The sequence below is a fragment of the Micromonospora sp. NPDC005324 genome (assembly GCF_040607155.1).
GTDB lineage: Bacteria > Actinomycetota > Actinomycetes > Mycobacteriales > Micromonosporaceae > Micromonospora > Micromonospora trifolii.
In genome coordinates this window covers 1-55016 of sequence record NZ_JBEXGE010000036.1, presented here as the reverse complement: position 1 = coordinate 55016, position 55016 = coordinate 1, and the positions used below count along the sequence as shown (strand labels likewise).

The window sequence follows — 55016 nt, the reverse complement described above, 5'->3', positions numbered from 1 at the left end:
CAGGTGTGCTGGATCTCGCCCTGCCGCTGGTCGACCTGCACACCCTCGAACAGGCGGTTCGCGGAGCCGGCCGTGATCAACGTGCGAGGGCGGCGAGCCGGAACTGCTGGTTGGTTTGTCCGTGGCAGTCGTAGAGCTGGATCTGGGCTCCGTTGGTTGTGCTCCAGGCGTCGAGGCATCGTCCGGACTGGACGTTGCTGATGGTGCCGTTGGAGTTGATGTTCCACTGTTGGTTGGTCTGGCTGTGGCAGCTGTAGATCTGTACTGCTGCGCCGTTGGCGGTGCCTGCCGCGTCGAGGCACATGGTGCCGTACACCTGGAGTTGTTTGCTTGAGGTGTAGGCCCATGCCTGGTTGGTTTGCTTGTTGCAGTTGTAGAGCTGGACCCGGGTGCCGTTTGTGGTTGCGGCGTTGGGTACGTCGACGCACCGGCCGGACTGCGTACCGACGATCTCGCTGGCGGAGCCGGGTGGCACGGTGGGGGTGGGCCCGGGGGTGGTGGGCGTGGGAGTGGGGCCGGCGCTGTTCAGCGCCTCAAGGGTGGCCGTGTAGGCGGCCTTCTTGTTGCCGTTGCAGTCGAAGAGCAGCGGAGTGCCGCCGGAGCGCCACGAGTCGCAGTCCCGCACCCCCCACACCGTGAGCCCGTTGCAGCGAGCCACGGCAAGGCAGTCGTTGACCACACTGCGGTAGGTGTTGGCCTGCGTCGTGCCGGATCCCTCGATGTCCAATTCGGTGACCTGCACGTCCACCCCGAGAGCGGCGAAGCTGGACAGGGTGGTGCGGTAGTTGCTGTTGTACGGCGAGTTGGCGTTGAAGTGCGACTGGAAACCGACGCAGTCGATCGGAACCCCACGGGACTTGAAGTCGCGCACCATGGTGTACACGGCTTGCGTCTTGGCCCAGGTCCAGTTGTCGGTGTTGTAGTCGTTGTAGCAGAGCTTCGCGTTCGGGTCCGCCGCGTCGGCGGCGCGGAACGCCGCCTCGATCCAGTCGTTGCCGGTGCGCTGGAGGTTCGAGTTGCGTCGGGCGCCGCTGTTGCCGTCCTCGAACGCCTCGTTCACCACATCCCACGAGTAAATCTTGCCCCGGTAGTAGGTGGCCACCCGGGTGACGTGGTTCAGCATCGCGCTACGTAGCGCGGTGCCCTCCATGCTCTGCATCCAGCCCGGCTGCTGCGAGTGCCAGGCCAGGGTGTGGCCGCGGACCTTCCAGCCCCGGGAGATGGCGTGGTTCACGATCCGGTCCGCGTTGCTGAACGTGAAGTTGTTCTGCTGTGGCTCGGTCGCGTCGATCTTCATTTCGTTCTCGGGAGTGATGCTGTTGAACTCGCGGTTCAGGATCGTCGTGTAGGCGCTGTCGTAGAGTTTGTTGGCGGCGACGGCGGCACCGAAGTACCGGCCGGACTGGGCTGCGGCGGCGCCGAGGGTCGTCTCGGCGGCCTGGGCGAGGTTGGGCAGCAGCGACACGGCCATGGCCAGAATTATCGCGGCTGTTCCGGAAAATGTGAGCGTTCGCAGTCGGGTGCGTCCGACGGGACGGGTCCGGGAGACCATGCTGATCCTCCAGTGGCGGGTAGGAGATTCCTGTCGCTGTTCCGTTGGGAGGCCCTCGTTCGGGTGGCGGCGGCCACGATGGTGAGTCCGCTCGAGCGGACCGCGACCCACGTCAGGCGTCCGCCCGGATGCGAGTCGGCTCCGGCTGCCTGGCCAGCGGGTGAAGGGGTGGTGACATGGAGGCCCGGTCGCCCGTCGGGGAGTGGTTGCGGGCGCTGGGCTCTTTCGGTGGTGGACGTGGTCACCTGGCAGGTGGGTGGGCCTGACGGTCGTGGGGAGCGCCTCCAGTGCTGAAGTGATCTTGTTAACGTTCATACTTGTCGATGGCTCTCAGGCTGGCAGAAATTTCCAGAGTTTTCAACCGGTAGTTTCGGGCTTGTTACGGATCAGCGAGTCGCCACGCACCATGGCTGGCCGGCTCCGCGTCAGGCGGTGGCGCCAGCATTGCTGCCCCCGCCAGCATCTGACCGTTCGCGGCGACGCGTTGGTCGGCGTCGCGCTGGCATTCGACCTAACCTCCTAGGACGCTGTGCGGGTTGTGCCTTGACCAACTGTGTCGCCCGAAAACGTGACGCTGCGGAGGTGGCCGCACACGTGCTGAAGCAGCGCGTCAGCTGACCGGGGCGGCTGAAAATTCACGCCGAATAGCGGTAACCAAATCGGCTGGCCAACCCGTCGTGTCAGTGATGGATCGCCACTGCGGGCGGCCGGCCGAGGAGGGATGAGGGACATGGGCGACGTCCGTGGGCGTTTCAGGGACGATCTGGCCCGACACCCTGCCCCGCCGTTGGGGGACCTGGTCCAGCAGTCGGTGATGCAGGGCCGCCGACTGCGCCGCCAGCGCCGCCTGGCGCAGGTCGGTGCCGGCGGATCGGCGTTGGCCATGCTGCTCGTGATCGGCCTGGCCGCCGGGCCGCTCGGCGTCGGTGCGGATGACGTCGGTCAGCCCGGCGAGGGGCCGAAGGTGGTTTTACCAGGTGGGTCGGCAGACACCGCCACGCCGTCCCCGGCGGCGCCCTCGGACGGCGCTCCGGGCCGGTTCGAAGAGGGCACCGACAGAGACCCCTCTCGGTCAGTGCGGCCGACTCCCTCGACCACGGTGATCGACACCGTGGGGATCGGGGCGGGGCCGGACGGCGAGCTGCTGACCACCACGCCGCAGGGCGCGCTGGAACTGCTGACCCGGCTTCTGCCCAAGGGGAGTACCAGCGGTTACGCGAATCTGGAGAGCAGCGGGGCGGGCCCCGGCATGCCGTACGTCCAGCTCTACCTGGACCGAGGCGACGGACCGGGCATGCTGCGGCTCTCCATCTACCGGGACCGCCTCGGCGGCGACCCCGCCCCGGGGACGGTGGAGCTGACCGAGGTACCCGACAACTGCGTGCAGACCCAGATGGTCACCGTGCACCACCGCGCTGGCCTCCAGGTCGATCTCATGATCTCCACCTGTCTGGCCTGGGACGCCAAGGGAACCTCGCCGGCACCGCCCGTTCTCTCCGTGAAGGAGGCGACCGGGATCGCCGCCAACCCGATCTGGGAGACGAAACTGCCGGCCGAGTTCGTCATCAACGGTGCCAAGAGGTTCCCAGAGCTGGCCCGGTCGAATGGCTGACGACGACTTCGTGGAGTTCGCGCAGGCGACAGTTGGCCGGCTGCGCGACGCGGCGTTCCTGATGTGCCGCGACTGGCATCTCGCGCAGGACCTCACGCAGACGACGCTGGCCAAGGTGTACGCCAACTGGAGGCGGGTCCGCCGGGCCGACGACCCCCACGCGTACGCCCGCAAGGTGCTGCTGCGCTGCATGATCGATCAGCAGCGGCGTCGCTCCAGCCGCGAGTTGGCGATGTCGGCGCCGCCGGAGCGCAGCGAGGAACATCCGGCCGAGCTGCGCATGACGTTGCTGGACGCGGTCGCGACCCTGCCCTTGCGGGACCGGGCGATCATCGTCCTGCGTTACTGGGACGACCTGAGCGTGGAGACAACCGCCGAGGTTGTGGGCGTCTCCACCGCGGTCGTCAAGAGCCAGAGCATGCGCTCTCTCAATCGCCTGCGCGAGTTGCTCGGCGAGACCCGTTCCGAGCTGTTCGCCGAGGAACGCCATTGACGGGTGCCGTCTGCCGCCGGGGTGCGGCGGATCCCGGTGGTGTCGGACCGCCGGCCGGCAACCGCCGCGCCGGTGCTGCGGCGACGAACGTGCCACCACGCGTCGTCGGCTGCAGCGCCACCTGCGATGGCAAGGATCTGCGTTTGGGGAGGTTGTCGGTGTCCGTATCGAGCAGCAGGACGAGCCGGGGCCGGATTCGTGGCAGAGGCCGAGGTTCGCTCGCCGTCGTGCCGGCGGTCATGTCGGCGTTGATGGTGCTGGCCGCAGGGTGCCATCGGGGGGCGTCCGGTGTCGGCCCCGACGAGGTGCACACCACAAACGCGGAACGGGGTGACCCGAGCCCGCTGCTGGGGGCGGGCGATCTGGGAGCGGACTGGCATGAGGACGACGCGCGAACCGGTCTGGCGTCCTGGCCGTGGGAGCAGGACAGCTGCCCCCACTACAAGAGCAGCGACTACCCGGCCAAGTCGCATCGGCGCGCTGCCGTGGAGCGCTACTACCGGCTGTCTGACGGCTCGTCGCCGGCGCACCACGTCGTGGAGACGTACGAACCTGGGTGGGCCGAGCGGAACGTCGAGGACGTCCGTCGGGTCCTCCTGCGGTGCGCGAGCTACCCGGTCCTCGGATCGCAGGTCTCGTTCGACGTCGTCGATCCGCACTATCTGGAGGGCGCCGGCATGCTCGTTCGAGGTCGCATCGCGCGTGCGGACACCCCGAACACCGTCACGTACTTCGTGATGCTGAGACGAGGCGAGACGGTCTCGACGGTCCGCCTGCCCGATCCGGGCAGCCAGGTCGTGGTGCATCAGATCGCGGCGAGGGCGGCGGCCCGCCTTGGCTGAGCGGGGTAGGCAGCTGCCGCGCCGCTGGGTCATCTCCGCGGCCACCATGTCGCTGGCCGGCGTCGCGACGGCCGCCTTCGGCGCCACGCGCGGTCGCGACGGCGACGGGACCGGACCATTGCACGGTTCTTCCCCTGCCAGTCCGATCCCCACGACGCCGGCAATCGACCGGATCGACCAGGCGAGCACGCGCATCAGGGCCTACGTGCAGCGGTACGACGGCCACCTGGAGGTCGCGGCACTGGATCGAGAAGGGGCGGCTTCGGTGACGGTCGGCGCCAAACGGTTCGAGACCGCCAGCATCGTCAAGGTCAACATTCTCGCGGCTCTCTTGTTGCGCCAGAACCCGCCGGGCAAGGCCCTGGGTTCTGACACCCGGCGGATGGCCGAAGCCATGATCGTGTCCAGTGACAACGACGCGGCGGTGGCCCTGTGGCAGCGGATCGAGGGCTCGCGTGGGCTCAACGCCGCCAACCGCGTGCTCGGTCTGCGCGAGACCAAGCCCAACTCGCACTGGGGACTCACCACGACCACTGTCGCCGACCAGCTCCGTCTGCTGACCGCGCTGACGTCGCCGACGGGACCGCTGACCCCCCAGGACCGTACCTTCGTCATGGGCCTGATGAAGAAGGTGATCCCCGAGCAGCGATGGGGAGTCACCGCCGCGCGGGAGCCGGGCAGTGGTTCCGAGTACGTCAAGAACGGCTGGGACACCGTTGATGCTGACGGGGGTCGCTGGCTGGTCAACAGCATCGGGCGGATCGTCGAGGCCCGTCATGACTGGCTGATCGCCGTGCTCTCCGACCATCACGTGAGTCAGAAAGAGGGCATCCGCGTCGTCGAGAAGGCCGCCACCTACGTGCTCAAGGAGCTGCGCGCCGCCACCGCGGAAAATAGCTTCTGATCCGTCGTCCCGACCCTGTCGGAATTCAGCAGCAGCGGTACGCCGTTCACCGGGTGAGAACTACGCTCTGTCGGGCGCCGCTTCGCGTTGTCTCCACGCGCCCCCACCGTCTCCAGGCGAGGTCCGCATGACTGCCTCCCGCGTTTCCGACTTCTCTCTGGTCGTGTCCGCCGAGGACGGCGCGAGCGCAGACGGCGTCGACGAGTTGGCCGAGATGCTGCGCTTCGCGCTGGCCGAGGCGGGTGCCACTCGGATCGACCAGACGACGACAGGTGCCGCGCCCGACGGCACCCGCGGAATCGAGCTGCTCGGCGCAATCGCGTTCATCGTCGCCGCCGTGCAGACCGTGGAGGCCCTGACCAAGGTGGTGGAGGCAATCCGTGGCTGCCTCGCCCGCGTCGCCGGCCGCCGCCGACGAGTGCGGCTGACCGTAGCCGGGGTCGACGTGGAGGTCGCCGCGGACAGCGACGTCGCGCCGATCGTGGGCAGCGCTCCTGGCTCAACCCGGCCGGCCCATGACCGGGCTACGGCGGGCACTCGTGGTCGCGAACGCCCGGTACGACGATCCGGCCCTCGCCGCCCTGCGCGCCCCGACCCACGACGCGGACGCGCTCGCCCGGGTGCTCGGCGACCCGGCGATCGGCGGCTTCGACGTCGAGCTGCTGATGGACGCCGACGAGCGCACCGTTCGGCGGCGGGTCGCGGGTTTCTTCGCCGACCGCGACCGCGACGACCTGCTGCTGCTGCACTTCTCCTGCCACGGCGTCAAGGATCCGCACGGCCGGCTCTACCTCGCCGCCCGCGACACCGACCTGACGTCGCTGGGCGCCACCGGGGTTGCCGCCGCGTTCGTCAACGATCAGTTGGCGCAGACCCAGTCCAGGCGCGTGATCCTGGTATTGGACTGCTGCTACAGCGGCGCCTTCAACCGGGGCGTGGCCGCTCGCGCCGACCGGAGCGTCCACATCGGCGACGAATTCCACACCGGCACCGGCCGGATCGTGCTCACCGCGTCCAGTGCGACCGAGTACGCGTTCGAGGGCGGCGACCTGACCCGCGCCGAGGCTGGCACGTCGGTCTTCACCACGGCGCTGGTCAACGGGCTGGCGACCGGCGAGGCGGACCTTGGCGGCGACGGCGAGATCTCGGTCGACGAGCTCTACGACTACACCTACCGGCAGGTCCGTGAGCGGACCCCGGGTCAGACGCCGATGAAGTGGACGTTCGGCGTCGAGGGCAGCCTGACCGTCGCCCGCAGCGTCCGGCCCGCGGCTCTGCCCGAGGCGGTGCTCGCCGACCTGGCCAGTGAGCGGGTAGCCCTGCGACTGGAGGCCGTCACCGCGCTGCGTCGGCTTCGCGGCGGACCGAACGCGAATCTCGCCGAGCGGGCCTCGACCGAACTGCGTCGTCTGCGCGACGAGGACGACAGCGCGCGCGTGCGGGTGGCCGCGACGACCGCACTGGGTGGCACCGCCAGTCCGGTCCCGCCGCCCGCCCCGGTTCCCGCGCCGGGTCTTGACCCGGTACCGAGTCAACGGCCGGCTCGGGCGCGCACTCCGGCAGCGGCGCCGACGGCCATCTCAGAACCGGCATCCACCCCGGCGTCGGCACCGACGCCCAGGAGAGAGCCCACGCCGAAGCCAGCCGCAGCCGCACCGCGCGTGCGAGATGAGCGGCCGGGGGAGGCGTCTCCGACGGCCTCGCGGTGGCCCGCGGCGGTGGCGCATCCGACGTTGTTCGCCGTGCTGGTGGCCGTCGGACTGATCGCTGTCATCCAAGCCGTCGAGATGGTGATCGTCGGCCAGGACGCCCGTAACTTCACCGGCATCAACGTGCTCGCCGTCGTCCCGGTCGTCGCGGCGATCGCACTGGTCACGGCTGTGCGGGCGCAGGAGTGGCGCTGGGCGGCCGGGATGGCCGCGGTCCTGGCTCTCACGCTGGGCCGGGCACTCCTCACGCTGTTCAGCGACACCGTCTACGACCACGGTGTGGTGCGCAGCGGTGTCCTGTGGTTCGACGGCAACGCCAGCGCCGAAGGTCCCAGTGGATTCCTGCTCCGGCTGGCGGTCAGCGTGCCGCCGGTGCTCTGGTTCGCGCTGGTCGGCCCGGCGCGGTCGCCCCGGCCGCGGGCGTGGCGCGGGGTGCGCCATCCCGGCCTGCTGTTGACGGTCGTCGCCGCCCTCGCCGTGTCGCTGACCGGGGCAGCGATACTCGATCCGGTTTCCGATGGCAGCTCAAGCACGTTCGGCCTCATCCGGCCTCAGCACAGCGCTTCCTACCGGCCGAGCGCCGTCGTCGGTCTGGGGAACGTGGCATCGACGTACGCTCAGGCCGGCCACAACTGGGCGACCGCACTGTGGTGCGCCGGTTGGCTGGCGTTGATGGTCACCGCGGCTCTCACGCTCGTGGCGCTGATCCGGGGGCGGCGGACCCGCTGGGCGGTCGTCGTCGGCGTGGCGGTCCTTGCCTCAGTCGCCGTCGGGCTCGTGGCGGGTGGCCGCTACGGACCTTCGGCGCAGTACCTCCTCGCCCGGTACCTGGCGGTGATGACCGTCAGCGTGGGCGTCGGTGTGCTCGCGTACGCGCTGTTCGGCACCCGGCGGGAATCCCCGGCGAACCTCGTTGGCGGGAAGTAGCCCCGCTCACTTCGCCGACCGAGGGCGGGGTCGAGCGTGCCCGGACCCGGCGCTCGTCGTTGTCGGCAGCAAAGAATTCCGATCTTGTACCCATCCGTCTGCGGGTCGGCCTCGAATGCCTCATGACAGCAGCAAGCGAGTACAAGCATCTGAGGAGTTCGTATGAAGCGGCGCCTGTTTGCCACGGTCGGCGTAATCGCCGTGCTGGCCCTGTCCGCCTGTGGCGGTACCGACAGCGAGGACACCGCCAGCGGCACGCCGAGCATGTCCGCCAGCGCGCCGATGGCCTCGGCCTCGCCGTCGACGATGATGTCGGGTCAGTTCGGCTCGGGGTGCGCGGCGGTGCCGACCGATCCGTCCAACCCGGGGAGTTTCGAGGCGATGGCGAAGGTGCCGGTGGCCACCGCCGCGTCCGGCAATCCGCTGTTGTCGACGCTGGTGACGGCGGTGAAGAAGGCCAACCTGGTGGACTCGCTCAACGGCGCGCAGGGCGTGACGGTGTTCGCGCCGACCAACGACGCGTTCGCCAAGATCCCGAAGGCCGACCTGGACAAGGTCCTGGCCGACGACGCCATGCTGAAGAAGATCCTCACCTACCACGTGGTGACGACCCAGTTGTCCCCGGACACCCTGGCCGGCACCCACAAGACGTTGCAGGGTGACGACGTCACGGTGACCGGTGGTGGCACCTCGTTCACCGTCGACGGCACCTCGATGGTGGTCTGTGGGAACGTCTCGACGGCCAACGCCACCGTGTACATCGTTGACACCGTCCTGATGCCCAAGAGCTGAGGGTGTCCACCACCATCGAGCCCCGGCCGGCGACTCGCCGGCCGGGGTCGCCCCGAAGCATGACCGCCGCCCGCGGCCTCGTCGTCGGCGTGCTGAGCGCCGGGGTCACCCTCGGCGTGGCCCACCTCGTCGCGGCGCTGGTCAATCCGGCCGCCGACCCGGTGCTGGCAGTCGGCAGCGTCGCTGTCGACCTGGCACCGCAACCGGTCAAGGCGTTCGCCATCCGCACCTTCGGCACCAACGACAAGATCGCCCTCCTCGCCGGCGTCTACACAGTGCTGGCCCTGAGCGCGGTCCTGCTCGGCGCGGCGACGTTACGACGACGCCGTCACGGTCTGGCGGGCCTTGCCGCGTTCGCTGCCGTCGGTGTCGCCACCGCGCTGTCCCGCCCGACGGCGACACTCGTGGACGTCCTGCCGGTCCTGGCCGGGGCCGGCATCGGGATGGCCGCGATGCTGGTGGTGGCGCGCGCCGCCCGGACGGTCCCGGTACCTGGCCCGGGTCGGCCGCGGCTGCTCAACCGCCGCCAGTTTCTGGCCACGACGGCGGGGGCGGCGGTCACCGCCGGCGCCACGGCAACCATCGGCCAGGCTGTCGGTCGCCGCAGCGCCGCAGGCGCCCGTTCCCGCGCCGCCGTTCGCCTACCGCCGCCGGCGCAACCCGCGCCGCCGCTACCCGGAGGGGTCTCCGCCGGCGTGGACGGGGTCTCGACGTTCCTCACCCCCAACCGGGACTTCTACCGGGTCGACACCGCTCTCACCGTCCCGCAGGTCGACGTGGAAACCTGGCGGCTGACAGTGGATGGAGCGATCGACCGGCCCCGTACCTGGACATTCGACGACCTCCTCGCCCGCGGCCTGGTCGAGCGCGACATCACCCTCAACTGCGTCTCCAACGAGGTCGGCGGCCCCTACGTCGGCACCGCCCGCTGGACAGGGATCCCCCTGGCGCCGCTGCTACGCGAGGCGGGCATCCACGCCGGGCAGAACCAACTCGTCAGCCGTTCCGTGGAGGGCATGACCATCGGCACCCCGCTCGAGGCGATCCTCGACGGCCGCGACGCGCTGCTGGCAGTGGCCATGAACGGCGAACCCCTGCCCCTGGAGCACGGCTTCCCCGTCCGCATGCTCGTCCCCGGCCTCTACGGCTACGTCGGCGCCTGCAAGTGGCTCACCTCCATGCGGGTGACGACCTTCGACGCGTTCGATCCCTACTGGGTGCAGCGCGGGTGGGCCGCCGAGGCACCCGTCAAGACCGCATCCCGCATCGACACCCCGAAACCCTTCGCCCAACGGCCCGTCGGCCCCGTCATGATCGCCGGTGTCGCCTGGGCGCAACGTCGCGGGATCGCCGCCGTCGAGGTGCAGATCGACGACGGGGCGTGGCGGCAGGCCCGCCTCGCCGACGGCCCCTCAGCGGACCTGTGGCGGCAGTGGACCTACCGCTGGGACGCCACCTCCGGCAGCCACACGGTGCGCGTACGGGCCACCGACGCCACCGGCGCCACCCAGACCGACGAACGGGCCGCGCCCTTCCCGGACGGCGCGACCGGCTGGCACAGCACCACAGTCACCATCACCTGACCTGGTGCGCCAGACGGGTCGCCGTCCGGGCCGGAAAAGATTCCGGGCCGGGACCAATCCGCTGGACGGGAGGCGACGAATCCCTCACGACAGCACCTGAGCATCGACGCCGTACCCAGGCGGAGACGGAGATTTGTTGTGAGATTGTCCCGAGCCCTGCTCACCGTGCCAGCGGCCGCCCTGGTCCTCGCGTTCCCGGGCGTCGCGTACGCCGACGAGAGCGTGCAGGTCCAGTTGCAGGACCTCAACGAGACCGGCGCGACCGGTACCGCCACCTTGACCGCCACGAGCGGCGGTGACCTGAAGGTCATGATCCGGTCGAAGGGCATGACGCCGAACTCGCCGCACGCCCAGCACGTGCACGGGGCGGCGAACGGCATGGACTTCCACTGCCCGGACAAGTCCGCCGACGCCAACGGCAACGGCTACGTCAGCACCGAAGAGGGCCTCAAGATGTACGGGGACATCTTCATCTCGTTGACCACCACCGGGGACACGACCAAGGCCAGCGGCCTGGCGGTGGACCGGATGCCGACCGCCGACGCGAAGGGCAACCTCAGTTACGAGCGCATCATCCCCGCCGCGGACCTGCCCCAGGGCACGATCGCGCACCTGAAGGACCTGCACCTCGTGCAGCACGGCATCGACGCCAACAAGAACGGCAAGTACGACATGGAAGCGCTCGGGGAGTCGACGTTCGCCAAGTCCGTCGGCGTCAACGGCATCCCCGCCGAGGCCACCGACCCCGCGACGTGCGGCATGGTCAGCGGCGCGGCCGCCGGCTCCGTACCCGCAGGGGGTGTCGCCACCGGCGACGGCAGCACCTCCGGCGGATCGCCGATGATGATCTACGCCGTGGGTGGCCTCGCGCTGCTCGGCGCGGCCGGTGCGGTCGTCGCGCGTCGTCGGCTCGCCGGCGAGCGCTGAGCCGACGGCGATCGTGATGGACACCGGCGACGCACCAGTGCCGGCCGGCCGTCGCCGGGGGCGCCACGCGCTCCTGGCGGCGGCCGGCATCCTCACCGTGACGGCGGCCCTGACGATCGGTGTCGCGGTCGCCGACCGGAGCGGCGACCCACCCCGACCCGACGCGTCCGCTGCGGCACCAGCTGCGAACGCGTCGCCGGTCCCGGCGAGCGGGCGGGGTGAGTTGACCTCGGGACCGTTGATGGCCGGCTCGCCGCCGACGCGGGTGTCGATCCCGTCGCTGAAGGCCACCGCCGCCATCGTCGCCCTCGGCCTGCAGGCGGACGGTGCGATGCAGGTTCCGGACAGCGCCACCGACGTGGGCTGGTTCACCAAGGCGCCGACGCCCGGCGCTCTCGGCCCGGCCGTGCTGGCCGGGCACGTCGACTGGAAGGGCCGCCGCGGGACGTTCTTCGACCTCGGCAAGCTGCCCGTCGGCGCCGGGATCACCGTCGACCGTCAGGACGGCAGCACCGCGATGTTCACCGTCACGAAGGTCGAGCAGCATCCCAAGGACCGCTTCCCCACCGCTGAGGTGTACGGGGCGACCGACCACGCGGCGCTACGCCTGATCACCTGCGGCGGCGAGTTCGACGACACCACCCAGCACTACCGCGACAATGTCATCGTCTACGCGCGCCTCGCCCACGCTCATCCCGCCTAAGCACGAGTGCGGCGGCACACCGAACCGTCGCCAGCACAGGAGAGGACATGCCGAGAATGAGCGGTGACCCGGAACAGGGGCGGCGGTTGCGTTCCGTGCCGCCGGACACGGCGACCCCGCCGACCGCCGACGAGCTGCTGCCGCGGGTGGCGCGGGGTGACGAGGCGGCGTTCGCCACGCTGTACGACGCCATGGCGGGCCGGGTCCTCGGGCTGGCCCGGCGGGTCGTACGCGATCCGGCGCAGGCGGAGGAGGTGACGCAGGAGGTGATGGTCGAGGTGTGGCGCACCGCCGGCCGCTTCGACGCCGGCCGCGGCTCGGCCTCGGCGTGGATCCTGACCATGGCGCACCGCCGCGCGGTGGACCGGGTGCGCTCCGAACAGGCCCACACCGACCGCACCCAGCAGGTGGCCGCGACCGAGACCAACGTCCCCTACGACGAGGTGGTCGAGGATGTGACCGCCCGGTTGGAGCGGGAACAGGTCCGCCGGTGCCTGGACCGGTTGACGCCGGTGCAGCGGGAGTCGGTGACCCTGGCCTACTACGGCGGTCACACGTACCGAGAGGTCGCCGAGAAGTTGCAGACGCCACTGCCGACGGTGAAGACGCGGATGCGCGACGGACTGATCCGGATGCGCGACTGCCTGGGCATCGAGATGGAGGGACGGGCATGAGCGCCGATGTTCACACCCTCGCTGGTGCGTACGTCCTGGACGCGGTCGACGACGTCGAGAGGGCTGCGTTCGAGCGGCACCTGGCCGAGTGCGAGCCGTGTCGGGTCGAGGTGGCCGAGTTGCGGGAGACCGTCGCACGCCTCGCCGACGACACCGTCGTCGAGGCGACCCCGCCGAGTCTGCGGGAGCGGACCCTCGCCCAGGCGGCCCGGACCCCGCAGCTGCGCGTCAGCGCCGCGGGTGCCAGCGGCGGACGGCCGGCCGGCAGGTGGCGACAGCTCGCCGTGGCCGCCGCCGCGGCCGTCCTCGTGGCCGGCGGCGCGAGCGCGGTCACCTGGACCGTCAGCAACGATCGGATCAGCGACGAGCAGGCCAGCAGCGACCAGGCCCGGCAGATCGCCGCCGTCCTGGACGCCCCGGACGCCCGGGTGTTCGAACGGTCGCTGCAGCCCGGTGGTGCTGCCACGGTGGTGGTCTCCCGCGACCGCGACCGCGGCGTGGTGCTGCTGCGCGATCTGCCCGCGCCCGGTGCAGGGCGGATCTACGAGCTCTGGCTCATCCGTGGTAGCGAGCCCCGCAAGGTGGGACAGCTCGCCGAGGGGGACAGGGCGTCAACCACTGTCATCGGCCCGGTCGGCGAGGCGGGCACGTTCGGGGTGTCCAACGAGCCCGTCGGTGGCTCGGCCACCCCCACCCGGATCCTGGGTACGGTCGAGCTGAGCTGAGCTGAGCCGGGCCGGCCGCCGTCACACCGGCGGCCGGCCCGGCCCCGTCCGCTGCCCGAACCCTGGTGCTTCTGGTCACCCCCACCCATCCGGACGGCGCACCGCTCCGAATCACTCGCATGGATGACGAGTTGCTCGCCGGCCGGTACCGCAGGCTCCTGCTGATCGGGGACACCGCGACCCCGGGACGCGTCTGGCTGGCACGCGACGAGGTGCTCGACCGGCACGTCGCGCTCCAGCAGGTCACCCTCCCGGGGTGGGTGAGCGACGCCGAGCGATCCCGGCTGCGGGACAGAACACTCGCGGAGGTAGGCGGCCTGGCCGCTCTGGATCATCCAGGCGTGCTCGGGATGTGGGACGTGCTGAGCACCGACGGATATCTGTGGCTCGTCATGGAGCACGTACCCTCCCGGTCCCTGTCCGAGGTGGTTGCCACCGACGGTCCGCTGGCACCGGCGGAGGTGGCGCGGGTCGGCCTGCACCTGATCGCCGCACTGAGTGCCGCCCACGCGAGGGGAGTGACGCATCGGGAGATCCGGCCGCAGAACGTGCTGCTCTCTGGCGATGGGCGGGTCATGCTCGGCGGATTCGGTCTGTCGATCTTCGAGACCCGGGATCCGGTGACCGTCACCGCGGCGAGCCTGTCGACGGTCCAGTACACCGCGCCGGAGCGGGCCCGCGACGGGAGGGCCACCCCCGCCACCGACCTGTGGGCCCTCGGCGCGACGCTCTACCTGGCTACGGAGGGTCGCCCGCCATGGAGCCGGCCGTCGACCCTGGCCATGCTCGCCGCCCTGGCCACCGAGGCACCGGACCGGATGACCGTCGCGCCGCTCGAACCCGCGATCACCGGTCTCCTGCTGCGCAACCCCCGCCAGCGCCTCTCCGCCCAGGAGGCCCGCGACCAGTTGGAGCAGGTGGCCGCGGCGACCCCGGCGCCGGTGCCGCGAGCGCGCCGCTGGCCGCGGGTACGCGCCGATTCGCGCCGTCGGCCCCGGACGGTCACCCCGACGGTTCCGATCGCTGCGGACGCGATCACCACAATGGTCATTCCAGTTCTGGCGCCGACCACGCGCGATCGGACGACCGGCTGGGCGTTCGCCGGCGCCGTGGTGGGCCTGCTGGGGGTCGTGGCCGTCGTCGTCACGGCGACCGGCGCCGTGATCGGCGGCTGGCGCGGCCAGGACAGCCCTCCGGCGGCCGAGCCAGGCGGTGCGGCCGCCGGCGTGGTGGAGCCGACCGTGGCGGCACCGCCGGCCCACCCGTGCCTGGACGATGCCGCCTCCAGCGAGGCCGAGCCTCTGCGGGAGCCCGGCACACCGCTGCCGTATGCCCTGCCCGACGGGTGGGCGTGGCACCAGGACCCCGCCGGTTTTCTGCTGGCGGTGCCCGGGGGATGGACCCGGCACACCGAGGGCGCACTGGTCTGCTTCCGAGACCCCGCCGAGGTGCGGGCCATCGCCGTCGACCCCGCCGCCACAGCGTCCTCCGTACCGTCGAAGCGGTGGGAGACCGCCGAGCGAGACGCGCTGACCACCGGGGCGCTGGACGGCTACCAGAAGATCAGCATCGGGCCGGTCATCCGCCCGGGGGCGCTGCGGAGTGGGAGTACACCTGTGACCAGGCCGGCGGTGTGCGGCTGCACGCCCGCCGGGTGCTGGTCAACGAGAGCAAGACCCGCGCTTACAGCCTGTCCTGGATCACCCGGGACAGCCAGTGGAACGAGACCGAGCCCTTCCAACGACTGGCCCTCGCAAGCATCCGCCTCGACTGACACGGCGGCGGCCGGTCAGACAGGTCGACATCGAGGTGGGAAGCCTGAGTGCGGGAGGGGTGCGACCGGGCACTCCACCCGAGGGTCACTGCCGCAGGAGCAGGGCGAGATCGAGGACCACGTGCCCGTTGAACACGCCGGTCGTCTGAGTCGCGCCCGTGAGCAGGTCGACCCGGTACAGCCGGGAGCCGGCGATGCCGTTGAGTACGGCGTAGGCGTTGTTCGCCACGGCCCGGTCTCCACTCAGTTGGCTGTGGATGTCGAAGCCTGCTTGGAGGTTCGCGTTGACTCCGAGCGCGCCGGTGGCGGCCAGAAGCCCTGAGTTGGCGGGGGATTGCAGGGCAACCTGGTCGAGGGTGGTGTCGATGTCGAACAGGGTGGTAGCGGTGGCGGGGTTGAGGTCGTTGTTGGTGTACGCCGCACCGGTGACACCGACGGCGTTGGTGCTGGGCGGGTAGGTGAGGGGACCGTCGACGAGGGTCGTGCCGCCGGGGTTGATGTTGTGGCGCAGGTTCTGGCCGGTGTCGCTGATGATCCGGAGTCGGTCGGCGGCGGGGTTGAAGTCGACGCCGAACGACGTGCCGTTCAGTGCGACGGTCAGCTGGCTGACCTTTGTGGCCGCGGCGGTGCGCGTGTTCAGCGCGTAGATGCCGCCGGTGTTGCCGACGCCGTAGAGCTGGCCGTCCTGGACGCGAAAGTCGATGCCGATGAGGACTTCGGTGCCGGGCAGGTCGACCGGACCGATGGTGCAGGCCAGGGCGGGGCGGTTGGCGGCGAACTTGATCAGCTGCTGGTTGGCGGTGAGGCCGATGGCGACGAGCCCATTGCGGCCTCCGGCGTTGAGCAGATCCCACAGCAGGGTGCAGGTCCCATTGCCCAATGAGGGTAGTCCGCTGGACGGGATGGTCGCCGCTGTGCGTTGGCTTGGTGGGGCGGCGGTGACGGGCGTCGCGGTGATCCCGATGCTGGCGACCATCGTTGTAGCGGCCACGAGCAGCCTTCGACGAAGCGTACGGTGCATGAGAGGCACTTCCTTGATCAGATGCACCGACGGACTCCTCGGCAGAGTCCGACGCCGTTACCGGCGACGGTGCAGGGATGAATTCCCTGCTCAGAGCCTATGTAGAGGCGATCTGCAGCATCTGTCGGGATTCGGCATTTCCTTCAACTTTCGCACCTTCTGCACGATGCAGTCGACGTGAGGCGATCAACCGCGCCCGACACAGCGAACACGAACTCCGCACAGCTTCGATCTGGGAACACTGCTGCACCGTCGGCAACTGCTGCGGGCCCCCGGCCTCGGTGCCGCCACGCGCGGCCTCGCGGCCTGTGGCAACGGCTGTCGACACGACCACCACCCCGACCGCGGGGCAGCGTGGTGATGGTCCTGAACGGTCTGACCGCCCGGCGGATCGAGGGCAGGATCTGCAGAACAGTCCGGCTCAGGGCGTTGGCGCCCTGAGCCGGATTGATTCTGTAGCTGTCGGTCCCGCGGATCAGGTGACGTTGATGTCGCTGCACCACATGTAGGTCTGGTCCAGGTGCGACGCCCTCCAGAGCACGAACAGGATGTGGTTCCCGCTGCGCGACGGGAGCGAGACGTTGAACGAGATGTTCTGCGCCGGCGCGTAGCGCCCGGTCGTCGTGATCAGGTCGAGGTTGCCCCACCCGAGCTTCTGGGTGGATGGGTTGAACCCCTGCTTGGTGACGTAGACCTGGAAGTAGTCAGCGCCGTGGCTGGCCTGGTCGTACAGCTGGACCGTGAGGTTGCGGCTGACGGTGGTCGTCTTCCACGCCCCGGGCTGGTTCACGCTGTCGTTTCTGGACAGGGCGTTGCTGCACAGCTGCCCGTCCGGGGTGCGAGCCTGGTACTGGCCGCCGAGGCCGTCGCGCAGCTGGCTCATCCAGTTCCACATGGTGTCGGGATTGGCCTGGAACGCCCGCCAACACATGGGGTCCTGCTGCTGCATGGCGGGGTTCATGTGCTGGTTGCCCCACGCCTTCCAGCATTGGTAGGCGCGACTCATCGGGTTGATGATGGTGCCGTGGGCCTGGGCTGCTCCGGTGAAGGGCAGCATGCCGGCCACGATGGCGAACACCATGACGAACGCTCGCAGAGACCGACGGACTGGTGACCGGGATCGTCCGCCGGATCGATCGGACTTGAGTGAACGCACTGTTCATCCTCCGCTCTTCGGGACTGCAAATGAGAATGGGAACGCTCCCAAACCAACTGTTGCATCTATCCACTTAAATATCAATGCTTATCTATCTATGGTCGGATGTGGATCGAGCTGACCGGGGTGTCCGCAGCCGCCCGGTTCGGATCCGGGTGCGGGCGACGACCGCGCCATCGGCCGCCCGGCATGGTCACAGGCCGGCTGCGGCGTCGTACCGGCGGCGCTGGTCGGCCATCTCCGACTCGGTCAGCGCCTCCTTGAGCGCCAACTCCGCGTACTTGGGCGGAAGCATCTGCCGCACCCGGTCGGTGAACATGACCTCGGCGGTCGCCTCGACCACCTGGATGCCCGCAGGCTCGGTGGACATGTCCATGATCACCGGGCCGGCCAGTTTGACCGCCACGTCCCACGGGCGCTTCTGTTCGGCGACCCCACAGAGGTGGAAGCCGTAGACCGTCTGCACGTCCGCGAGCGCGGTGGCCTCGGTCGGCTCGTAGCCGTAGACGCGGACACCGCAGATCACTGCAGGCTTCTCCGTGGTGGCCGCCTGCTGGGCACCGTGTCCGGCGTGGTTGTGCTGCCCCGGGTCCGCCTGTTCGAGCGTGGTGCGCATCCGGGCCGTGATCTGTGTCTGCAGGTCCACCGGCTCCGCCTCCGGGTCGGCCCGGTTGACCAGTACGACCGCGCCGGCCGACACCACCAGCAGGATCACCGCCACCCACACGAAGCGGTTCCGGTACCAACCCGCGAAGTTCTCTCGGGAAATCATGATTGCTTCTCACCTCGTCGCCGGTTCTGGTGCTGGCAGGCCGATTCGGACGCCCCGGCGGGTCAGGCGTCGAGCGCGTCGGCCCTCGGGGACACGTGTCGGGGTGTGCCTGCGGCGGGCGCGGATGACTGCCCGGCAAGGCGCCCGTCGTCGTAGAGATGGCCCGGCGATCCGGCAGGCGAGCGTCCGCCAAGGGCGGCGCGCTGCCGGCGCTGCGATGCTCCCGTGCTGGCCGTTCCCAGCGCGGTTGCCCCCGCGCTGCGGCGATATCAGCCATTCCAACACGTCTGGGCCGGCTCTGGCAACATCGACGAGCATCAGCGTGGATGTGACCCGGCCGCCCGCACCTTCGTCGCGCACGAGTGCTCATCACCGCACCGCCGGCGGTCTACCCGAAACGGATCTGCGGCGAGCGCATCCGGGATCGGATAGGGTCCGTTACGCACTGTTTGCCGCGTGTGAGGGGAAATATGAGCCGCTTGCCCTATGTGAACCCTGCTGATGCCCCGGCACCGGTCCGCGACGCGTTGCAGGCCGCGCTCCCCCTGAACTTCTTCCGCGTCATGGCCCACGCCGAGACGGCGTTTCCGGACTGGATGCGCTGGGGCGGCTCGCTGCTCAAGGACCTGGCCCTCGACCCACTGCTGCGCGAAATCGCGATCCTGCGAGTTGCCCAGCTGAGCGACGTCACCTATGAATGGGTTCAGCACGAGCCCATCGCCCGCTCCGTCGGCGCCACGGAGGAGATGATCCACGCGCTCGGGCGCGACGAGATCGGGGATGACTGTTTCACATCAGACCAGCGGATCGTCCTGCGTTTCACTACCGAGGTCGTCCGCGACGTCCGCCCGCCCGACGACACCACCGCCGCACTGACCGGGCTGCTCTCCCCGCGCGAGGTGGTCGAACTCCTGATGGTGATCGGGCAGTACATGATGATCGCCCGGGTCGCCGCGGTGACGGACCTGGACGTCGACAAGCCCATGGGCGCCGCCGTCTACGGTGTGCGGGCCTGACTGATGTCATGAGTACCTGTGCACCCCGCCTCGAACCCAGCGGGGGGTGTCAGAAGTTGCTGACCAGCTTCACGAACGCCTCGTCGATCTTGGCGGGATCGCAGCACCACGATCGAGTTGATTCGCTCCGGGTCGTACCGGTCGAGCAGTTCTCGGTGTGCGGCCCGGACCGTCGCGTAGAGCGCGGTATCGCCTTCGACCCGCAGGCCGGCGATCTTGCTGTTGAGCCGCTCCTGATCGAACCCGCCGAGAGGGAACTCCTGCCGGACGGCACCGCTCGGATGCTCCATGATGGAGTATCAGCGGGTGTACCGTCGCCGCATGACGGTGCTGCAGGAGTTTGTCGCCGCTCTTTCCAGCGGCCGGATCCAGGTTGTCGACCTCACCGCTCCGCTCTCGGACCAGACCCCGATCCTGGGTCTGCCCGAGCAGTTCGGCCAGACCTGGCCGTTTCAGCTCAGCGAGATCAGCCGGTACGACGACAGTGGTCCGGCCTGGTACTGGAACAACTTCTCCACCGGCGAGCACACCGGCACCCACTTCGACGCCCCGGTGCACTGGGTCACCGGGCAACAGGGGGCCGACGTGTCGCAGGTCCCGGTGAGCCAGCTGATCGCCCCGGCGGTGGTGATCGACCACGCCGCCGACGCCGCCGACAACCCTGACTTCCTGCTGGAGATCGAGCACGTCAAGGCGTGGGAGGCGGAACACGGCGCCCTGCCCACCGGTGGCTGGCTGCTCTACCGCACCGGCTGGGACGCGTACGGCGACGACCCGGAGCGGTACGCCAACGCCGGGCGCACCCCGGGCATCTCCGGGGAGTGCGCCCGTTGGCTCGCCGAGGAGTCGCCGATCCAGGGTGTCGGGGTGGAGACGGTCGGGACCGACGCGGGCGCCGCGCACTCGTTCGACCCGCCGTTCCCGTGCCACTCGTTCCTGCTCGGCCAGGACAAGTACGGCCTGACCCAGCTTCGTAACCTGGCGCAGTTGCCGGCGACCGGCGCGGTGGTGATCGCCGGACCGCTGCCGATCGTCTCCGGGTCCGGCAGCCCGTGTCGCGTCCTCGCGCTGGTCGAACGGTAGGCCGGGCCACCGATGCGGGTCGCCGAGGTGGTCGGCCGGGTTCTGTACGGACACGGCGCGCGGCACGTCTTCGGGGTGGTCGGCAGTGGCAACTTCCATGTCACGAACGCGCTCGTCGCGGCCGGCGCCCGGTTCGTGGCGGCGGCCCACGAGGGCGGCGCGGCGAGCATGGCCGACGGGTACGCCCGCACTACCGGCACAGTGGGACTGCTCTCGGTGCACCAGGGTCCGGGCGTCACCAACGCGCTGACCGGTCTCACCGAGGCCGCGAAGAGCCGTACCCCGATGGTGGTCCTGGCCCCGGAGGCGACAGCGCCGCTGTCGAACTTCTTCATCGACCTGCCGGTGCTCGCCGCCGCGGTCGGGGCCAACTTCCACCGGGTACGCGCGACGCACGCGGCCGAGGACACGGGCGCGGCCTACCGGGCCGCCGCCCGGGGCGCGACGGTGGTGCTGGGCCTCCCGTTGGAGGTGCAGCAAGCCGTGACCGACCCGTGGTCCGGCCCGGTCCCTACGATCGCGCCGACCTCGGCCGCCGCCCCGCAGGTCGAGCCGTTGCTGGCCGCGCTCCAGGCCGCCCGTCGACCCGTCTTCATCGCCGGTAGGGGCGCCCGGGCGGCCCGGGAACCGCTGGCAGGGCTCGCCGACGCGTGCGGCGCGCTACTCGCGGTCTCGGCCGCGGCGAGGGGGCTGTTCGCCGGGAACCCGTGGAGCCTCGACGTGGCCGGCGGCTTCGCCACTCCGCTCGCCGCCGAGCTGATCGGCGCGGCGGACCTGGTCGTCGCCTGGGGCAGCACGCTGAACATGTGGACCACCCGGCACGGCGAGCTGATCCCGCCCTCCGCCGTCGTCGTCCAGGTCGACCGCGACCCGGCCGCGTTCGGGGTGAACCTCCCGGTCGACCTGACCGTGGCCGGCGAGGTGACGGCGGTCGCCGAGGCGCTGCTCGCTCGGCTGGGCGTCGGCTCGACCGGGCCCGTGGACGCCGGGACCGGCGGGTGGCGTACGCCGGAGCTGGCACAACGGATCCGCGACCACGGCCGATGGCGGACGGTCCCGTACCGGGACGAGAGTGCGGCGGCGCGGGCCGGCGCTCCCGCGACGATCGACCCGAGGACGCTCTCGGCGGCCCTGGACGACCTGCTGCCGCCCGACCGGACGGTGGTGGTCGACTCGGGCAACTTCATGGGCTACCCGGCGATGTGGCTCGACGTGCCGGACGTGGCCGGATTCTGTTTCACCCAGGCGTTCCAGTCGGTCGGGCTCGGCCTGGCCAGTGCGCTCGGCGCGGCGGTCGCCCGCCCGGACCGGCTCACCGTCGCCGCGGTCGGCGACGGTGGCTTCGTCATGTCCGCTACCGAACTGGTCACCGCCGTCCGGCTGGCGCTACCCCTGCTCGTGGTGATCTACGACGACGCGGCGTACGGAGCGGAGGTGCACCACTTCGGCCCGGACGGGCACCCGTTGGAGACTGTCACCTTCCCCGAGACCGACCTGGCCGCGATCGCCAGCGGATACGGCTGCGACGGGTTGACCGTCCGGACCGTCGATGATCTCGGACCGGTACGCCAGTGGCTCGCTGGTCCGCGTACCCGGCCACTGGTGATCGACGCCAAGGTCAGCGCCGGGCGCGGCTCATGGTGGTTGGAGGAGGCGTTCCGTGGCCACTGAGCCGCCGCCGTACCTGGGCCAGGCCGGGCCCGGGGGCTCCGGGGTGCCAGCCGGGCAACGCCCGGACAGGTCGGTGACAGGCCGTCACAGCTGACGTACGTTGGCGCGGTGGCCACTCTTTGGACCTTGGGATGCGATGCCGACGATCCCCAGCGGATCGCTGCCTTCTGGGCGTTGGCCCTCGGCTATCTCAAGGAGCCCGGTTTCGACGAGCCCGACAACGCGTCCATCGTCGACCCGGACGGCCGGGGCCCTGCCATCGGCTTCCTCAAGGTCCCCGAGGGCAAGTCCGCCAAGAACCGCATGCACATCGATATCCGGGTGACCGGTCCGGGCTCGGGGGACATGGCCGAGCACGCCCGGTTGATCCGGCAGAAGGTGCCCGACCTGGTTACCGCCGGCGCAACGGTGGTCCGTGAGGAGTGGTACGGCGATGTCCTCGGGCACGTCGTCATGCTCGACCCCGAGGGCAACGAGTTCTGCGTCGCGTGATGCCAAGACCACTGCCGCGGCCGTAGCCGGCAGGAGTGTGTGGAAAGCACCTCGGGTAGCGGTAGGGGCGGGGCAGAACCCCCAAGGAAGCCCTCACCGGGCGGAGCCGGGACCGACGCCGGTTGCGCGACGCCGATGCGTCACATCCATGAGCGCCTGGGGCCTGAGGGCCACGCGACGCTCGGGACGGGACCCGAGCGGCGCGTGGCCGACAGTGCGGGCGGATACTAGTTGCGCCTGCTCCACTGCTGGTTGGCTTGGCCGTTGCAGTCCCAGATGAGGACCGCGGTGCCGTTGCTGCTGCCCGCCCCGCTGGCGTCCAGGCACCTGGTTCGGCGTCGAATCGATTCGCCCCGACGCTAGATCGGGCAGTGAACGATGTCAATGCCGTGTCTGGCGGGTTGCGGGCCGGATGGCCGATCAGGCGCTTGTGAGATCTGCCGCGCCGAAGGAAACCGCGAATCGCTTGCACCAGATGGAGACGCTCCGGAAGTCGCGTGGGTCCACCGACGCCGGTAGCTCGTACACCTGGTTGCCCTTGTTGCCCTTGAGCTTCGCCAACTCGACCCATTCGCCGTCGTCGAACACCCGCCAGCCGGCCGTGCCCAGGATGACCGGTTGGTCGGTCAGCCACACTCGCAGGTCCGGACCGTTCGACGTGTTCAGGTCCCGGATGACGAGCTGGTGGCGCCCATCGGCGAGCCGGTGGATCTCGGCGCTGCCGGTCGTCCGGTGCTCATGGGTGACGAACTCGCCGACGGTCAGGATCTCGTTCGCCGCGGGCGTGACCGCCGAGGCCGCGGGGACCGGGCTCGCGGACGCCGGGACCGGGGCGGCCGAGGCCGTCGCCACGCGGGGAACCGCTTCGTCGACGTAGGTGTCGGTGAACAGTTTCCACGGCTGGAACCAGTAGAGGCCCAGCATCGCCACGACGACAGCGCAGGCGAGACCGGCTCGGACCACCGGCGACCGGAACATCCGTTTTCCCACCCCCGCAGCGTACGGCTGCGGTCGCCGTCGAACTGTTCGCGAACCCTTTCGGAACTCTTACGACGGTCACCGCTCCGTATCTGCCAGCACCTCCCGTACGCCCGCGCGGGTACGCGCACGCGGCCGTAGGAACCTCGCAAGGTTTGCCGGGACGGGCCGGCCCCGGTGCATGGCTACGCTGGGCCGATGGACATCTGGGGGAGACGTTGACGGGGCGGAACGGGGAAGGTCCGTGACACAGCGCGTGCTGGTGGTCGACGACGATCAGACCGTGAGTGACGTCATCCGTCGTTACCTTGAGAACGACGGCTTCCAGGTGAGCCTCGCGGCGGACGGTGCGGCGGCACTGGCGGCGGTGGAGCGGCAGGCGCCACACCTGGTCGTGCTCGACCTGATGCTGCCCCTGATCAACGGACTGGAGGTGTGCCGGGCGCTGCGGGTACGCCCGGACGGCGTGCCGATCGTCATGCTCACCGCGCGCGGCGACGAGTCCGACCGGATCCTCGGGCTGCAACTCGGCGCGGACGACTACCTGACCAAGCCCTTCTCGCCCCGGGAACTGGTGCTGCGGGTCCGTTCGGTGCTCCGTCGCGCCGGCGGCGGGACGCCACCAGAGCGGCCGGAGGCGCTCACCGACGGCAACCTGGTGGTGCACACGGCCTCCCGAACCGCCCGCCTCGCCGGTGCGGATCTGGCGCTGACACTGCGCGAATTCGACCTGCTCGTCCACCTCATGCGGCACCCGTCCCGGGTCTTCGGCCGGGCCGAGCTTCTGGAGCAGGTCTGGGGCTGGAACTTCGGGGACCACTCCACCGTGACCGTGCACGTACGCCGGCTGCGGGAGAAGATCGAGGCCGACCCGGCCGATCCGCAGCGGATCGTGACCGTCTGGGGCGTCGGCTACCGCTACGAGCCGGCCAATGCGTGACGTACTCCTGATCTTCGCCATCGCCCTCGGCGCGGCACTCGGCATCGGGCTCGCCGGCGCGGTCCTGCTCCGCGCGCTTCGACGCAGCTCGATCACCGTGCACCTCAGCGTGCTGCTCACCACCACTGTGGTCGCCGTCGCCGTCGGGGTGATGGCGGTCGCGGAAGCGATGTTCCTCTCCGCGCACGACAGTGAGGTGGTCCTGATCACCGTCGCGGCGGCAGCGGTGGTCAGCCTCGCCGTCGGCGGGCACTTCGGCCGGCGGCTGGCCCGCGCCGCGGTCTGGCGCGACCAGGCCCGGGAGCGGGAACGGCATCTGGAGAAGGGCCGGCGCGACCTGGTCGCCTGGGTCTCCCACGACCTGCGGACCCCGCTCGCCGGGCTGAGGGCCATGGCGGAGGCGCTGGAGGACCGGGTGGTTCGTGATCCGGACACTGTCGACGAGTACCACCGACGAATCCGGCTGGAGACCGACCGGATGACCCGACTCGTCGACGACCTGTTCGAACTGTCCCGGATCAACGCGGGAGCGTTGCGGCTGTCGTTGACGGCGGTGCCGCTCGGAGAGGTGGTCTCGGACGCGCTGGCCAGCACCACCCCGCTGGCCGACGCCCGCCGGATCAAACTGATCGCCAGCGAGTCGGGGTGGCCCACGGTTGCCGCGAGTGAACCGGAGCTGGCTCGGGTCGTGGCCAACCTGCTGCTCAACGCGGTCCGCTACACCCCGGAGGACGGCACCGTACGCATCGAAGCCGGCCGGGAGGACGACCACGCCTGGCTGTCTGTCGCCGACACCTGTGGCGGCATCCCCCCGGCCGACCTTCCTCGGCTGTTCGACATCGCGTTTCGTGGTGAACCGGCCCGCACGCCCGGCCCCGGCGACGGTGGGGCGTCCGGAGGGCTCGGCCTGGCCATCGTCCATGGCCTGGTGGAGGCGCATGGCGGCCGGGTCGAGGTGCGCAACACCCCCGACGGCTGCCAGTTCATGGTCCGCCTGGCGACCGCCTGAGGCAGCGGGTCGACGCTGAGGTCAGCTCGTGTCCGTGTCGCTGGAGATGCCCGCGGCGTTTCCGGGGGCGCTGGGCGTACCCGTCGTCCCCCAGGTCCGTCGACGGCTCGCGGCATTCGACGAACCTCGATGTAACGTCTGCCTCGCGGGACCACACTATTTGCCGGATCTGACTACGCTTCCCCCTGTCTCGGACGCGATCGATGGAGGGCGCATGTCGGTGAATGAGCCGGCGAGCGGGGAGTTCGCTCGCATGCTGGACGCGACGGTTGGCGCGTTGCGCGCCGCCGGCACTGCGCCGGAGGACGAGGAGGCCGCGCGCCTGCGTCGGGTCGGTGAGTCCGCCGAGGGGCAGGTCCGTGCCGAGTTTGGCGCTGACGGCCGGCTGGCGTCGCTGACGCTGGACCCACGGATGATGCGGCTCGGCTCGGCCGAGGTCTGCGACCACGTGATCGCGGCCGTGAACGCGGCGATCGACTCGATGCGCGGCGGCGGCCCGTCGGTGGCCTCCGGCGACCTCTCGCAGCTCACCGAGCAGCTGGAACAGGTTCGTGACACGGCCGTGCCCCGGCTCGGTGCGTTCCTCCAGGCGCTCACCGACGCGCAGGAGCGGATGGCCCGAGGAGGTTCCCGATGAACGGCTTCGAGGTCGAGCCCGCGCTGCTGCGTTCCGGCGGCGACGAGGTCATCGGCGCGGCCGAACGCTTCATCGGGCAGTTGGAGAGCTTCGAGGCAAAGATGCAGGGGTACGGCGAGCCGTGGGGCGCCGACGACATCGGCTCGCTGATCGGCATCGCCTACACGGAGACCGCTACCTGGGTCCTGGACTGCATCGGCGTGGCCGCCGAGGAGATCGGCTCGGCCGGTAGCGACCTGACGAAGATGGCCGACAACTTCGATGTGGTCGAGGAAGCCTCCGCGGGCGCGCTGCGGGACATCCAGGGAATGCTGGGGTGACGACATGGGACTCCAACTGCCGGGTGAGCTGATCACGGCACTCGGCTGGATCGGCTACACCTGGCCCGAGGCCGACGAGGAGAAGCTGTTCGAGATGGGCCAGGCATGGCTGGACTTCTCCGGCACGGTCGCCGGTGCCTCCGGCGAGGCCGGTTCGGCTGCGGCGGCGATCTTGTCGCAACACCAGGGCGAGTCGATGCAGGCTTTCCAGAAGTGGTGGTCCAACCCGGAGAGCGGTCCCGCAACGCTGCCGGACTACTCCCAGGCGGCGATGCTGATCGGCACCGGGCTGATCATCACCGCCGCGATCGTGCTCGCGCTGAAGATCCAGGTGATCGTGCAGTTGGCGATCCTCGCGTTCGCGGTGGCTCAGGCGATCGCCACCGCCGTCGTCACGTTCGGCGCGTCGCTGGCCGAGATCCCGATCTTTCAGCTGATCACGCGGGAGATCGTCGGCCTGCTGATCGACCAGGTGATCCAGGAGCTCCTCGATGCCTAGCAGGGCGCCGAAGAGCTCGAAACGACGCGGCGACGCGGGCAAGCCGAAGGGCGGCAAGATCGTCCGCGCGGCAGTGCAGAAAGCCGCCGCCAAGCCGGTCGTGCGCAACAACGACCTGCCCGAGGTCACGATCAAGGTGCAGCGTAAGTCGACCTACGCACGTGCCCAGTTCGACCGGAAGATGAACGCGCTGAAGAAGCTCAGCGACGAGGGCAAGCTGTTCAAGCAGGCGAACCCGGTCGCCCGGGACCGCACTATCACGGATGGTTACAAGGATCGGATCCGGCAGAAGATCTTCGACAAGTACTGGCCCCACGACAAGAAGATGACGGAAAGACTCGTCCAGCGGCTCAGGAAGCAGCAGCCCGACCATGTGTGGGAGCTGCAACTCGGCGGCCCCGACGACGTTAGTAATCTGAAGCTCCTGGAAGGCACAACAAACAGGGAAGTCGGCGGACAAATCTGGCAACAGATCAGGAATCTGCCCGATGGCACACCGATCCGGATCGAGGTAGTGGATTGAACCCCGAGCTGCGGGAGCTCATCGCGGAGCTGCGCACCGAGCTGGAAGCAGACCAGCCGGCGACGCTGGTGTGGGCCCAGATCTACGATCGCGCTCCAGCCGACCAGATCCCCGCCGGTCTGCCGCAGTCGGTCCGGGAGTTGTTGGAGACCGCCAACGGCCTGCGGGCCGGCGCGTTCGACCTTCGCGGAACTGACCTACTCGACGACATCCAGGACTACATCGGGCTGATGCCCGAGTTCACCGGCGTCGCCGACGAACCCGCCGAGTGGCTGGTCTTCGGCACGCTGAGCGACGAGCCGCTGCTCATCCGACGCGACACCGGCGCGGTCTGGTACTTCCCGGCGGAGACCACCGACGAGTGGTTCATGCGTGAGGCGTTCTTCGAAGTCGCGCCGGACCTCGACTCGTTCCTCGCCTACTACGTCTTCGGCGCCGGGTACGGCGAGGTCGGCTACGACAACGACAATTGGTGGGGCTTCCTCGACGAGCAGGGCCTGACCACGCCTGGCGACGAGGATGAGGAGACGGACGATTGACCGCGACACACGAGGAGCTCACGGCGCTCTGGGGCGCCGAGGGGATTGTCTACTTTCCGCTCGACCGGTTCGACGACGTCCTCGGCCCGCTGACGCCGGAGGTCTTCCCACCGTTCGGGGCCATCCCTGTTGACGTGCCGATCCTGTTCACTGTCGACGTCAACGTCTCCGGCATGGAATTGTTCTCCAAGCTGAAGATCGAGATCGGCGAGGCCAGCCCGCGCACCCACATCGTCCTCGGCAGTTCGCCCGAGGACCCGCAGCTGCTCTTCTGCCTCGACGCGCTGACCGGAGCCGTCGTATTGCTGGACTTGGAGACTCCCAACTTCGAGACGGTCAACGCGACCTTCGCCGCGTTCGTCGAGTTTCTCTACCGGCTCGGAGGGCTCATCGCGACGGACCCGGGCGGTCGGGCCCGCGCCGCCCGCGCCGCCGCTATCCGCGAGGAGCTGATGGGCGTCGACTCGTCCGCGTTCGCCGACCCGAAGTCCTGGTGGAGCATGGCCTTCGATCAGCTGGAATCGACCAGCGGGTAGCTACAGCAGGCCCATGGGGATGGACATCTACGCGCTGACCAGATCCCGATCGTTCGGAACCTTCTCGTACGTGAGACCCGGCACGAGGCGGGCACCTACGCCGGATTGGGCACTGTCCCCGGCAATACGGAGCTGATGCGCGTCTGCGCCATCCAGCTCTGGCACGCTGGTGCCGTCGAGGACGTGTTGCTGGTCAACCGCGCCCGCAGCACCAGCATGGACGCAACCGGCGCTCGATGAGATTGCGTGGGTGGAGGAGTCGGACGACGCCAGGCACTACGCATGCCCCGGTTCAACGACGTGACCCATTGCGCTCGGCGAGTTTCTTCAGGTTGAGCAACTGTCGTCGAGCCATGATCAGGTCGCCGACGGACAGCCCGGGTGCGGCCCAGCGGGTCGTCTGCATGACGACCTTGAGTAGCAGGCGCGTCGTGTTGTGCTCGTGAGGCACGAGGACGTAGGACATGAAGGCACCCATGATGGTGCTCGTCAGCTGCCTGCCGGGGTCGACCGAGACGATCCTGCCCAACTTTCGTCCGCCAGCGGTAGTGAAAGGCTCTCCGACCTGGGGCGCGGGTAGGCCTTCCAGCTGTCGAGGCGAGCGGTGGCCGAGGTTGTCGATCCAGTCGTACGAGTACGGGGCAAGTCTCAGTTGGGCTACCCACGGCCACACCTCTGCGACGGGCACGTCGACCCGTACTCCGCGCCACGCCTGAAGAGTGGGTGAGACGACGAAGTCGTCGCAGGGATAGGTGCGCAACGTCTCGCTGGTAGTCACGCCCCACCGGTCACCGATCACGCATCCATCTTGCGCCACGCGGGAGACTCCAGCGGCATGCCTGAATGTGCGGCTCAATCGACCCGCTGGGCCAGCACCTGCCCCGGCCAGGACCCGGTCAGGAAGGTTTCGGTGGGAGTGAAGCCCTGGCGCTCGTAGTACGCCACCAGCTCGCCACCGCCGCCCGCCCAGCAGTCGACCCGTAGCAGCCGCACGCCGGCGCGCCGGGTCTCCTCGACGGCGTGTGTCAGCAGGACCGACCCGAGTTTCCGGCCGGCGAATCGTCGGTCGGAGACCAGGAGGCGGACGTACCGCTCGGGTTCCTCAGCGGGCGCGATCGGTGCCCGCGGATCGGGGCCGGAGCCCAACACCAGGGCTGCGGCCGGCGTCCCGTCCACTTCGGCGATGTACGGGAGGTTCTCGGTCAGGTACCGATCGACCTGCTCGGCCCTCTCGGGCTTCTTCGAGAACAGCGTCGTGCCCCACTGCTCAGTGTTGCCGCGGTCATTCATCCAGACCACCGCGGAGTCGAGCATGTCCAGTACGGCGGGTGCGTCGGCCGGGCCACCGCGTCTGATGCGTACGCCGCGGGTGGTGTCGTCCATGGCCGAATGGTAGTCCGAGGGCGGGGGCCAGGACCGAGGGCATCATTTGTCCTGGCCCCGGCCCTCGGGTTCAAAATCTCCGGAGTTGAGGGTCCGACTCATCGCGGTCAGTAGACGCTCAAGGGCTCTGCGGTCGCTGTCGGTCAGACCACGGAGGATGGCCGCCTCGTTGGCCAGATGTTCCTGGGAGAGCTGCTTACCCCCGCACCGGTCGACCCGGGTCTGTCGATGCCTCGTCACCGGATGTTCGGCGTCGCGTCGACTCGAATCGATAGTGTGCGTTTGCCGCCACCATCGGCGGTTCGTGCGGAGGGACATCGATGCGCAGGACAACGGACTGGTCGGCCCGCGCCCTGGGCGCTCTCGCGGGCGCGGTCGCGCTGGTGGCGGCCCTGCTCCCGGCGGCCCCGGCCACTGCCGCGAGCGTGGGCTTCAAGGCGGCCACGCTCAACATCTACTACGGGCTGAGCCAGGCCGACTTCGCGCACGACCTGAACCTGATCGCGTCCAGGGCCGACCTCGTCGGTCTCAACGAGGTCGGTGCCCGCAAGGCGTTCCTGACGAGCTGGGCCGCCGACAACGGCTGGTGGTTGTACGCGCCGGGCGGAACCAACCAGGCCGGCGAGGCGTTGATCGCCAAGAAGAGCATGTTCGACGTACTCGACAAGGGTTCGATTTTCGTCTGTGACACCAACGGTCCCGGCGAGGTGCCGCCGGCGCGATACAACAACTGGGTCAAGTACCGGCACAAGGCCAGTGGCCGCAACGTGACCCACATCAACGCCCACGCGGTGGCCAGCATCGAATCGTCCGGGCGGCCGGAGGACCTGCCGCGCACCAGGTGCGCCGAGGCGCAGTTCCAGGGTCTCAAGGACCTGGCGGTCGACAAGCAGGACGAGGGCCAGGTCATCGTGAGCGGAGACCTCAACGTCGACTTCAGCGCCGACCGTAACTTCGGGTACGCGAAGTTCCCGTGGCAGGTCTTCGAGGCCAACGAGCTGCCGAACCTGCGCTCCAACTACAACCTCCACGGCGAGAAGGGCACCGGAACACACGGCAACCGGCACATCGACTACGTCTACTTCTGGAAGCGGCTGCCCGAACACCAGCTGATGTGGATGACCGATTACGACATCGTCGGTGCCACCAGGTCCGACCACAGCGGTGTCGTCGCCACGTTCTCCATCCAGAGCTGACGCGCCCGCTCTCCGCCGGCTACGAGTTCTGCACCTGGTTCTGGCTGGGGCGTTCTCTGCCGCCGGGGTGATGCCACGCGGGTGGCACGGCAGACGACAATGCGAGCATGACCGAAGCCCTGCCGCCCTGGTGCCCGACGGGTTCAAGCCGGCACCGAACCACCAGGTCTTCATGAACCAGTACGTCGTCGACGACGCCGGGCAGACCTCTGGCTTCGGCGCCTACTCCCTGACGTACATCTGGCCGGACTTCTCCGGGGTCGACGCTCCCGACGGTGTCACGTCCGGCCGCTGGTGGACGCACTACGTCAACTCCAGCCCGGTCGTCCCGTTCGAGGCCGAGTCGCTGGAGTTCCTCGAACCGGACCACCCGGCGTACGCGCTGCGTCCGGCCGACCCGCTGGAGATCGTCTGGGGCTTCTTCGCTGTCGCCGCCGGCGGGCAGCAGGTAACGGCTGTCCCGGTCAAGCGGGGGAGCAGTCAGCTGGGCCTGGCGTTGCGCTACCGTCAAGGCGCGCGCCTCGGCGTCGATCAGTGTGCGTCCGCTGGCGGCCGACGGCGCGCAGGACCCCACCAAATCCAAGGAGAACCCGATGCCGGAGCCTGAACCCGCCCAAGACGACCCCGCGGTGGCTGCCGACACCTCAGCAACAGCCGAGGCCGAGACCGAGGCAGAGGCGTCGGCCGTACCCACGAATCGGGCTGCCCGACGCGCGAAGGGCAAGGTCGCCTCGCCTCAGCCGCACGGGAAGGGTCAGCACCTCGGTGGCCGGGGCTCGGTCCAGAGCCCTCGCCAGTACGGTAACCGCCGTAGCGGTTGATCAGCAGCTCCCGCTGCGGCGCTCGCGATCTCGACCGGGCCGGCCCGGAACCTCGGCGCCGGTCCAGCACCGGTGTCGCTCGAGGTGCGGCGTGAGCCGACCGTGCACAGTGGAATGCGACAGCCGGCGTACGTCGGCTTTGTCGTCGACCACAGGTACGGTTTCGGTGCTCGACACGTACGGGCATCGGCGGCACGTCGGGGCGGCAGCGGCCAGCCCGGTGGCGACGGCCGTGGGAGGGAGCGATGGTGGCGCAGCGGAGAGCATTAATAGTTCGGGGCGGTTGGGAGGGGCACCAGCCGGTCAAGGCGACGGAGTTGTTCCTCCCCTTCCTCGAACGTAGCGGCTATGCCGTACGGGTCGAGGAGTCGACAGAGATCTACGCCGACGCCGCCGAAATGGCCGAGACCGACCTCGTCGTGCAGTGCATGACGATGTCGCAGATCACCGCGGACCAGGTGGCAGGCCTCAGCGCGGCGGTCATCGCCGGCACGGGCTTCACCGGCTGGCACGGCGGCATCGTGGACTCGTTCCGCGCGTCATCCGAATACCTGCATCTGGTGGGCGGCCAGTTCGCGACCCATCCGGGCCGGGAGCCGTGTGAGCGTCACGGTGGCCCGGAGGACAACTTCCTACCGCACACGGTGCGCATCACCGACCTCGGCCGGAAGCACCCGATCACCGCAGGCATCGAGGACTTCGACCTGGTCACCGAACAGTACTGGGTGCTGCACGATGACCTGATCGACGTGCTGGCCGTGACCACCCACCCGACGCAGGCGTGGCATCCGTGGCACCGGCCGGTCACCTCGCCGGCGATCTGGACCCGCCTGTGGGGTGCCGGGCACGTCGTCGTGACGACCCCCGGACACAGCCTCGACGTGCTGGAGCACGCGGATGTCCGTACCGTCATCGAGAGGGGAATGGTGTGGGCGACCCGCACCGCGTCGGCGTCATAGGTCTCGGGGTCATCTCCCGCGCGTACCTGGACACACTCGCGGACCACCCTGAGGTCAGCATCGTCGCGGTGGCCGACCTCGACGCCTCCCGGTCGGCCGAGGTCGCGGCCACGATCCCCGGAGCCGAGGCGTTGAGCGTCGAGCGCCTGCTCGCCCGCCGGGACGTGCAGACGGTGCTCAACCTCACCATCCCCGCGGCGCACGCCGACATCTCGCTGGGCACGATCGACGCCGGCAAGAACGTGTACGTCGAGAAGCCGCTCGCCGTGGCGTTCTCGGACGGCCGCTCGATCATCGATCGGGCCGCGTCGGCCGGCGTCCGCGTCGGCTGCGCGCCGGACACCGTCCTGGGCACGGGTACGCAGACGGCGCGGGCGGCGATCGACGGCGGGCTCATCGGACGGCCGATGTCAGCGTCCGCCGTCATGGTCACTGCGGGGCACGAGCGCTGGCATCCCAATCCCGACTTCTACTACGCCCCGGGCGGCGGCCCGATGCTGGACATGGGGCCGTACTACATCTCGGCGCTCATCCACCTGCTCGGGCCGGTCCGAGCGGTGACCGGAGCCGCCAGCCGCCTGCGCGCCGAGCGCGTCATCGGCTCGGGCCCCCGCGCCGGTGAGCGGATTCCGGTGGGGGTGGACACCCACCTCACCGGCGTACTTGAGCACGCCAATGGTGCGCTCTCCACCATCACGACGAGCTTCGACGGCGTCCGGACGACGGCCGCACCGATCGAGGTGCACGGGGAGGCCGGCACGCTCGCCGTTTCCGATCCGAACTACTTCGGCGGTGAGGTCCGCCTCTTCGCGCTCGGCGGCACCGAATGGCGCGTTCTCGAACCGCTCGCCGGTTACGCCAAGGCTTCCCGGGGCATCGGCCTGATCGACCTGGTCCGGGCCGACGATCAGCGTCCGCCGCGTGCCGACGGAGACGTCGCACTGCACGTACTCGAAACGATGACCAGCCTGCTCCGGTCGGCGGCGGAAGGCCAGCGGATCGAGCTGACGACGGTGGTGGAGCGACCCGTGCCGGTTCCGCTCACTCCGATCGAGGACTGGAAGGCGTACGACGCAGAGACACGCTCATAGGGGCCGGACCGGAATGGTCTTGTGGTCATCGTGGGAGGCCGAAGTGGTGGGTGAGCGAGGCGCGCAGCGAAGCGGCGTCCCCGGCGGACCAGGCGATGAAGCAGTCGGGGCGTACGAGTATCGCGGTCACTGTTCACGTTGCACGGCCGCACCGGTCGCCGGCGATACGCGCTCATCCGCACCGGCGAGGGGTGGCTGCTGCACCTGACGAAGGAGCAACCCGCGGACGAGCGCGGACGGTAGGGCAGGGAGACGGCCGTGGCGGTCAGCGAGACGTGGGCACAGGCCACTAGCATCGCGGCATGGCGACGCGGCTTGTTCAGATCAACATGAAGGCTCGGAATGACTCCGCGCTGGGCGGTTTCTGGGCGCAGGCGCTCGGTTGGGAAATCTCCAGTGAGGGACCCGGCGTGACCAACCTCGAACCCGAGGGCTTCGTCTACCCCGACCCCGTCGCTGTCTGCGTCGACCTCATCGTCTCGCCGGAGCCCAAGACGGCGAAGAACCGCGTGCACGTGGACCTCGCCACCACCTCGAAGGCCCACCAGGCGCAGGTGGTCGCGCGCCTGAAGGATCTCGGCGCGACAACTGCCGACGTGGGCCAGGGCGACGTGCCCTGGACGGTTCTGACCGACCCGGAGGGCAACGAGTTCTGCGTGCTGGAGCCCCGGCCGCTCTACCAGGACACCGGACCGATCGCCGCCGTGGTGGTCGACTGCGCGGAGCCGCGAGCCATGGCCCGGTTCTGGAGCGAGGCCACGGACTGGACCCTGTACGAGGTGACCGATCAGGGTGCGAGACTACGCTCCGCCAAGGGCGTCGGCCCCTATCTGGAGTTCGTCCGTACACCCGACGTGAAGAGCGGGTGGAACCGCGTCCACCTCGACGTCCGCCCGTACCCCGGTGACGACCCGGAGGTCGAGGCGGCCAGGCTGCGAAGTCTCGGCGCGACCCCCATCGACCTGGGCCAGGACGTCCCGTGGAGGGTGCTCGCCGACCCGGAGGGCAACGAGTTCTGCCTCCTCACCCCGGGCTGATCGTCCCGCCAACGGACTGAACGACCAGAGCCACGGCTCAGGCCGAGAGACCCGACCCTGACGCGGACGCCTCGACAGCCTGACGTACGCCGTGGACAGCGACCCCGGCCAGCCTGATGTTTCCCAGCGCCTCGGGGACATGTGGATCGGTGGCGAGGATCCCGTCGTCGACGTCGAGCCCGAGCATCGTCCGCAGGAACAGCAGGGGTGCGCCGCTGGCCCAGGCCTGCGGGTTACAGGCGGTGGGGTACGGCACTGGTCGTCGACCGAGCGAGCGGTCGTACCCGGAGATGGCCTCGGGCAGGCGGTGTTCGAAGTGGGCGGCGGCTTCCAGCATCGCCATGGCGATGCGGTTCGCCGCGTCCCGATGGCCGTACCGAGCGAGCCCGGCCGCGATGATCGAGTTGTCGTGTGGCCACACGGTCCCGAGGTGATAGCCGATGGGGTTGTACCCCACGTCCCCGGTGGACAGGGTCCGAACGCCCCAGCCGGAGAACATCTGGTCGGACATCAACTGCCGGGCCACTGTTGCGGCCCGGTCCGGCGGGACGATGCCGCTCCACAGCAGGTGGCCCATGTTCGAGGTCATCGAGTCGATGGGGCGCTTGTCGGCGTCGAGGCCGATCGCGTAGTAGCCGCCGCGGGCGGGCAGCCAGTAGTCGCGGTTGAAGCGTTCGCGCAGGTCGGCGGCCTCGGTACGCAGACGTCGCGCCAACGCGCGGTCGGCCCACGGGCCGTCGGCGAGTTGCGCGGCGCGGAGCTTCGCGTCATAGGTGTAGCCCTGGATCTCACAGGTGGCGACAGGCAGGGAGGGGAGCGTGCTGTCGGCGAATTGAACCCCGTCCGGTGAGTCGCGCCAGCAGTGGTTGCGCATACCTTCGGGGGAGCGGGTGGCGTACTCGACGTAGCCGTCTCCGTCGCGGTCTCCGAAGGTGTCGATCCAATGCAGAGCCGCGTCGGCGTTCGGACGCAACCGCTTGATCAACGCATCATCGCCCGTCCACCTCCAGTACTCGGAGAGCAGGATGAGCCACAGCTGGGTGGTGTCGGCCGCGCCGAAGCACGGGCCGTACGGCATGATTCCGAGCTGCGTCAGCTCGCCGGACCGGAACTCGTGAAGGATCTTTCCGGGTTCCTCGTCGCTGAAATCGTCGATGGTGCTGCCCTGGTGTGCGGCGAGAGTGACCAGCGCGCCTCTGGCGACATCGGGTCCGCAGCTGACGCTCTGGTAGGCGGTGATCAGGGTGTCCCGCCCGAAGATCGCGAGGAACCAGGGCATGCCAGCGGCCAGCAGAACAACCTGCTCACCCCGGATCTCCTTGGCGATCCGCATCGACACCAGATCGCTTGCCGACTTGTGGTACACGCTGGACAACAGATCTGATTCGGCGCTCAGGTGCGGCTTGTTCTCCCTCCACCGCCAGGCTGCGTCGTCGGCGCCGGGGTCCTGTTCCTCACCAAAGGTGCGGCTGGTCGGCTGGTAGTCCCTCCCCCGACAGTTCAGCAGCACCCGCAGTTCACAACCCCAGGTCTGGCCTCGCCCCAGGTGCACGTCCCAGACCAGTGCGTCGCCCTCAACCCGATCGGCGCGCGGCTCGGCCTCGACTGTGGTGACGGCCGACCAGTGCGAGTTCCGGTAGGAGAAACGAAGCGCAGAGCCGTCCGACCGGTGGGCTCGCCGGATGTCGGTCAGCCTGCTCCGCCCCGTCCCCTTGATCTCGAAGAGATCAGCGAAGTCCGCGCCGACATCCAACCGCAGGCGCACGCAGACCGGCTCGGCGCCGAAATACTGCATTGTGATCCGCTCGTTCATTCCGTCGCCGACGAATCGTTCCCGGCGCACGCCGATCCGATTCGCTGCCAGGCCGTCGACCTCAGGGTTCGCGAGAAAGAATGCCGCCGAGTACGGATCGACAGGGTTGGCGCTGAGGACGAGAGGAGCAAACCCGTCGAGGGTCAGCTCCCAACGGCTGAGGTAGCGGGTGTCGTCGTGCACCAGGCCAGCGATGGAGTCCGCTGGTACGTTTCCGGCCGGATTGGACAACATGAACGTCCGGCCTTCAAATATGCCGACAGCGTCCGAACCCAGTTCCGGCGGCATGTCGCGGTTGGCGCCACCGTGAGCTTTGTCGGGTTGTTGCGTTGTCGACGGAGTCCCGGACGGCGTCGGACGAGATTGCATGGCATTCTCTCCCCCCGGTTGGCAGGGTAAGGACCCTGCCGCGCACCGCAGTCTAGGACTCGAAAAGGTGACCTCGCTGCAATATCGGAGGGGGACCATCGAGTTCGGCAACGGCCCTGTTGCGGCGAAAGCGGCAGTTCGTGATCGCAGTGAGGTCCGACCGCGACCGTTGCATTGGGGCAACACCGCTCTATGGTGGGGGCATGCCGCAGGTGACCTTCCGCTCGCCCGCCGCCATCGTGGTGGCGGTGGGCGGTGCTGTGCGCGTGCCGACGGCGACACGCCCCAAGGCCGACATGCGGGTGCCGGTTGTCCGTGCGCCGCACACCACGTCCACGCGCACAAAGTCGAGCCCGACGCAAACTGGCCGAGGCCCACCTGCGGAGTCGTTGCACACCCAGAACGATCGCCAGGGCGAAGCTATCCAAGCTTCGGCCCTTTTTGTTTTTCCCACCCATTCCCTCCCCTGGAAAGGCACACCATGAGCATCGATCATCGTCGTACTCTCGACCAGAGTTGGCTGGCTGACCTGCGAGCGTCCCTGGCTGACGACTTCGCCACCCAGACGGCTCGGCTGCGAGAACTGACCGAGCTCAACGCGGACACCGGCGACCCCGGCGAGGCCCACAACCAGGCCGCGCTGCTGCTGGCCACCCGCCAGAACATCGAGCAGATCACCGGTGCGCTGAGCCGGATCAGCGACGGCACCTACGGTGCCTGCCAGAGGTGCGGCCAGAGCATCCCGGCCGAGCGGCTCGAGATCCTTCCGCACGCTCGCTTCTGCGTGCCGTGCCAGGAGAAGCAGAACAGGTGACGCCCCGGTGTGGCTGCCGTGCCACCGGCACGGCAGCCGCACCGTCACGTGCGAGGAGAGCGAGAGGGGCCAGCAGACTTCTCAACCCGGAGCTGGCGTCTGGCGCGGACGGCGGTGGCGTCCGGATGGTCGAGGGCCGTGAAGATGTCCAGTGCCCGCTGCCAGTCGGCCCGGCCGGAAACGGGGTCGCCAAGGGCGTCCTCCGCGTAGCTCCGATGACGTGGGGCGCCCTGATCACTCGGGCCGGCCCCGGTTGCCAGCGGATCTCCGCGGCGTTACGTTGAGATGCCATCGATGCTCTTCTACGTCGCGTCGCAAGGTACGGGGGCCCGCATGTCCACGTCTGCCACTCGCCGCACCGTCCTGGCCGGTGGGGCCGGTGCCGCCATCGGCCTGGCCCTGCCCGGCCTCGCCGCTCACGCCGGTGGACACGATCCCACCAGCGTGAGCTTCACCCTCGATGCGAGAACGCTCGACGGCGGTGAGCAGGTCACCTCGGTCACCCTCGACACCCGCAGGCTGGGCCCGATCGATCCGGCCGGGCTGACCCCCGGCACGTTCACAGTGCACGCCAAGGCCACCAGCCCAATCCCGATCGCTCCCGGCGATCAGATCTTCAGCGAGTACGACCTGGACCGCACGGTGACCGCGACCCGACTCGACCGGCACGGGAACGTCGTGCTGGAGTTGAGCCACGCCGAGGGTCAACCCGGCGGCGGCACGCTCGGCTACATCCTGAGCAGGGGTCGCAACGTGCGGCTTGACCTCGTCTACACCATCACCCAGAACACCCCGATCGTCCGGCGTCACGGCTCACCGGTCACCATCAGCCGCTTCGTGCAGGCAGGGCTGTCGAACCCCGAGGTGGACGCCTTCAGCTACCACGTCTCGGGTTCGGGTATGAAGTACCGGCTGTACTCGCCCGACCACTCGCCCCGGCACGGCGGCCGGCGACCACTGATCGTCTGGCTGCACGGCGGCGGCGAGGGCGCCTCGCTGCCGGACGACTACTACGACAACGAGACCACGCTGCGGGCCAACCGGGGAGCGCTCGGCTTCGCCACCCCGCAGGCTCAGCGGATCTTCTCCGGCGCGTACGTCGTCGCTCCGCAGAGCACCTCCTACTGGATGGAGGACGGCCCCCGGTTCGCCCCGCTGATCCGCGAGATCATCCAGGACCTCGTACGCCGCAAGCGTGTCGACCCGGACCGGATCCATGTGGTCGGTTGCAGCAACGGCGGCTACATGTCCCTTGAGATGACCTCGACCTACCCCGACCTATTCGCCGCGTCGGTGCCGATCTGCGGCGTCGTCGAGCCGCTCAGCGGGGAGGGCCCGCCACTGATCACCGACGCCGAGTTGGCGAAGATCAGGACCCCGACCTGGCTGGTCACCTCCCGCGACGACGACACGGTGCCGCCCGAGACCAACACCATCCACGCCCACGACCTCATCCCGGGATCACTGATCAGCCTGTACGACCACGTCGTCTGGAACGGCTACCAGTTCCCCGGCCACTGGTCCTGGATCTACGTGGCCCGCAACGACCCGAGCCTCAACGGCACCCACATCTGGCAGTGGATGGCCCGTCGTCGTCGGTGATCTGCCTTCCGGGGTCACGTCGGCGTGCCGCGCCGATGAAATCGGTAAGCGAGGATCACTGCTTGCGGCGTAGCTCGCGCAACACACCGTGCCGGCGCAGGGCCCACGCGAGGCGCCGGACGCTCGGGTGCCGCACGAACAGCACCGCCGCCCGGCGGATCAGACCGAACCGTTCGTCGCTCAGCTGGTTCTCGATCGCCTGCCAGATCAGCTCGCGCACCTTGGCGCTGGCCAGCACCGCCCGCACCTCACGCCGCACCACCGGATCCTCGGCCGCGGACGCGATGGCCGCAGCCTGACCCGGCCGGTCCGCCAGCGGCTCCACCGCCGCCGCGACGAGCGGCCTGCGTACCTCGTCCTGTTCGAGCAGCAGTAACACCGCTTCCCGAATCTCGACAGTCTCCAGGGCGGAGCGCAGCAGGCTCAGCAGGCTGCGCTCCATTTCGTGGTCATGGTCCGGAACGGACAGCGTGGCCAGCAGCCCCGCGATCTCCTCGAGATCGACGACGTGTCGCACGCCGGAGCGGAACTCCGGCAGCTCCCACGCGATCTGCAGAGCCTTGACGAGATTCCGGTTCATGGGCCATCGCTACCCGCAAGCGTCAGCCGCCGAAACCCCGCGACTGGTCCGGGCCGGTGCACCCACCACGATCCGGCTCAGAGCGGCCGCCCGAACCCGGGCGGCCGCTCCTCATCGGGTCAACACCACGTCAGCGTCGAGTTCACCCGCGTGACGTTGCTGATCGTGTTGTTCGCCCCACCACAGGGGCTCTGGGTGATGTTGGTGCCGCTGACGGTCAGATTCTGGAACCGGATGCCGGAGGAGATCGGGAACTCGCTCCGGGCCGCGATCCGCACCTCACCACCGCCGGTCACCGTCCCGGACACCCCGGCGATGACGACGTTGAAGCAGTTCTCCACCAGGATCGCGTTGTTTCCCGTGTTCGAGATCGTCACCCGGTCGATGACCGCGCCACCGGACTCGGACACGCAGAAGATCCCCCGACCACCGCCGGACGCGAGCACGGTCCCGACCCGGATGTTGGTCGGGTACGAGTTGCCCACCCGGCCGTTGCGGTTGGCCATCCGGAACGCCGCGTACCCGGTTCCGGCCCCGGCGCCCTGCGCGTCGACAGTGCCCACCGTGGCGTTGATCGTGTCATTGAGCAGCAGGCCGGAGTCCCGGGTGTTCCGGGCCGTGACCGTGCCGATCGTCAGACCGTCCACGCCGTACGTCTCCACCCCGTGGGTTCCGGTCCCCGACACGTACACGTTGTCGATGCGGATGTTGCGCACCTTGACCGCTCGGTCTCCACCGTGGTTGTCGATGCGGACGCCCAGACCGGCGGAGAGCCGCATGTCGATCTGCCCGAGAGTCAGGTTGTTCACGTTGCGCATGAAGATCCCGTACAACGGCGAGCCGGTCAGCGTGAGGTTCTGCACCTCGACGTCAGTGGTTCCCCGCGAGTACACCGGTGCCTGGTCGCCCGAGCCCGACCCGGTCACATTGATCGAGCCGCACACCGCCAGGGTCGTGTACGACGGCAGCGACAACCGCGAGCCTGCGTTCATCGAGCCGGAACCGCGAACCACCACCCGCTGCTTCGACGTACGACCAGCCGGGAGCGAGTTGACCGCCGCCTGCATCGCCGATAGCATGTCCGAACCCGAGTAGACCGTCGACGCGCCATTGCGGGCCGTCCAGGTGCTCCCGGTCAGTACGGCCTCGGCGTTGCTCGATCCGCTGCCACAGCCGGTGGCCGGTGGCGTGCTGCCACCACCTACGGCAACCAGTTGCCACTGCTGGTTCGGGCCGTTGAGGTCGGCGTACTGACTGATCCGGCCCCCGTCGGCGGTGGACCGCTCCCAGACCTCAAGCGCCTTGGCCGAGTGGCGGTTGATCAGCCGGACGTAACCGCCGTCGGAGTCGAGGACCTGGAACTGCTGGTTGGCCCCGTTGAGGTCGGACCACTGGCGGTACTCGGCGCCGTCGGCGGTGTTCCACTCCCAGAGGTCGAGAACCTTGCCGCTGTGCCGGGCCTTGAGGCGGTGGTAGCCGCCGCCGGAGGAGACGAACTGGAACTGCTGCCACGCGCCGTCGTTACGGGACCACTGCTGGATCATGGCGCCGTCCGCCGTCGAGGTGTCCCGGACGTCGGGGGCCTTGCCGCTGTTCCGGTTGACCAGGACGTAGTAGGCGTTGGTGTCGATGCTCGCCGCCGCTGCCGGCGGAGCGCCGACCAGAGCGGCACCGGCCGCGCCGACCAGCGTGGTGATCATGGCGAACACCATGCCCGTACGCCGGCCGCGGCGGATCGAGCCGCCGCCGGACGGCCTTCTCGTGCTGGTGAAGGGCATCGCTCCTCCTACTCCAGGTGGAAGGTGGCCGAGGCGCGTTCGGCACTCGAACTGACCGCCTCGATGTAGAGCAGTCCGTCGCGGTGGCGCACGTGGCGGCCCGGGAAGTTCTGCGACTCCAGCGAGATCCCGGCGCTGTCGGCGAGGCCGGCTTGACGACGGAAGCTCGCGTCGCCGCCGAACAGCGCCGAGCCGTCGTTCGTCTCCACGTACAGGGCGTAGCCCCGGTGGCGTAGGTAGTAACCGGGGAAGTTGGTCGACTCCAGCGACACCGAACCGCCGCCGGCGAGGCCGGTGACGATGCGGAACTGGGAGTCGGCCAGGTTGGTGACGTTCGGCTCGATCCGGGCCCGGTAGTCGTAGTGCCGGATGTAGCTGCTGGCCTGGTCATGTGACCGCAGCCGCACCGGTGTGGCCCCGTCCGGCACCGGGATGCCGAAGTTCGGGGTGCCGTCGGCGTTCCAGTACACCTTCTGTAGCCGGGTGCGTCGGTTCGGGTCGTTGAGCGGATCGCCGGTGATGTCGCGGTAGTTCCGGTCGTGGTAGACGAGAATGTCGCTCTGCCCGTCCTCGGAGACGGTGAACGAGTTGTGGCCGGGGCCGTACTGGCTGGTGGCCGCGTTGCTGGCGAACACCGGGCTGGGGCTCTTGCTCCAGGCGGCGGCGTCGAGCAGGTTAGCGCTGGCGGAGGCGCTCAGCATCCCGAGGCAGTAGTTGGCGTCCGTGGCGCTGGCCGAGTAGGTCAGGAAGATCCGGTCGTTTCGTTGGATCGCCGCCGGTCCCTCGGCAACCCGGTAGCCGCGGGTCTCCCAGTCGTACGTCGGCACGACGAGCCGAGTCACGGTGCCGGTGATCTGCCACGGGTTGGCACCCATCCGGGCGAGGTAGACGTTGGAGTTGTTTCCCATCGCCGGTTCCTGCTGGGCCCAGGTCAGATAGCGCACCCCGTTGGCGACGAAGGTCGACGCGTCCAGGCTGAAGGTGTCCCAGGGGGTGGTGATCCGGCCGCGTTCGGTCCACGAACCGGTCAGCGGATTGGCGTTGGCGTTCTCCAACACGTACATCCGGATCCGCCACACGTCGTCGGTCCGGCCCGCGGCGAAGTAGACGTACCACCTGTTGTTGATGAAGTGGATCTCCGGTGCCCAGATGTGGGCGCCCATCTCTCCGCTGGTGTGGCGGCTCCAGATCGTCGTCTCCGCGGCCGTCGCCAACCCTTGCAGGGTGGTCGCCCGGCGCAGCACGATCCGGTCGTACTGCGGCACCGTCGCGGTCAGGTAGTAGTAGCCGTCGGTGTGCCGGAAGATGTGCGGGTCGGCCCGCTGGTTCACCAACGGGTTGGTGTAGGTGACGGCCGGCGCGGCGTGCGCCGGTGTCGCCATGGGCAGGCCGGCCGACACGGCGAGGACCACCAGCACCGCGGCCAGCGTCGACCGCAGACGCGGAGGGACACAGTGGCCGGCAGGCCCCCGGCGGACGGCCCGACGGGTGTTCGGGTCGGTTCGAGGGAATGGCAGCGGCATGTGTCCTCCGCGAGAGTGGGAACGGCCGTTGACCAGCACCTGTAGCGCCGCGGCGATGCCGCAGCCGGTCCGGTCGACGCCGCGCGGCGACGTCGGGCAGGACCGGGGTGGAGACGCGATGGGCTGGGAATGTGACGGTGGCGTTGCTACCAGGTGGCGGAGTTCATGTTGGCGTTAACATCGATACATGTCAAGGTGTGATGGCCGCCGACCTGGCAGGAACAGAGACAGTGCCCACCGTCGTGCTCGGCGATCAGGCCGTCGTGAACCCCGACCGAGCCTGGTTCCGCCAGCATCTCCGCTCGTCCTGACCCGGCGACACCCTCATCTCACGAGGTCACCGGCGAGGTACACGGCGAGCGGGCGGCGCAGCACAGTGATGTCGCTCGTCGGGTCGCCGTCCACGATCAGCAGATCGGCGTCCAACCCGCGGTGGACGCGGCCCTTGCGTCGCCCCAGGCCACACACGTCGGCGCCGATCGAGGTCGCCGCGGCGAGGGCGGCGGTGGCGGGAAGACCGCAGGCCACGTACTCGACGAGCGTCTCGGGCAGGATCCCGTGCGGCTTCGCGGGGCCGAGGCCCGCGTCCGAACCGGCCACCAGTCGGACCCCGGCCCGATGCAGGGTGGTCACGCCGTCGCGCAGCGCGGCCTCGCTGAGCCCGGCCCGCGCCGCCATCTCCGCCACCTCCGGTGGTGTGACCACTGCCGGGTCGATGCCGAGCGTGGCACAGACCGCCACCCCCGACGCGGCCAGCCGGTCCGCGAGCTCAGCGGGAACACGGGCGCCGGCCGCGGTCACGCAGGTGCAGTGCTCGATGCCGTCCACACCGACGCGCAATGCCTGTTCGACCGCGCTGAGCGCGTGCGCGTGCGCGGTCACCGGCAGACCCAGATCGTGGGCCTGCGTCAGTGCGGCGGTCAGCTCCTCGTCGGTGAACTGCGGCCTCGCGGTGTCGGTGCCCGGGGTGAACACCCCGCCGCTGGCCATGACCTTCACCAGGTTGGCCCCGGCCGCCTTTCGCAGACGTACGGCCTCGCGAACCCCGTCGACACCGCTCGCCTCACCCCCCAACGACCAGCAGTGCCCGCCGACGCTGGTGAGCGGTGCGCCCGACCCCACCACCGTCGGTAGGTCGCTCCGCACCCGCCGATCCCGCCACCGCAGCACCGCGTCACGCCGGTCACCCAGGTCCCGGACCGTCGTGACGCCGGCCGCCAGGTGCCTACGTAGCGATGCCTCGACGATTGCGTCGTGGTCCGACTCCTGACGGTCGGCGAGCCGGCCGAGCGCGTCGGGCCCGGCGTCGGCGCACAGGTGCACGTGCGCGTCGACCAAGCCGGGGAGCAGGGTGCCGTTCGGCTCCTCGCGCACCGGCCAGCCTTCCGGCGCCGGGGCTTTGCCCTGGTGCACGTCGGCGATGCGCCCTTCGTCGAGCAGGATCAGCACCCCGCCGTCCACGAGCCGTTCGCCGTCGAACATCCGGGCCACCCGGACAGCATGCTTCGTCATCGTCACCTCACCCCGCTTGGCCACCGCCGCCATTACCGACGACCTCGTCCGCTGTGCCGCCACCGGTCATGGCCTGACCATCTCATCGGGCACGGGCACCGGCCTCCCTCGCCAGAGCGATATGCCATCCCTCTGGCGGGTCGGCACCTGTTGGGTCAGTCGGGACATCACCCGTCGCTGTGGCGTTTTCGTCAGCAGATGCGGGGGATACGACGCCGCGCGAGTTTCCGGCGTTGGACGGGCGACGACAGGAGGACGGTCATGGCGTTGGCCAACCCGGCACCCGACTACTTCGAGCCCGAGGACGGCATGTTCCTCGCAACATTGCTGATCGTTCGCGATCTGGCGCGATCACGGGAGTACTACGAGCGGGTGTTCGGGGCGACCTGCGTCCACGAGAGCAGCCCGCTGATCATGAAATTCTTCAACAGCTACATCATCATCAACGTCGAGGGCGGTCCGACGGACGACAAGCCGACGGTGCAGGCCAAGGCGCCGGCCGACTCCAACACCCTGAGCTGCGCCATGAACGTCCGGGTCCGGGACATTCGAAAGCTCTACGAGGAGTGGACGTCTCGGGGTGCGGACTTCCTCACCGAGCCGAAGGACCACGGAACGGAGATCCGCTGCTACCTGCGCGACCCGGATGGATATCTGATCGAGGTGGGGCAGGGCCTCTGATCAGGGCAGTTCGGTGGGTTGCCCCGACTGCCGGTGGGCACCGACTGGCCGACCGCCGGAGCCAGTCCGTTGCCGTTCATCTTCTCCGTCGACTGTGCGGCGCTGCCGAGGAGCAGACCCTCGCCGGGCGGGAGAAGGCCGGCGAGATCGTTCGTCGATCAAGCGGCGGGCTACCCTGACCTGCGGTGCCTCGCAGCCGCGGGACCAGAGGAGTCGATGCTGACATGACGGCAGGACGACCGATGCCGACCGAGGACGAGGTGCTCGGGTACTTCGACACGCTGTCCAACTGGGGACGGTGGGGCGACGACGACGAACTCGGCACACTGAACCACATCAGCGACGACGTCCGGCTGGCGGCGGCGCGGGCCGTGCGGCACGGCAGGAGCGTGTCCTGCGCATGGGAGGTCTCCGTACCGGCAGACATGGAGCGGTCGACGACGACGTGCCCGTGCACCGCCGAAATGCCGGGCGCGGAGAACATGCCGCCCGCCTTCCACGCCGACCGGCGCTGGGGCTTCTCGTCCGAGCGGCTCGGCATCTCGTTCCACGGCAACACCCTCACCCACCTCGACTCGCCGTGCCACATCTACTGGGACGGCACGATGTACAACGGGCGGTCACACTTGTTGGTCGACGCCGAAACGGGCTCGGCGTGGGCGGCCGTCACGGCGGCCGCGAACGGGATCGTCACGCGTGGTGTCCTGCTCGACGTCGCGGCGGCCCGAGGAGTGTCGTGGTTGGAGCCGGGGCAGGGGGTGTCTCCCGACGATCTCGAGGAGGCCGAGCGCCGCCACAGTGTGCAGGTGCGACCCGGCGACGCGGTACTCCTGCGGACCGGCTATGGGCGCTTCCGGCACGAGAACGGGCCGGCCAGCGGTTTCACCCAGGCCGGCTGGCACGCGTCCTGCCTGCCCTGGCTGCACGAACGGGGGGTGGCGCTGATCGGCGCTGACACCCCACAGGACGTTCAGCCGTCGGGGTACGACGTGTTGATGCCGGTCCACGCCGTGAGCCTCGTCGCGATGGGTCTGTGGATGCTCGACAACTGCGACCTGGAGGCCTGCGCGACGACGGATGCCGAGCTCGGCCAGTGGGACTTCCAGCTGGCGGTCGCGCCGGTCCGCTTCGCCGGCACCTCCGGCAGCCCGGTCAACCCGATCGCCACGTTCTGAATGGAATGAAGCTCCGCTGGGCTTCAAACAGAGGGTGCGATATCCACAGCATCCTCCCCGCGTACACCGTGTCCTGAAGGATGACCGGCACGGTCGGACCGTGCCGACCGGCGATCTCCTCGGCGAGGCGGCGCGCGGCACCGTCGGAGAGGTTGTTCCACTGCGCGAATGTGAGATCGGCGTACGACACCGCGCAAGGATAGGACCGGACGTCCCGCTCCCGCAGGTGCGATATCGCTGTGGAACGTCACGACCCGAACGCGTAGCCGCCGGGTCGGACCGGGTAGCGGGAGACGTTGTACGGGGCGGTGTCGATGCAGTACCGCTTGGCGGGTCGCGCCGGATCGCCGCCGGCCTGGAGCGTCTCGATCTGGTCGGCTCGACCCGGACCACCCTAAATGATCTTGATGACGAAGACGTGGTTGACCATTGGGCTGCCGCCCTCCGGAACGACAGCGGTTACCAGTGCGGTGTCGCCCACCACGCTGACGCACGTCACCTCGGGTGGGTCCTGGTCGTCGGCCTGCGCCGACATCGGGGCACCGACTACCGTCACGACCCCGGCGAGCATGGCGACAAGCAACCTGCGGATTCTCATGGCTTCTCCAGTCTTCGACAATTGGCTGCGCGGCGGCGGTAGTCGGCGGCCACGGCTATGACGAGCGGCCCCCAGGCGAGAATCGGGGCGTAGTAACGGAACACCTCCCAACCAGGAGGCGGGTGCACCGGTTCGTCGCCGCCGATTCCCACCCATCCGCTCTGCACGAGGTGGAACCTCTGGTTGACAAGGAAGTACGCGCAGATGGCGACGAGCAACCAACCGCCGGTCAGCGCCACTCGCACGACCGGACGCGCCGGGATGAGACGGCCTCCGACGCCGGGTACCCAGTGCGGAACTCGCTGTCCCCACCGGTGCACCAGCCCGAGTGTCAACAGGGCCAGTCCCATCGACAGCGCGGACAGGATGACCATGTACCAGTGCGTGGTGCCATCGTCGGTGAACACCAACGACAGTCGCCAGAGCGCGGACGGCAGGACGCAGAGCGGGACGGCGTAGGCGGCCCAGATCGCCCAAGGCGGCGGGGCGGCGGTTGCGACGCGGGCAGCGTCAGCGGGGCTCAAGGGTGTTCTCCGATCCGGGGAGGTCGGTCATGGAGGCGGCGGCTGAGGTGGCGAGGGCGTAGCCGGCGGTGGTGACGGCCAACGACACTCCCCAGCCGAGGAACACCAGCAGCGTGGCGGTGACCGCCCATCCGTCCCACACGTCGGACCAGCGTGTATCTCCTGTGCGCAGTCGGCCGACGAGCACCGCGATGCTCAGCACGCCGTAGGTGACCAGCGTGAGCGCCACCACGCCGGCTGGAATCACCGCCAGCCGTCGGGGGACCTGTCGACCGTGTAGTCCCGGCACCCAGCGCGGAAACTGCTGACCCCACCGCTGTACCAGCCCGAGAACGAGCAGGCTGGCGAGCGGCGGGACGAGCGTGATCGCCAACCCCGTCGGCGTGGAGAGGTTCTGCTCGATGTCGCTCAGTTCCCGCTCCGAGATGCCGATCGGGACGCCGAGCACCCACAGCGCGTGGGGCACGGCCCAACCGACCACGGGCAACGCGACGGCGACGTACGCCCAGCGGCGCGTCCACAGCGGCACCGGCCGGTAGCCGGCGGCGGCCGGTGCACGCCGGGGCCCTGATGCGTTCGCGAGCCCGGCGAACAGGACGCCACCGGCCAGCAGAACGAGTCGGGCTCCGAGGTCACGCCAGTCCGAGGGCCGCCCCGCCAGCGCCGCCGGGATCTCGAAGAGCAGGTGCAGCGGGAACGCGGCCACCAGGAGCAGCGCGGCCGCAGCCCAGCTGCCGGTGGTCGCCCGGCTGCCGGGCAACCGGACCGTGCACCCGAGCACCACCGCGAGGGCGACGCCGACTCCTACCGCTCCCCATCCCGACCAGAACGGCAACGCCACGACCTGGTCCGCACCGCACCCGCCCGCCGGATCGACCAGATCGGTGCGATCGCAGGCGGTGTACCCCCACCGGCCACCCGCGATCCAGTAGAACCGCTGAGCCACCGCGGCGACGACGAACACGGCACACGCCAGTGCCCACGGTCTGGTGCGGGTCGGTACTTCAACGACAGCCATGGACCAACGATCGCCGGCCGCGGATCAATTCTCCTCCCCGACAGAAGGGGAAGCGTTCCCCCCACCGGGGGACGGGCAGCCCGGGTACTGACGCGGCGGCGCCGGGCGCCGGGGACGGTCGCCTCAAGGAATGCTCAAATTCGATCGACGTGAACCACTGGAGCTGCGAACGCACATACGCTCACCGGACCGGTCCGCCGGCAATCACCCGTCGTAGGCAGAAGGAGGGGGAATGCGGCGATCACAACGGCGCATCGCGCTGCTCACGCTGTCCACTTTGGTGGGCGGCATCCTCGTGACGACCGGCCCTGCGGGCGCGGATCCCACGGGGCCATCAGCCGCCGCCGACCAACCCCAGCAGGTACGTCTCGTACACATCAGGCTGACCGGCGCCGACATGCTGGACAAGGTGGCCGCGGCCGGCTTCGACCTCGAACACGGCCTCCGGCGCGTGCCGAACGGCATCGAGGGCGAAGCGGTGGTGAGCGCCGAGCAGGTCACCGAACTCACGGCGATGGGCGTCGAGGTGCTCGGCGACGACGCGGGCTTCGCCTGGAGCGACGAGGCCGACGGCGGCCTTGGCATCGGCGCGGCCAGCGCGCGGGCGGCCCAGCCGGCGAACCACGACGCGACGGTACGCGTCGTCCGCGCCGACTGGTTCACCACAAAGGGTCAGGGCTTCCTCTACGTCGAGGCGCGGACCACCGAGGGGCAGCAGGCGGACCCGATCGTCGGGATGCAGCTGGAGAACGACTCGGGGAAGGGCACGCCGTTCGGCTTCGCCCGGACGATGAGCCGGTTCGTCGACTCCGGGCAGTACATGTTCCACCGAAACCTCTTCAAGCTCGACGTACGCCCCGACAAGATCAAGCTGACGAGTTCCACCGGCGGCGTCGCGACCGGCGTCGTCTCCAACTGGCTGGAGGACGCCCCACCGCCACTGACGGAGAACCCGTCCTACAAGTCGGACTTCGTGGACGGCTACCGGCACCCGCAGCAGCTCTACAGCCGTGCCAAGGAGATCGCCCGTCAGTACCCGGACATCGCCGAGATCGTCTACCTGCCGAACCAGACGAACGGGTACCAACGCAAGGCGCAGGCCCAGATCGGCGGCACGGGGCAGGCGGCGGTCGTCGTCACCTCGGCGGCATGGGGTCACCAGGGCGGCAACGACGTCACTGTGGACTTCGTGGTCCGGCCTGACCCGGTTCTCCCGCTGGCGGTGGAGGTGACCGGCAAGGCGATCCGTGTCCTGCTCGCCACGGACGCCTCAGGTGCGCCGACGAGCACGGCTGCCGAGGTGGCCGAGGCGCTGCGGACCCACTCTGCGGGCCTCATCGACCGGGCGCACCCGTACCGCACCAACGAGGGCACCGGAATCGTCGCGCCGACGGCCGGGCCGGTCGCGCTGACCGACTTCCTCGACCAGAAGCGGGTGGGCGCGCCGGCGGGGGAGGTGCCGCGCGGCCCCGCCACGATTCCGGTCCTGCGGATCGGCAAGCACCGTGACGGTAAGAAGCCTGGTGTCCTCATTCAGGCGCAGGACCACGCCCGGGAGTGGGTGCCGGCGACGACGAGCTTGGAGTCGGCCGAACGTCTGGTGCACAACTACCGGTCCGACCGGGAGACGAAGAAGATCGTCGAGAACACCGACGTCTTCTTCATCCTGTCGAACAACCCCGACGGGGCGAACTACAGCTTCTACAACTTCGCCTCCCAGCGCCGGAACCTGACCAACCACTGCCCGGACGCGAACGCCGATCCGGGTCGACGCAACTCGTGGGGCGTGGACCTGAACCGGAACTACCGGGTCGGGTCGGGGCACGACGGCTACGCGGGCGCGTCGACCAGTTGCGTGAGCGACACCTACCAGGGCCCGGAGGAGCTGTCCGAGCCCGAGGCGAAGAACATCATCTGGCTGGTCGAGAAGTACAAGAACATCAAGTTCATGATGTCGGTGCACTCCAACGGCGGTCAGCTCTTCTGGCAGCCCGGCGCCTACATCGCGGACGGCCGGATCACGACGCCGCGTCCGCCGCTGGGTGACGAGGCGTTCTACTGGCAGTCCGCCGCCCGGATCCTGTCGCAGGTCAAGGCGCACCGGGAAACCGTCGTCACGCCGGAGAACGTCGGTGGCTCGTCCGACGTCCTCTATTCCTCCGCGGGCAACGTACGGGAGGACCTGTACCACACCTACGGGATCTACGCGTTCGGCTGGGAGGTCGGCGGCTCGGTCTACAACCCGGCCACCGGCGACTGGCAGGGCGGCTCGTTCCAGCCGGAGTGGGACGGGAACCCCGAGCTCGTCAGTGGCCACGCCGAGACGATGGAGTACGCCAACGGGATCATGGAGATGTTCCGGGTCGCGGCCGACTGGGGCAGGGACAGGAAGAACCCGACGTCCCAACTTGTTCCGGGCGCGGGCCGCTACTCCCGGCCTGTCGACGTGCGCTTCGAGACCAGTGAGCCGGCCACCATCTACTACACGACCGACGGCAGCCGGCCCACGCTCGATTCGCCCCGCTACACGGCGACCGAGTTCCGTGAGCCGGGGCAGGTGTTTCACGTGACGGAGACGACGACGTTCAACTGGTTCTCGGTCGACAGCGCCGGCAACATCGAGAAGAACTACGACCCGACGAAGATCGACAAGCGCAACAACTACCGCACAGCGACGATCAGGATCGCCAAGAGGTAACGCCCCGCGACACTCGTTGCCCCGTCGGTGTGGATCACCCGCGCCGACGGGGCAACTTCCGCACGAACAGGTCGCGCCGGTCAGCCTCGTCGGCCGGCCCACAACGGGCTGTCCACGTAGTGGTTGTCGTAGTGGTCCTGGGTTTCGCCGACCTCCTGCCAGGTGGCTTCGCCCTGGTGCACCTTGTCGAGCAGTCGGTAGTAGTCGAACCGGGGCTTGCCCGGGGTGATCACGACGAGGAAGTCGGCGTCCTGTCCGTCGGCGGGGGCGAAGGCGTGCGAAGTGTTCGGGGGGACGAAGAGCGCGTCTCCCTTGTGCAGGGTGTGCACCTCGTCGTCGACGAGCATCTCGAGGGCGCCGTCGAGCACGAAGAACAGCTCACCGGAGTGGGTGTGCAGGTGTGGCGGCGCGCCGTCGGTGCCGTGCTTGAGCAGTGTGCGGTTGCTGGTCAGGGCGCCGCCGGTGTGCTCGGGGTCGAGGAGCAGCGTGATCACGCTGGCCGGGTCGCTGTCGAGAACCTCGGCCTGGGCTGCGCGTACCAAAGTCATTGTCGGCTCCTTCGTCGTTCATCGATTCCTAGACATTAATTGTCCAGAATCGATCGACGCCAGCGATCATGACACGCGTCACAAATCCTGGACATGTAGAGTCCAGGATCATGCGGATGAGTCAGGGCGTCGAATGGGCCCTCCACACGTGCCTCAACCTGAGCTGGCTGGACGCCCCGGTGCCGACCAGCACCCTCGCCGCCTTCTACGAGCTGCCGCCGGCGTACCTGAACAAGCAGCTCCAGGCCCTGGCCCGGGCCGGGATCCTCACGTCGACCTCGGGGCCGCGCGGCGGCTTTCAACTGGCCCGCCCCCCGGCGGAGGTCTCCCTGCTGGACATCGTGGCCGCGATCGAGGGTCCGGAGGAGCTGTTCCAGTGCGACCGGATCCTCCGCAAGGGCCCGGGCGAACACGCAGGCGTCGACTATCGACAGTCCTGCGCGTTCGCCCAGGCCATGCGCGGCGCCGACCTGGCCTGGCGGCGCGAGTTGGCCGGGAAGACCGTCGCCGACGTGCGGGCCGACGTCGAGCGCGGACACCCCGAAGCCCCAGCCAACACCCGCGCCAGGATCACGCAACTTCGCTAGGGCGTGATCCGGCCGGCGGTCAGCGGCCGTGCACCTCCAACTCCCACAGCGAGTAGCCGTACGCGGGCAGGGCCCGCTGGGTGCCCTGGACGCGCAGGTAGCGACCGGTGGCCGAGAGGGCGATGTCGTCCACACCACCGTCGCCGGTGGTCGTGGTGTGCACCGTCGACCAGGTGACGTTGTCGGGGGAGACCTGGATCTGGTACGCCCGCGCGTACGCCGCCTCCCAGGTCAGCCGGACCCGGTCGAGGGTGCGGGACGCGCCGAGGTCCACCGAGATCCACTGCGGGTCCGCGTACGCGCTGCCCCAGCGGGTGGTCGTGTTGCCGTCCACGGCGTTGGCCGCCGCGTGCGCGCTGCCCGGCTCCACGCTGGACGCAATGACCGGCTTGCCCCGGGAGAGCAGGGTGCCACCGGCGGTGGTGCCGTAGACGTTGAGGTCCCACAGCGAGTAACCCCACTGGGTGGCGCGTTGGGTGCCGTACACCCGCAGGTAACGGCCGGTGCCGGTGACCGCGAGGTCGTCGACGCCGCCGTCTCCGGTGGTCGTGGTGTGCACCGGCGACCAGCTGACGTTGTCCGGTGACACCTGGACCTGGTACGCCCGCGCGTGGGCCGTCTCCCAGGCCAGCCGCACCCGGTTGATCGCGTACGTGGCCCCCAGGTCGACGGTGATCCACTGCGGGTCGGCGTACGCGCTGCCCCAGCGGGTGGTCGTGTTGCCGTCCACGGCGTTGGCCGCCGCGTGCGCGCTGCCCGGCTCCACGCTGGACGCCGTCACCGGCCGGCCCTGGGCCAGGTCGGTGGCGGGCGGCTCACTCGGGCCGTCGGTCTTGATCCGAACGTTGCGGTAGTTGATGTCCATTCCGGCGCCGTCGTTCTGCAACCCGATGTAGCCGTTGGCGATCGCCCGGCTGCTGACGTAGTCGTTGATCTTTACGCCGTTGAGCCAGATCTCGACCCGCTGGCCGTGCACGCCGATCTCGTAGGTGTTCCAGGAGCCGGGTGGGTTGAGCGCCGCCGCGCGGGCGGCCTGGTTGGGAGCCTGGAAGCTGTAGACGCTGCCGGTGGTGCGCGTCGGGTCGCCGTCGGTGGCGTCGATCTGGATCTCGTGACCGGCGGCGACCGGGCCCCACGGGTCGCCCTGCGGATCCGGGAAGCCGATGAAGACCCCACCGTTGTCGTCGCCCGGCATCATCCAGTCGACCTTGAGCGAGTAGTTGGCGAAGGTGCGCACCGGGTACCAGAGCAACCCCATGCCACCGTTCGACGTGAGGGTGCCGTCGGCCAGTGTGAACCCGCCCGGCCCCGCCTGCCGCCACTGCCCGAGGCTGGCCTGGGTGCCGTCGAACAGCGGGGTGTAGCCGGGCTCCGGCCGGCAGTCGGCCGCCACCGCCCCGGCCGCCACCTGGATGCCGCCCAGCAGCATGCGGGTGAAGTTCGGGTCGGTGTAGCTCTGCTCGGTGTGGCCGAGGCCGGTGTACCAGGAGCGTCCGCCGCCGTAGCTGTGGCACCAGGTGATGGGGTGGTCACCACCCATCGACCCACCGGTGTACGACGACTCGTCGAGGCTGGACAGCACCTTGACCGCCGAACGGGGGTTGGCCCGGTAGTTGTACCACTCGTCGGTGCGGGTCCAGGTCGACGGCAGGTGCGCGGTCGAGGCATTGGCCCGGTCCTCGACCCGCACTGTCGCCTGCTGGGTGGCCGGGTGCGAGGCGAAGTACCCGCCGACCAGCCCGCCGTACCACTGCCAGTCGTACTCGGTGTCGGCGGCGGCGTGCACTCCGACGAAGCCGCCGCCGGCGGCCACGTACGCCTCGAAGGCGCTCTGCTGACCGGCGTTGAGCACGTCGCCGGTGGTGCTGAGGAAGACCACTGCCTGGTACTGGGCGAGGTTGGCAGTGGTGAAGGTCGCCGCGTCCTCGGTGGCGGTGACGGTGAAGCCGTTCGCCGCGCCGAGCTGCTGGATGGCGGCGATGCCGTTCGGGATGGAGGAGTGCCGGAAGCCGGCGGTCTTCGAGAAGACCAGGACCTTGCCCAACGGTGCGGCCTTGGCCGGAGTCGAGGCCACCGTCGCCGCACCGGCGGCGAGAGTGAGTCCGGTGACGATGGCGGCGGCGAGCGTGCTGATGGCGCGTCTACTCATGCGGAGCTCCTTGTGGGAGGGGGTGGACGGGCAGGGCGTGGCAGGGCCGGGGGGGGGGGGCGGCGCGGGCCGCCCCGGGCCGGGGGGCGGCGGGGTGTTGGGGGTTCTATTACTAGGGGCCCGGGGGGGCCGGGGTGGGGGGTGCGCCCAC

The 55016-nt window shown here is 69.4% G+C and carries 56 protein-coding genes and 1 pseudogene; 36 read left to right on the top strand and 21 right to left on the bottom strand.

Going from position 1 to position 55016, the window contains the following annotated elements; genetic code table 11:
• Window positions 1–76: 76 nt before the first annotated feature.
• Complete coding sequence (locus ABZS40_RS28980; RefSeq protein WP_354946671.1) at window positions 77–1471, bottom strand: endo-1,4-beta-xylanase; 1395 nt, start codon at window positions 1469–1471, stop codon at window positions 77–79.
• A gap of 811 nt (window positions 1472–2282) precedes the next feature.
• Here ABZS40_RS28980 and ABZS40_RS28975 point away from each other — a divergent pair.
• The 12 genes and pseudogenes from ABZS40_RS28975 to ABZS40_RS28920 all read left to right on the top strand — a co-directional run.
• Window positions 2283–3164: a hypothetical protein gene (locus ABZS40_RS28975; protein ID WP_354946669.1), complete on the top strand. Its 882-nt coding sequence runs from the start codon at window positions 2283–2285 to the stop codon at window positions 3162–3164.
• Window positions 3157–3657: a SigE family RNA polymerase sigma factor gene (locus tag ABZS40_RS28970; protein WP_354946667.1), complete on the top strand. Its 501-nt coding sequence runs from the start codon at window positions 3157–3159 to the stop codon at window positions 3655–3657. Before ABZS40_RS28975 ends, ABZS40_RS28970 begins: the two co-directional genes overlap by 8 nt.
• 227 nt (window positions 3658–3884) lie before the next feature.
• Complete coding sequence (locus ABZS40_RS28965; RefSeq protein WP_354946665.1) at window positions 3885–4499, top strand: hypothetical protein; 615 nt, start codon at window positions 3885–3887, stop codon at window positions 4497–4499.
• A 46-nt stretch (window positions 4500–4545) separates the two neighbouring features.
• Window positions 4546–5403 (top strand): serine hydrolase, encoded by an 858-nt coding sequence (locus tag ABZS40_RS28960; protein WP_354946663.1) that lies wholly within the window; start codon window positions 4546–4548, stop codon window positions 5401–5403.
• A 515-nt stretch (window positions 5404–5918) separates the two neighbouring features.
• Window positions 5919–8039: a caspase family protein gene (locus tag ABZS40_RS28955; protein ID WP_354946661.1), complete on the top strand. Its 2121-nt coding sequence runs from the start codon at window positions 5919–5921 to the stop codon at window positions 8037–8039.
• A 162-nt stretch (window positions 8040–8201) separates the two neighbouring features.
• Complete coding sequence (locus ABZS40_RS28950) at window positions 8202–8831, top strand: fasciclin domain-containing protein (protein ID WP_354946659.1); 630 nt, start codon at window positions 8202–8204, stop codon at window positions 8829–8831.
• Window positions 8832–8890: 59 nt separating this feature from the next.
• Window positions 8891–10414, top strand: a complete 1524-nt coding sequence (locus ABZS40_RS28945; RefSeq protein ID WP_354946657.1) for a molybdopterin-dependent oxidoreductase — start codon at window positions 8891–8893, stop codon at window positions 10412–10414.
• 138 nt (window positions 10415–10552) lie between these two features.
• Window positions 10553–11341 (top strand): hypothetical protein, encoded by a 789-nt coding sequence (locus ABZS40_RS28940; protein ID WP_354946655.1) that lies wholly within the window; start codon window positions 10553–10555, stop codon window positions 11339–11341.
• Window positions 11301–12044: a class F sortase gene (locus tag ABZS40_RS28935; protein WP_354946653.1), complete on the top strand. Its 744-nt coding sequence runs from the start codon at window positions 11301–11303 to the stop codon at window positions 12042–12044. The genes ABZS40_RS28940 and ABZS40_RS28935 overlap by 41 nt, the downstream gene beginning before the upstream one ends.
• 47 nt (window positions 12045–12091) lie before the next feature.
• Window positions 12092–12718, top strand: a complete 627-nt coding sequence (locus ABZS40_RS28930; protein WP_354946651.1) for a sigma-70 family RNA polymerase sigma factor — start codon at window positions 12092–12094, stop codon at window positions 12716–12718.
• Window positions 12715–13443 carry an anti-sigma factor gene (locus tag ABZS40_RS28925; RefSeq protein WP_354946649.1) on the top strand — a complete coding sequence of 243 codons (729 nt, stop codon included), beginning with the start codon at window positions 12715–12717 and terminating at the stop codon, window positions 13441–13443. Before ABZS40_RS28930 ends, ABZS40_RS28925 begins: the two co-directional genes overlap by 4 nt.
• A gap of 119 nt (window positions 13444–13562) precedes the next feature.
• Window positions 13563–14333: pseudogene (locus ABZS40_RS28920) on the top strand (serine/threonine-protein kinase); the annotation flags it as partial.
• A 969-nt stretch (window positions 14334–15302) separates the two neighbouring features.
• Here the strand turns inward: ABZS40_RS28920 and ABZS40_RS28915 are convergent.
• The 3 genes from ABZS40_RS28915 to ABZS40_RS28905 form a co-directional block, all read right to left on the bottom strand.
• Window positions 15303–16238, bottom strand: a complete 936-nt coding sequence (locus tag ABZS40_RS28915) for a DUF4394 domain-containing protein (protein ID WP_354946647.1) — start codon at window positions 16236–16238, stop codon at window positions 15303–15305.
• Between the two features lie 475 nt (window positions 16239–16713).
• Window positions 16714–17319 (bottom strand): lytic polysaccharide monooxygenase, encoded by a 606-nt coding sequence (locus ABZS40_RS28910; protein ID WP_238680842.1) that lies wholly within the window; start codon window positions 17317–17319, stop codon window positions 16714–16716.
• Between the two features lie 268 nt (window positions 17320–17587).
• Window positions 17588–18166, bottom strand: coding sequence for a hypothetical protein (locus tag ABZS40_RS28905; RefSeq protein WP_354946645.1), 579 nt, complete (start codon window positions 18164–18166; stop codon window positions 17588–17590).
• Between the two features lie 362 nt (window positions 18167–18528).
• On the opposite strand from ABZS40_RS28905, the gene ABZS40_RS28900 reads away from it, so the two are divergent.
• The gene (locus tag ABZS40_RS28900) at window positions 18529–19182 is read left to right on the top strand and encodes a carboxymuconolactone decarboxylase family protein (RefSeq protein WP_354946643.1); all 654 of its coding nucleotides are present in this window, start codon (window positions 18529–18531) and stop codon (window positions 19180–19182) included.
• Here the strand turns inward: ABZS40_RS28900 and ABZS40_RS28895 are convergent.
• Window positions 19164–19472 (bottom strand): hypothetical protein, encoded by a 309-nt coding sequence (locus ABZS40_RS28895; protein WP_354946641.1) that lies wholly within the window; start codon window positions 19470–19472, stop codon window positions 19164–19166. The two genes, ABZS40_RS28900 and ABZS40_RS28895, sit on opposite strands and share 19 nt — an antisense overlap.
• A gap of 31 nt (window positions 19473–19503) precedes the next feature.
• On the opposite strand from ABZS40_RS28895, the gene ABZS40_RS28890 reads away from it, so the two are divergent.
• From ABZS40_RS28890 to ABZS40_RS28880, 3 genes are all read left to right on the top strand, one after another.
• Window positions 19504–20265 (top strand): cyclase family protein, encoded by a 762-nt coding sequence (locus ABZS40_RS28890; RefSeq protein WP_354946639.1) that lies wholly within the window; start codon window positions 19504–19506, stop codon window positions 20263–20265.
• A gap of 12 nt (window positions 20266–20277) precedes the next feature.
• A complete protein-coding gene (locus ABZS40_RS28885; protein ID WP_354946637.1) occupies window positions 20278–21936 on the top strand; it encodes a thiamine pyrophosphate-binding protein in 1659 nt (552 codons plus the stop codon).
• Window positions 21937–22044: 108 nt separating this feature from the next.
• Entirely contained in the window at window positions 22045–22428 is a 384-nt protein-coding gene (locus ABZS40_RS28880; protein WP_354946635.1) for a VOC family protein, read from the top strand.
• Between the two features lie 227 nt (window positions 22429–22655).
• Here the strand turns inward: ABZS40_RS28880 and ABZS40_RS28875 are convergent, their stop codons facing one another.
• Complete coding sequence (locus tag ABZS40_RS28875; protein ID WP_354946713.1) at window positions 22656–22772, bottom strand: RICIN domain-containing protein; 117 nt, start codon at window positions 22770–22772, stop codon at window positions 22656–22658.
• Between the two features lie 76 nt (window positions 22773–22848).
• Window positions 22849–23406: a DM13 domain-containing protein gene (locus ABZS40_RS28870; protein WP_354946711.1), complete on the bottom strand. Its 558-nt coding sequence runs from the start codon at window positions 23404–23406 to the stop codon at window positions 22849–22851.
• Window positions 23407–23650: 244 nt separating this feature from the next.
• Between ABZS40_RS28870 and ABZS40_RS28865 the strand changes: the two genes are divergently transcribed.
• The 8 genes from ABZS40_RS28865 (at window position 23651) to ABZS40_RS28830 (ending at window position 28409) form a co-directional block, all read left to right on the top strand.
• The gene (locus tag ABZS40_RS28865; protein ID WP_354946633.1) at window positions 23651–24346 is read left to right on the top strand and encodes a response regulator transcription factor; all 696 of its coding nucleotides are present in this window, start codon (window positions 23651–23653) and stop codon (window positions 24344–24346) included.
• Entirely contained in the window at window positions 24339–25355 is a 1017-nt protein-coding gene (locus tag ABZS40_RS28860) for an ATP-binding protein (protein WP_354946631.1), read from the top strand. The genes ABZS40_RS28865 and ABZS40_RS28860 overlap by 8 nt, the downstream gene beginning before the upstream one ends.
• Window positions 25356–25569: 214 nt before the next feature.
• On the top strand, window positions 25570–25992 hold the full coding sequence (locus ABZS40_RS28855; RefSeq protein WP_354946629.1) for a YbaB/EbfC family nucleoid-associated protein: 423 nt from the start codon (window positions 25570–25572) through the stop codon (window positions 25990–25992).
• Window positions 25989–26312, top strand: coding sequence for a hypothetical protein (locus ABZS40_RS28850; RefSeq protein ID WP_354946627.1), 324 nt, complete (start codon window positions 25989–25991; stop codon window positions 26310–26312). The genes ABZS40_RS28855 and ABZS40_RS28850 overlap by 4 nt, the downstream gene beginning before the upstream one ends.
• A gap of 4 nt (window positions 26313–26316) precedes the next feature.
• The gene (locus tag ABZS40_RS28845) at window positions 26317–26811 is read left to right on the top strand and encodes a hypothetical protein (protein ID WP_354946625.1); all 495 of its coding nucleotides are present in this window, start codon (window positions 26317–26319) and stop codon (window positions 26809–26811) included.
• The gene (locus ABZS40_RS28840; RefSeq protein ID WP_354946623.1) at window positions 26804–27334 is read left to right on the top strand and encodes an endonuclease; all 531 of its coding nucleotides are present in this window, start codon (window positions 26804–26806) and stop codon (window positions 27332–27334) included. Before ABZS40_RS28845 ends, ABZS40_RS28840 begins: the two co-directional genes overlap by 8 nt.
• Entirely contained in the window at window positions 27331–27873 is a 543-nt protein-coding gene (locus ABZS40_RS28835) for an SUKH-4 family immunity protein (RefSeq protein WP_354946621.1), read from the top strand. Before ABZS40_RS28840 ends, ABZS40_RS28835 begins: the two co-directional genes overlap by 4 nt.
• Window positions 27870–28409, top strand: coding sequence for an SUKH-4 family immunity protein (locus ABZS40_RS28830; RefSeq protein ID WP_354946620.1), 540 nt, complete (start codon window positions 27870–27872; stop codon window positions 28407–28409). Before ABZS40_RS28835 ends, ABZS40_RS28830 begins: the two co-directional genes overlap by 4 nt.
• Window positions 28410–28701: 292 nt before the next feature.
• Here the strand turns inward: ABZS40_RS28830 and ABZS40_RS28825 are convergent, their stop codons facing one another.
• A complete protein-coding gene (locus tag ABZS40_RS28825; RefSeq protein ID WP_354946619.1) occupies window positions 28702–29208 on the bottom strand; it encodes a polyketide cyclase in 507 nt (168 codons plus the stop codon).
• Window positions 29209–29261: 53 nt separating this feature from the next.
• A complete protein-coding gene (locus ABZS40_RS28820; protein ID WP_354946618.1) occupies window positions 29262–29792 on the bottom strand; it encodes a GNAT family N-acetyltransferase in 531 nt (176 codons plus the stop codon).
• A 320-nt stretch (window positions 29793–30112) separates the two neighbouring features.
• On the opposite strand from ABZS40_RS28820, the gene ABZS40_RS28815 reads away from it, so the two are divergent.
• The 4 genes from ABZS40_RS28815 (at window position 30113) to ABZS40_RS28800 (ending at window position 33859) form a co-directional block, all read left to right on the top strand.
• Window positions 30113–30988, top strand: coding sequence for an endonuclease/exonuclease/phosphatase family protein (locus tag ABZS40_RS28815; RefSeq protein ID WP_354946617.1), 876 nt, complete (start codon window positions 30113–30115; stop codon window positions 30986–30988).
• A gap of 172 nt (window positions 30989–31160) precedes the next feature.
• Window positions 31161–31595, top strand: a complete 435-nt coding sequence (locus ABZS40_RS28810) for a hypothetical protein (RefSeq protein WP_354946616.1) — start codon at window positions 31161–31163, stop codon at window positions 31593–31595.
• Between the two features lie 459 nt (window positions 31596–32054).
• Complete coding sequence (locus tag ABZS40_RS28805) at window positions 32055–32768, top strand: ThuA domain-containing protein (RefSeq protein WP_354946615.1); 714 nt, start codon at window positions 32055–32057, stop codon at window positions 32766–32768.
• Window positions 32738–33859, top strand: a complete 1122-nt coding sequence (locus tag ABZS40_RS28800) for a Gfo/Idh/MocA family oxidoreductase (RefSeq protein WP_354946614.1) — start codon at window positions 32738–32740, stop codon at window positions 33857–33859. The genes ABZS40_RS28805 and ABZS40_RS28800 overlap by 31 nt, the downstream gene beginning before the upstream one ends.
• A 25-nt stretch (window positions 33860–33884) precedes the next feature.
• On the opposite strand, the gene ABZS40_RS28795 is transcribed toward ABZS40_RS28800, so the two are convergent.
• A complete protein-coding gene (locus ABZS40_RS28795; RefSeq protein WP_354946613.1) occupies window positions 33885–33989 on the bottom strand; it encodes a hypothetical protein in 105 nt (34 codons plus the stop codon).
• A 172-nt stretch (window positions 33990–34161) separates the two neighbouring features.
• Here ABZS40_RS28795 and ABZS40_RS28790 point away from each other — a divergent pair, with 172 nt between their 5' ends.
• The gene (locus ABZS40_RS28790; RefSeq protein WP_354946612.1) at window positions 34162–34896 is read left to right on the top strand and encodes a VOC family protein; all 735 of its coding nucleotides are present in this window, start codon (window positions 34162–34164) and stop codon (window positions 34894–34896) included.
• Window positions 34897–34933: 37 nt separating this feature from the next.
• Here the strand turns inward: ABZS40_RS28790 and ABZS40_RS28785 are convergent, their stop codons facing one another.
• Entirely contained in the window at window positions 34934–36997 is a 2064-nt protein-coding gene (locus tag ABZS40_RS28785; RefSeq protein ID WP_354946611.1) for a glycogen debranching N-terminal domain-containing protein, read from the bottom strand.
• Between the two features lie 562 nt (window positions 36998–37559).
• Between ABZS40_RS28785 and ABZS40_RS28780 the strand changes: the two genes are divergently transcribed.
• Complete coding sequence (locus tag ABZS40_RS28780) at window positions 37560–37892, top strand: TraR/DksA C4-type zinc finger protein (RefSeq protein WP_354946610.1); 333 nt, start codon at window positions 37560–37562, stop codon at window positions 37890–37892.
• A 333-nt stretch (window positions 37893–38225) separates the two neighbouring features.
• The gene (locus ABZS40_RS28775) at window positions 38226–39494 is read left to right on the top strand and encodes a PHB depolymerase family esterase (protein WP_354946609.1); all 1269 of its coding nucleotides are present in this window, start codon (window positions 38226–38228) and stop codon (window positions 39492–39494) included.
• Between the two features lie 55 nt (window positions 39495–39549).
• Here the strand turns inward: ABZS40_RS28775 and ABZS40_RS28770 are convergent, their stop codons facing one another.
• The 4 genes from ABZS40_RS28770 to ABZS40_RS28755 form a co-directional block, all read right to left on the bottom strand.
• Window positions 39550–40074, bottom strand: a complete 525-nt coding sequence (locus ABZS40_RS28770; protein WP_354946608.1) for a hypothetical protein — start codon at window positions 40072–40074, stop codon at window positions 39550–39552.
• A 119-nt stretch (window positions 40075–40193) separates the two neighbouring features.
• Window positions 40194–41774: an RICIN domain-containing protein gene (locus ABZS40_RS28765; RefSeq protein ID WP_354946709.1), complete on the bottom strand. Its 1581-nt coding sequence runs from the start codon at window positions 41772–41774 to the stop codon at window positions 40194–40196.
• An 86-nt stretch (window positions 41775–41860) separates the two neighbouring features.
• Window positions 41861–43375, bottom strand: coding sequence for a family 43 glycosylhydrolase (locus ABZS40_RS28760; RefSeq protein WP_354946607.1), 1515 nt, complete (start codon window positions 43373–43375; stop codon window positions 41861–41863).
• Window positions 43376–43699: 324 nt separating this feature from the next.
• Entirely contained in the window at window positions 43700–44887 is a 1188-nt protein-coding gene (locus ABZS40_RS28755) for an amidohydrolase family protein (protein ID WP_354946606.1), read from the bottom strand.
• A gap of 261 nt (window positions 44888–45148) precedes the next feature.
• On the opposite strand from ABZS40_RS28755, the gene ABZS40_RS28750 reads away from it, so the two are divergent.
• The 3 genes from ABZS40_RS28750 to ABZS40_RS28740 are packed head-to-tail and all read left to right on the top strand — an operon-like array spanning window position 45149 to window position 46743.
• The gene (locus ABZS40_RS28750) at window positions 45149–45568 is read left to right on the top strand and encodes a VOC family protein (RefSeq protein ID WP_354946605.1); all 420 of its coding nucleotides are present in this window, start codon (window positions 45149–45151) and stop codon (window positions 45566–45568) included.
• 18 nt (window positions 45569–45586) lie between these two features.
• Complete coding sequence (locus ABZS40_RS28745; RefSeq protein ID WP_354946604.1) at window positions 45587–45796, top strand: hypothetical protein; 210 nt, start codon at window positions 45587–45589, stop codon at window positions 45794–45796.
• Complete coding sequence (locus tag ABZS40_RS28740) at window positions 45793–46743, top strand: cyclase family protein (RefSeq protein ID WP_354946603.1); 951 nt, start codon at window positions 45793–45795, stop codon at window positions 46741–46743. The genes ABZS40_RS28745 and ABZS40_RS28740 overlap by 4 nt, the downstream gene beginning before the upstream one ends.
• Here the strand turns inward: ABZS40_RS28740 and ABZS40_RS28735 are convergent.
• From ABZS40_RS28735 to ABZS40_RS28720, 4 genes are all read right to left on the bottom strand, one after another.
• Entirely contained in the window at window positions 46721–46933 is a 213-nt protein-coding gene (locus tag ABZS40_RS28735; protein WP_354946602.1) for a hypothetical protein, read from the bottom strand. The genes ABZS40_RS28740 and ABZS40_RS28735 overlap by 23 nt on opposite strands.
• A gap of 204 nt (window positions 46934–47137) precedes the next feature.
• Window positions 47138–47341 carry a hypothetical protein gene (locus tag ABZS40_RS28730; protein ID WP_354946601.1) on the bottom strand — a complete coding sequence of 68 codons (204 nt, stop codon included), beginning with the start codon at window positions 47339–47341 and terminating at the stop codon, window positions 47138–47140.
• Window positions 47338–47865: a hypothetical protein gene (locus ABZS40_RS28725; protein ID WP_354946600.1), complete on the bottom strand. Its 528-nt coding sequence runs from the start codon at window positions 47863–47865 to the stop codon at window positions 47338–47340. Before ABZS40_RS28725 ends, ABZS40_RS28730 begins: the two co-directional genes overlap by 4 nt.
• Window positions 47852–48883, bottom strand: coding sequence for a hypothetical protein (locus ABZS40_RS28720; protein ID WP_354946599.1), 1032 nt, complete (start codon window positions 48881–48883; stop codon window positions 47852–47854). The genes ABZS40_RS28725 and ABZS40_RS28720 overlap by 14 nt, the downstream gene beginning before the upstream one ends.
• A 232-nt stretch (window positions 48884–49115) precedes the next feature.
• On the opposite strand from ABZS40_RS28720, the gene ABZS40_RS28715 reads away from it, so the two are divergent.
• Window positions 49116–51581, top strand: coding sequence for a M14 family zinc carboxypeptidase (locus ABZS40_RS28715; protein ID WP_354946598.1), 2466 nt, complete (start codon window positions 49116–49118; stop codon window positions 51579–51581).
• 80 nt (window positions 51582–51661) lie between these two features.
• Here the strand turns inward: ABZS40_RS28715 and ABZS40_RS28710 are convergent, their stop codons facing one another.
• Window positions 51662–52129 (bottom strand): cupin domain-containing protein, encoded by a 468-nt coding sequence (locus tag ABZS40_RS28710; RefSeq protein ID WP_354946597.1) that lies wholly within the window; start codon window positions 52127–52129, stop codon window positions 51662–51664.
• Window positions 52130–52239: 110 nt separating this feature from the next.
• On the opposite strand from ABZS40_RS28710, the gene ABZS40_RS28705 reads away from it, so the two are divergent.
• Entirely contained in the window at window positions 52240–52716 is a 477-nt protein-coding gene (locus ABZS40_RS28705; RefSeq protein WP_354946596.1) for an Rrf2 family transcriptional regulator, read from the top strand.
• A gap of 19 nt (window positions 52717–52735) precedes the next feature.
• Here the strand turns inward: ABZS40_RS28705 and ABZS40_RS28700 are convergent, their stop codons facing one another.
• Window positions 52736–54865 (bottom strand): ThuA domain-containing protein, encoded by a 2130-nt coding sequence (locus tag ABZS40_RS28700; RefSeq protein WP_354946595.1) that lies wholly within the window; start codon window positions 54863–54865, stop codon window positions 52736–52738.
• Between the last annotated feature and the right edge of the window lie 151 nt (window positions 54866–55016).

Coding starts and splice junctions, on each gene's coding strand:
- ABZS40_RS28980 (WP_354946671.1), bottom strand. CDS start 1,471: ATGGCCGTGTCGCTGCTGCCCAACCTCGCCCAGGCCGCCGAGACGACC.
- ABZS40_RS28975 (WP_354946669.1), top strand. CDS start 2,283: ATGGGCGACGTCCGTGGGCGTTTCAGGGACGATCTGGCCCGACACCCT.
- ABZS40_RS28970 (WP_354946667.1), top strand. CDS start 3,157: ATGGCTGACGACGACTTCGTGGAGTTCGCGCAGGCGACAGTTGGCCGG.
- ABZS40_RS28960 (WP_354946663.1), top strand. CDS start 4,546: ATGTCGCTGGCCGGCGTCGCGACGGCCGCCTTCGGCGCCACGCGCGGT.
- ABZS40_RS28955 (WP_354946661.1), top strand. CDS start 5,919: ATGACCGGGCTACGGCGGGCACTCGTGGTCGCGAACGCCCGGTACGAC.
- ABZS40_RS28950 (WP_354946659.1), top strand. CDS start 8,202: ATGAAGCGGCGCCTGTTTGCCACGGTCGGCGTAATCGCCGTGCTGGCC.
- ABZS40_RS28945 (WP_354946657.1), top strand. CDS start 8,891: ATGACCGCCGCCCGCGGCCTCGTCGTCGGCGTGCTGAGCGCCGGGGTC.
- ABZS40_RS28930 (WP_354946651.1), top strand. CDS start 12,092: ATGCCGAGAATGAGCGGTGACCCGGAACAGGGGCGGCGGTTGCGTTCC.
- ABZS40_RS28925 (WP_354946649.1), top strand. CDS start 12,715: ATGAGCGCCGATGTTCACACCCTCGCTGGTGCGTACGTCCTGGACGCG.
- ABZS40_RS28915 (WP_354946647.1), bottom strand. CDS start 16,238: ATGCACCGTACGCTTCGTCGAAGGCTGCTCGTGGCCGCTACAACGATG.
- ABZS40_RS28910 (WP_238680842.1), bottom strand. CDS start 17,319: ATGGTGTTCGCCATCGTGGCCGGCATGCTGCCCTTCACCGGAGCAGCC.
- ABZS40_RS28905 (WP_354946645.1), bottom strand. CDS start 18,166: ATGATTTCCCGAGAGAACTTCGCGGGTTGGTACCGGAACCGCTTCGTG.
- ABZS40_RS28895 (WP_354946641.1), bottom strand. CDS start 19,472: ATGGAGCATCCGAGCGGTGCCGTCCGGCAGGAGTTCCCTCTCGGCGGG.
- ABZS40_RS28890 (WP_354946639.1), top strand. CDS start 19,504: ATGACGGTGCTGCAGGAGTTTGTCGCCGCTCTTTCCAGCGGCCGGATC.
- ABZS40_RS28885 (WP_354946637.1), top strand. CDS start 20,278: ATGCGGGTCGCCGAGGTGGTCGGCCGGGTTCTGTACGGACACGGCGCG.
- ABZS40_RS28870 (WP_354946711.1), bottom strand. CDS start 23,406: ATGTTCCGGTCGCCGGTGGTCCGAGCCGGTCTCGCCTGCGCTGTCGTC.
- ABZS40_RS28860 (WP_354946631.1), top strand. CDS start 24,339: ATGCGTGACGTACTCCTGATCTTCGCCATCGCCCTCGGCGCGGCACTC.
- ABZS40_RS28855 (WP_354946629.1), top strand. CDS start 25,570: ATGTCGGTGAATGAGCCGGCGAGCGGGGAGTTCGCTCGCATGCTGGAC.
- ABZS40_RS28850 (WP_354946627.1), top strand. CDS start 25,989: ATGAACGGCTTCGAGGTCGAGCCCGCGCTGCTGCGTTCCGGCGGCGAC.
- ABZS40_RS28845 (WP_354946625.1), top strand. CDS start 26,317: ATGGGACTCCAACTGCCGGGTGAGCTGATCACGGCACTCGGCTGGATC.
- ABZS40_RS28840 (WP_354946623.1), top strand. CDS start 26,804: ATGCCTAGCAGGGCGCCGAAGAGCTCGAAACGACGCGGCGACGCGGGC.
- ABZS40_RS28820 (WP_354946618.1), bottom strand. CDS start 29,792: ATGGACGACACCACCCGCGGCGTACGCATCAGACGCGGTGGCCCGGCC.
- ABZS40_RS28815 (WP_354946617.1), top strand. CDS start 30,113: ATGCGCAGGACAACGGACTGGTCGGCCCGCGCCCTGGGCGCTCTCGCG.
- ABZS40_RS28810 (WP_354946616.1), top strand. CDS start 31,161: ATGAACCAGTACGTCGTCGACGACGCCGGGCAGACCTCTGGCTTCGGC.
- ABZS40_RS28805 (WP_354946615.1), top strand. CDS start 32,055: ATGGTGGCGCAGCGGAGAGCATTAATAGTTCGGGGCGGTTGGGAGGGG.
- ABZS40_RS28790 (WP_354946612.1), top strand. CDS start 34,162: ATGGCGACGCGGCTTGTTCAGATCAACATGAAGGCTCGGAATGACTCC.
- ABZS40_RS28785 (WP_354946611.1), bottom strand. CDS start 36,997: ATGCCGCCGGAACTGGGTTCGGACGCTGTCGGCATATTTGAAGGCCGG.
- ABZS40_RS28780 (WP_354946610.1), top strand. CDS start 37,560: ATGAGCATCGATCATCGTCGTACTCTCGACCAGAGTTGGCTGGCTGAC.
- ABZS40_RS28775 (WP_354946609.1), top strand. CDS start 38,226: ATGTCCACGTCTGCCACTCGCCGCACCGTCCTGGCCGGTGGGGCCGGT.
- ABZS40_RS28770 (WP_354946608.1), bottom strand. CDS start 40,074: ATGAACCGGAATCTCGTCAAGGCTCTGCAGATCGCGTGGGAGCTGCCG.
- ABZS40_RS28765 (WP_354946709.1), bottom strand. CDS start 41,774: ATGATCACCACGCTGGTCGGCGCGGCCGGTGCCGCTCTGGTCGGCGCT.
- ABZS40_RS28760 (WP_354946607.1), bottom strand. CDS start 43,375: ATGCCGCTGCCATTCCCTCGAACCGACCCGAACACCCGTCGGGCCGTC.
- ABZS40_RS28755 (WP_354946606.1), bottom strand. CDS start 44,887: ATGACGAAGCATGCTGTCCGGGTGGCCCGGATGTTCGACGGCGAACGG.
- ABZS40_RS28750 (WP_354946605.1), top strand. CDS start 45,149: ATGGCGTTGGCCAACCCGGCACCCGACTACTTCGAGCCCGAGGACGGC.
- ABZS40_RS28740 (WP_354946603.1), top strand. CDS start 45,793: ATGACGGCAGGACGACCGATGCCGACCGAGGACGAGGTGCTCGGGTAC.
- ABZS40_RS28730 (WP_354946601.1), bottom strand. CDS start 47,341: ATGAGAATCCGCAGGTTGCTTGTCGCCATGCTCGCCGGGGTCGTGACG.
- ABZS40_RS28720 (WP_354946599.1), bottom strand. CDS start 48,883: ATGGCTGTCGTTGAAGTACCGACCCGCACCAGACCGTGGGCACTGGCG.
- ABZS40_RS28715 (WP_354946598.1), top strand. CDS start 49,116: ATGCGGCGATCACAACGGCGCATCGCGCTGCTCACGCTGTCCACTTTG.
- ABZS40_RS28710 (WP_354946597.1), bottom strand. CDS start 52,129: ATGACTTTGGTACGCGCAGCCCAGGCCGAGGTTCTCGACAGCGACCCG.
- ABZS40_RS28705 (WP_354946596.1), top strand. CDS start 52,240: ATGCGGATGAGTCAGGGCGTCGAATGGGCCCTCCACACGTGCCTCAAC.
- ABZS40_RS28700 (WP_354946595.1), bottom strand. CDS start 54,865: ATGAGTAGACGCGCCATCAGCACGCTCGCCGCCGCCATCGTCACCGGA.